Annotated in this window: 58 protein-coding genes (1 of these 58 running past the window's edge); 37 read left to right on the top strand and 21 right to left on the bottom strand. The window is 68.5% G+C overall.

Translation table 11 applies throughout. From position 1 onward, the window contains the following. Nucleotides 1-73 precede the first annotated feature (73 nt). Complete coding sequence (locus SD37_RS35885) at nt 74-943, top strand: slipin family protein (RefSeq protein WP_044854631.1); 870 nt, start codon at nt 74-76, stop codon at nt 941-943. Between the two features lie 44 nt (nt 944-987). Here SD37_RS35885 and SD37_RS35880 read toward each other — a convergent pair whose 3' ends face one another. From SD37_RS35880 to SD37_RS35870, 3 genes are read right to left on the bottom strand one after another with little or no spacing between them, the layout of a single operon-like run. Then, complete coding sequence (locus SD37_RS35880; RefSeq protein WP_044854632.1) at nt 988-1,617, bottom strand: DUF4190 domain-containing protein; 630 nt, start codon at nt 1,615-1,617, stop codon at nt 988-990. Between the two features lie 49 nt (nt 1,618-1,666). Beyond that, nucleotides 1,667-2,047, bottom strand: a complete 381-nt coding sequence (locus SD37_RS35875) for a DUF4190 domain-containing protein (protein ID WP_044854633.1) — start codon at nt 2,045-2,047, stop codon at nt 1,667-1,669. 31 nt (nt 2,048-2,078) lie between these two features. After that, nucleotides 2,079-2,387 carry a DUF4190 domain-containing protein gene (locus SD37_RS35870; protein ID WP_044854634.1) on the bottom strand — a complete coding sequence of 103 codons (309 nt, stop codon included), beginning with the start codon at nt 2,385-2,387 and terminating at the stop codon, nt 2,079-2,081. A gap of 157 nt (nt 2,388-2,544) precedes the next feature. Here SD37_RS35870 and SD37_RS35865 point away from each other — a divergent pair, with 157 nt between their 5' ends. The 7 genes from SD37_RS35865 (at nt 2,545) to SD37_RS35835 (ending at nt 9,750) form a co-directional block, all read left to right on the top strand. After that, nucleotides 2,545-3,747: an acyl-CoA dehydrogenase family protein gene (locus SD37_RS35865; protein WP_044854635.1), complete on the top strand. Its 1,203-nt coding sequence runs from the start codon at nt 2,545-2,547 to the stop codon at nt 3,745-3,747. A 60-nt stretch (nt 3,748-3,807) separates the two neighbouring features. Further along, entirely contained in the window at nt 3,808-4,323 is a 516-nt protein-coding gene (locus SD37_RS35860) for a YflT domain-containing protein (protein WP_044854636.1), read from the top strand. A 237-nt stretch (nt 4,324-4,560) separates the two neighbouring features. After that, entirely contained in the window at nt 4,561-5,883 is a 1,323-nt protein-coding gene (locus tag SD37_RS35855; protein ID WP_044854637.1) for an ABC transporter substrate-binding protein, read from the top strand. Further along, nucleotides 5,880-6,830 (top strand): carbohydrate ABC transporter permease, encoded by a 951-nt coding sequence (locus tag SD37_RS35850; RefSeq protein ID WP_044854638.1) that lies wholly within the window; start codon nt 5,880-5,882, stop codon nt 6,828-6,830. Before SD37_RS35855 ends, SD37_RS35850 begins: the two co-directional genes overlap by 4 nt. After that, nucleotides 6,830-7,672, top strand: a complete 843-nt coding sequence (locus tag SD37_RS35845; RefSeq protein WP_037316307.1) for a carbohydrate ABC transporter permease — start codon at nt 6,830-6,832, stop codon at nt 7,670-7,672. Before SD37_RS35850 ends, SD37_RS35845 begins: the two co-directional genes overlap by 1 nt. Before the next feature lie 3 nt (nt 7,673-7,675). Next, a complete protein-coding gene (locus SD37_RS35840) occupies nt 7,676-8,857 on the top strand; it encodes an ABC transporter ATP-binding protein (RefSeq protein WP_044854639.1) in 1,182 nt (393 codons plus the stop codon). A 131-nt stretch (nt 8,858-8,988) separates the two neighbouring features. Continuing rightward, nucleotides 8,989-9,750 carry an NPP1 family protein gene (locus SD37_RS35835; RefSeq protein ID WP_044854640.1) on the top strand — a complete coding sequence of 254 codons (762 nt, stop codon included), beginning with the start codon at nt 8,989-8,991 and terminating at the stop codon, nt 9,748-9,750. A 7-nt stretch (nt 9,751-9,757) separates the two neighbouring features. Here the strand turns inward: SD37_RS35835 and SD37_RS35830 are convergent, their stop codons facing one another. Beyond that, complete coding sequence (locus SD37_RS35830; protein ID WP_063774594.1) at nt 9,758-9,958, bottom strand: PspC domain-containing protein; 201 nt, start codon at nt 9,956-9,958, stop codon at nt 9,758-9,760. Between the two features lie 200 nt (nt 9,959-10,158). On the opposite strand from SD37_RS35830, the gene SD37_RS35825 reads away from it, so the two are divergent. Continuing rightward, a complete protein-coding gene (locus SD37_RS35825) occupies nt 10,159-11,085 on the top strand; it encodes a hypothetical protein (RefSeq protein WP_044854641.1) in 927 nt (308 codons plus the stop codon). Nucleotides 11,086-11,154: 69 nt separating this feature from the next. Here the strand turns inward: SD37_RS35825 and SD37_RS35820 are convergent, their stop codons facing one another. Beyond that, nucleotides 11,155-11,832, bottom strand: coding sequence for a TetR/AcrR family transcriptional regulator (locus SD37_RS35820; protein ID WP_044854642.1), 678 nt, complete (start codon nt 11,830-11,832; stop codon nt 11,155-11,157). A 122-nt stretch (nt 11,833-11,954) separates the two neighbouring features. Between SD37_RS35820 and SD37_RS35815 the strand changes: the two genes are divergently transcribed. Beyond that, nucleotides 11,955-13,475 (top strand): MFS transporter, encoded by a 1,521-nt coding sequence (locus SD37_RS35815; protein WP_044854643.1) that lies wholly within the window; start codon nt 11,955-11,957, stop codon nt 13,473-13,475. Nucleotides 13,476-13,550: 75 nt separating this feature from the next. Here the strand turns inward: SD37_RS35815 and SD37_RS35810 are convergent, their stop codons facing one another. The 3 genes from SD37_RS35810 to corA form a co-directional block, all read right to left on the bottom strand. Then, nucleotides 13,551-14,390 (bottom strand): ParB N-terminal domain-containing protein, encoded by an 840-nt coding sequence (locus SD37_RS35810; RefSeq protein ID WP_044854644.1) that lies wholly within the window; start codon nt 14,388-14,390, stop codon nt 13,551-13,553. Further along, on the bottom strand, nt 14,387-15,034 hold the full coding sequence (locus tag SD37_RS35805; protein WP_044854645.1) for a metallophosphoesterase family protein: 648 nt from the start codon (nt 15,032-15,034) through the stop codon (nt 14,387-14,389). The genes SD37_RS35810 and SD37_RS35805 overlap by 4 nt, the downstream gene beginning before the upstream one ends. 175 nt (nt 15,035-15,209) lie before the next feature. Next, entirely contained in the window at nt 15,210-16,298 is a 1,089-nt protein-coding gene (corA, locus tag SD37_RS35800) for a magnesium/cobalt transporter CorA (RefSeq protein WP_044854646.1), read from the bottom strand. 323 nt (nt 16,299-16,621) lie between these two features. On the opposite strand from corA, the gene SD37_RS35795 reads away from it, so the two are divergent. Together SD37_RS35795 and SD37_RS35790 are read left to right on the top strand one after the other, a co-directional pair. Next, entirely contained in the window at nt 16,622-17,125 is a 504-nt protein-coding gene (locus SD37_RS35795) for a MaoC family dehydratase (RefSeq protein WP_007031798.1), read from the top strand. 31 nt (nt 17,126-17,156) lie between these two features. Further along, nucleotides 17,157-18,263 carry a DUF2332 domain-containing protein gene (locus SD37_RS35790; protein ID WP_044854647.1) on the top strand — a complete coding sequence of 369 codons (1,107 nt, stop codon included), beginning with the start codon at nt 17,157-17,159 and terminating at the stop codon, nt 18,261-18,263. A gap of 150 nt (nt 18,264-18,413) precedes the next feature. On the opposite strand, the gene SD37_RS35785 is transcribed toward SD37_RS35790, so the two are convergent. After that, a complete protein-coding gene (locus tag SD37_RS35785) occupies nt 18,414-18,854 on the bottom strand; it encodes an NUDIX hydrolase (RefSeq protein ID WP_044854648.1) in 441 nt (146 codons plus the stop codon). Between the two features lie 186 nt (nt 18,855-19,040). Between SD37_RS35785 and SD37_RS42900 the strand changes: the two genes are divergently transcribed. The 7 genes from SD37_RS42900 (at nt 19,041) to SD37_RS35755 (ending at nt 23,618) form a co-directional block, all read left to right on the top strand. Further along, complete coding sequence (locus SD37_RS42900; RefSeq protein ID WP_162835886.1) at nt 19,041-19,202, top strand: hypothetical protein; 162 nt, start codon at nt 19,041-19,043, stop codon at nt 19,200-19,202. Nucleotides 19,203-19,225: 23 nt separating this feature from the next. Beyond that, complete coding sequence (locus tag SD37_RS35780) at nt 19,226-19,786, top strand: PH domain-containing protein (RefSeq protein ID WP_044854649.1); 561 nt, start codon at nt 19,226-19,228, stop codon at nt 19,784-19,786. A gap of 176 nt (nt 19,787-19,962) precedes the next feature. Next, nucleotides 19,963-20,826: a PHP domain-containing protein gene (locus SD37_RS35775; RefSeq protein WP_044854650.1), complete on the top strand. Its 864-nt coding sequence runs from the start codon at nt 19,963-19,965 to the stop codon at nt 20,824-20,826. Beyond that, entirely contained in the window at nt 20,823-21,452 is a 630-nt protein-coding gene (locus tag SD37_RS35770; protein ID WP_044854651.1) for a MarC family protein, read from the top strand. Before SD37_RS35775 ends, SD37_RS35770 begins: the two co-directional genes overlap by 4 nt. 162 nt (nt 21,453-21,614) lie before the next feature. Next, nucleotides 21,615-22,484, top strand: coding sequence for a RecB family exonuclease (locus tag SD37_RS35765; RefSeq protein ID WP_044854652.1), 870 nt, complete (start codon nt 21,615-21,617; stop codon nt 22,482-22,484). A gap of 27 nt (nt 22,485-22,511) precedes the next feature. Further along, nucleotides 22,512-22,856, top strand: coding sequence for a hypothetical protein (locus SD37_RS35760; protein WP_044854653.1), 345 nt, complete (start codon nt 22,512-22,514; stop codon nt 22,854-22,856). 117 nt (nt 22,857-22,973) lie between these two features. Further along, nucleotides 22,974-23,618: a hypothetical protein gene (locus SD37_RS35755; protein WP_044854654.1), complete on the top strand. Its 645-nt coding sequence runs from the start codon at nt 22,974-22,976 to the stop codon at nt 23,616-23,618. 42 nt (nt 23,619-23,660) lie between these two features. On the opposite strand, the gene SD37_RS35750 is transcribed toward SD37_RS35755, so the two are convergent. Together SD37_RS35750 and SD37_RS35745 are read right to left on the bottom strand one after the other, a co-directional pair. Next, entirely contained in the window at nt 23,661-25,055 is a 1,395-nt protein-coding gene (locus SD37_RS35750) for an Rv3212 family protein (RefSeq protein WP_044854655.1), read from the bottom strand. 38 nt (nt 25,056-25,093) lie between these two features. Further along, nucleotides 25,094-26,704, bottom strand: a complete 1,611-nt coding sequence (locus tag SD37_RS35745; protein WP_044854772.1) for a DEAD/DEAH box helicase — start codon at nt 26,702-26,704, stop codon at nt 25,094-25,096. Between the two features lie 462 nt (nt 26,705-27,166). Between SD37_RS35745 and SD37_RS35740 the strand changes: the two genes are divergently transcribed. From SD37_RS35740 to SD37_RS35730, 3 genes are all read left to right on the top strand, one after another. Next, nucleotides 27,167-27,820: a ferritin-like fold-containing protein gene (locus SD37_RS35740; protein ID WP_037316674.1), complete on the top strand. Its 654-nt coding sequence runs from the start codon at nt 27,167-27,169 to the stop codon at nt 27,818-27,820. A 61-nt stretch (nt 27,821-27,881) separates the two neighbouring features. After that, nucleotides 27,882-28,112: a DUF3107 domain-containing protein gene (locus SD37_RS35735; RefSeq protein ID WP_005167610.1), complete on the top strand. Its 231-nt coding sequence runs from the start codon at nt 27,882-27,884 to the stop codon at nt 28,110-28,112. A gap of 114 nt (nt 28,113-28,226) precedes the next feature. Then, nucleotides 28,227-29,507 (top strand): acyltransferase family protein, encoded by a 1,281-nt coding sequence (locus tag SD37_RS35730; protein ID WP_044854656.1) that lies wholly within the window; start codon nt 28,227-28,229, stop codon nt 29,505-29,507. Between the two features lie 397 nt (nt 29,508-29,904). On the opposite strand, the gene SD37_RS35725 is transcribed toward SD37_RS35730, so the two are convergent. Further along, nucleotides 29,905-30,231, bottom strand: coding sequence for a DUF4873 domain-containing protein (locus SD37_RS35725; RefSeq protein ID WP_044854657.1), 327 nt, complete (start codon nt 30,229-30,231; stop codon nt 29,905-29,907). Further along, nucleotides 30,228-31,007, bottom strand: a complete 780-nt coding sequence (locus tag SD37_RS35720; RefSeq protein ID WP_044854658.1) for a TetR/AcrR family transcriptional regulator — start codon at nt 31,005-31,007, stop codon at nt 30,228-30,230. The genes SD37_RS35725 and SD37_RS35720 overlap by 4 nt, the downstream gene beginning before the upstream one ends. 50 nt (nt 31,008-31,057) lie before the next feature. Between SD37_RS35720 and SD37_RS35715 the strand changes: the two genes are divergently transcribed. Both SD37_RS35715 and SD37_RS35710 read left to right on the top strand, forming a co-directional pair. Continuing rightward, nucleotides 31,058-31,966 (top strand): AurF N-oxygenase family protein, encoded by a 909-nt coding sequence (locus SD37_RS35715; RefSeq protein ID WP_044854659.1) that lies wholly within the window; start codon nt 31,058-31,060, stop codon nt 31,964-31,966. Further along, nucleotides 31,963-32,886, top strand: a complete 924-nt coding sequence (locus SD37_RS35710; RefSeq protein ID WP_044854660.1) for an alpha/beta fold hydrolase — start codon at nt 31,963-31,965, stop codon at nt 32,884-32,886. Before SD37_RS35715 ends, SD37_RS35710 begins: the two co-directional genes overlap by 4 nt. A 67-nt stretch (nt 32,887-32,953) precedes the next feature. Here the strand turns inward: SD37_RS35710 and SD37_RS35705 are convergent, their stop codons facing one another. Next, nucleotides 32,954-33,490: a carboxymuconolactone decarboxylase family protein gene (locus SD37_RS35705; RefSeq protein WP_044854661.1), complete on the bottom strand. Its 537-nt coding sequence runs from the start codon at nt 33,488-33,490 to the stop codon at nt 32,954-32,956. Nucleotides 33,491-33,592: 102 nt separating this feature from the next. On the opposite strand from SD37_RS35705, the gene SD37_RS35700 reads away from it, so the two are divergent. Together SD37_RS35700 and SD37_RS35695 are read left to right on the top strand one after the other, a co-directional pair. Then, nucleotides 33,593-34,633, top strand: a complete 1,041-nt coding sequence (locus tag SD37_RS35700) for an amidohydrolase family protein (protein ID WP_145926809.1) — start codon at nt 33,593-33,595, stop codon at nt 34,631-34,633. Nucleotides 34,634-34,763: 130 nt separating this feature from the next. After that, on the top strand, nt 34,764-36,182 hold the full coding sequence (locus tag SD37_RS35695) for an amidohydrolase family protein (protein ID WP_044854663.1): 1,419 nt from the start codon (nt 34,764-34,766) through the stop codon (nt 36,180-36,182). Nucleotides 36,183-36,262: 80 nt separating this feature from the next. Here the strand turns inward: SD37_RS35695 and SD37_RS35690 are convergent, their stop codons facing one another. After that, nucleotides 36,263-36,886, bottom strand: coding sequence for a TetR/AcrR family transcriptional regulator (locus tag SD37_RS35690; RefSeq protein WP_037316399.1), 624 nt, complete (start codon nt 36,884-36,886; stop codon nt 36,263-36,265). Nucleotides 36,887-37,169: 283 nt separating this feature from the next. On the opposite strand from SD37_RS35690, the gene SD37_RS35685 reads away from it, so the two are divergent. The 3 genes from SD37_RS35685 (at nt 37,170) to moeZ (ending at nt 40,587) form a co-directional block, all read left to right on the top strand. After that, nucleotides 37,170-38,027 carry an alpha/beta fold hydrolase gene (locus tag SD37_RS35685; protein ID WP_044854664.1) on the top strand — a complete coding sequence of 286 codons (858 nt, stop codon included), beginning with the start codon at nt 37,170-37,172 and terminating at the stop codon, nt 38,025-38,027. A gap of 81 nt (nt 38,028-38,108) precedes the next feature. After that, on the top strand, nt 38,109-39,290 hold the full coding sequence (locus SD37_RS35680; protein ID WP_044854665.1) for a DUF3152 domain-containing protein: 1,182 nt from the start codon (nt 38,109-38,111) through the stop codon (nt 39,288-39,290). Nucleotides 39,291-39,408: 118 nt separating this feature from the next. Then, complete coding sequence (moeZ, locus tag SD37_RS35675) at nt 39,409-40,587, top strand: adenylyltransferase/sulfurtransferase MoeZ (RefSeq protein WP_037316677.1); 1,179 nt, start codon at nt 39,409-39,411, stop codon at nt 40,585-40,587. Nucleotides 40,588-41,103: 516 nt separating this feature from the next. On the opposite strand, the gene SD37_RS35670 is transcribed toward moeZ, so the two are convergent. After that, a complete protein-coding gene (locus SD37_RS35670; protein WP_044854666.1) occupies nt 41,104-42,084 on the bottom strand; it encodes a hypothetical protein in 981 nt (326 codons plus the stop codon). 106 nt (nt 42,085-42,190) lie between these two features. On the opposite strand from SD37_RS35670, the gene SD37_RS35665 reads away from it, so the two are divergent. Further along, nucleotides 42,191-42,988, top strand: a complete 798-nt coding sequence (locus SD37_RS35665) for a TIGR02569 family protein (protein WP_044854667.1) — start codon at nt 42,191-42,193, stop codon at nt 42,986-42,988. A gap of 382 nt (nt 42,989-43,370) precedes the next feature. Here the strand turns inward: SD37_RS35665 and SD37_RS35660 are convergent, their stop codons facing one another. The 3 genes from SD37_RS35660 to SD37_RS35650 form a co-directional block, all read right to left on the bottom strand. Further along, nucleotides 43,371-43,568, bottom strand: a complete 198-nt coding sequence (locus tag SD37_RS35660) for a hypothetical protein (RefSeq protein ID WP_044854668.1) — start codon at nt 43,566-43,568, stop codon at nt 43,371-43,373. 102 nt (nt 43,569-43,670) lie between these two features. Further along, complete coding sequence (locus SD37_RS35655; protein WP_044854669.1) at nt 43,671-44,351, bottom strand: ABC transporter ATP-binding protein; 681 nt, start codon at nt 44,349-44,351, stop codon at nt 43,671-43,673. Nucleotides 44,352-44,377: 26 nt separating this feature from the next. Continuing rightward, nucleotides 44,378-44,902 carry a PadR family transcriptional regulator gene (locus SD37_RS35650; RefSeq protein ID WP_037316413.1) on the bottom strand — a complete coding sequence of 175 codons (525 nt, stop codon included), beginning with the start codon at nt 44,900-44,902 and terminating at the stop codon, nt 44,378-44,380. Between the two features lie 189 nt (nt 44,903-45,091). On the opposite strand from SD37_RS35650, the gene SD37_RS35645 reads away from it, so the two are divergent. From SD37_RS35645 to SD37_RS35620, 6 genes are read left to right on the top strand one after another with little or no spacing between them, the layout of a single operon-like run. Further along, nucleotides 45,092-47,161, top strand: a complete 2,070-nt coding sequence (locus tag SD37_RS35645) for a molybdopterin oxidoreductase family protein (RefSeq protein ID WP_044854670.1) — start codon at nt 45,092-45,094, stop codon at nt 47,159-47,161. Then, nucleotides 47,158-48,585 carry an FAD-dependent oxidoreductase gene (locus SD37_RS35640; protein WP_044854671.1) on the top strand — a complete coding sequence of 476 codons (1,428 nt, stop codon included), beginning with the start codon at nt 47,158-47,160 and terminating at the stop codon, nt 48,583-48,585. The genes SD37_RS35645 and SD37_RS35640 overlap by 4 nt, the downstream gene beginning before the upstream one ends. 47 nt (nt 48,586-48,632) lie before the next feature. Further along, nucleotides 48,633-50,003: a nitrate/nitrite transporter gene (locus tag SD37_RS35635; RefSeq protein WP_044854672.1), complete on the top strand. Its 1,371-nt coding sequence runs from the start codon at nt 48,633-48,635 to the stop codon at nt 50,001-50,003. Then, nucleotides 50,003-52,507 carry a nitrite reductase large subunit NirB gene (gene nirB / locus SD37_RS35630; protein ID WP_044854673.1) on the top strand — a complete coding sequence of 835 codons (2,505 nt, stop codon included), beginning with the start codon at nt 50,003-50,005 and terminating at the stop codon, nt 52,505-52,507. The genes SD37_RS35635 and nirB overlap by 1 nt, the downstream gene beginning before the upstream one ends. Beyond that, entirely contained in the window at nt 52,504-52,851 is a 348-nt protein-coding gene (gene nirD / locus SD37_RS35625; protein WP_044854674.1) for a nitrite reductase small subunit NirD, read from the top strand. The genes nirB and nirD overlap by 4 nt, the downstream gene beginning before the upstream one ends. Further along, entirely contained in the window at nt 52,848-53,951 is a 1,104-nt protein-coding gene (locus SD37_RS35620; RefSeq protein ID WP_044854675.1) for a uroporphyrinogen-III synthase, read from the top strand. Before nirD ends, SD37_RS35620 begins: the two co-directional genes overlap by 4 nt. Nucleotides 53,952-54,037: 86 nt before the next feature. On the opposite strand, the gene SD37_RS35615 is transcribed toward SD37_RS35620, so the two are convergent. Continuing rightward, on the bottom strand, nt 54,038-55,156 hold the full coding sequence (locus SD37_RS35615) for a winged helix DNA-binding domain-containing protein (RefSeq protein ID WP_044854676.1): 1,119 nt from the start codon (nt 55,154-55,156) through the stop codon (nt 54,038-54,040). 8 nt (nt 55,157-55,164) lie between these two features. Next, nucleotides 55,165-55,560 carry a DUF3224 domain-containing protein gene (locus SD37_RS35610; protein WP_044854677.1) on the bottom strand — a complete coding sequence of 132 codons (396 nt, stop codon included), beginning with the start codon at nt 55,558-55,560 and terminating at the stop codon, nt 55,165-55,167. A gap of 62 nt (nt 55,561-55,622) precedes the next feature. Between SD37_RS35610 and SD37_RS35605 the strand changes: the two genes are divergently transcribed. After that, nucleotides 55,623-56,525, top strand: the 5' portion of a protein-coding gene (locus SD37_RS35605; RefSeq protein ID WP_044854678.1) for a helix-turn-helix transcriptional regulator. 66 nt of this gene lie beyond the right edge of the window; 903 of the gene's 969 nt are visible here — the first part of the coding sequence; the start codon lies at nt 55,623-55,625; its stop codon lies off the right edge, out of view.

The raw sequence follows: 56,525 nt of genomic DNA, 5'->3' as shown, positions 1-56,525 counted from the left end.
GCCGTGTCCACCGTGTTTCCTCCGTGACTCGCCGGGCGTACCGTGAACAGCGAGAACAACCCCGGGAGCAGCCATGGTGGTGGAGATTCTCAGTGCGGTCGCCGTCGCGGGCGGTGCTTGGCTCGCGGCCAGCCTTCGCGTGGTGAAACAGTACGAACGCGGTCTCGTGTACCGGTTCGGGCGGGTGCGCCCGAACATCCGGCAGCCGGGGCTCGCGATGCTGGTGCCGTTCGCGGACAGACTGCAGAAGGTCAACATGCAGATCGTCACGATGCCGATCCCGGCGCAGGACGGCATCACCCGCGACAACGTCACCGTGCGGGTGGACGCGGTCGTGTACTTCAAGGTGATCGATCCGGTGCTGGCCGCGGTGAACGTGCAGGACTACCGCTCGGCCGTCGGCCAGGTCGCGCAGACCTCGTTGCGGTCCATCATCGGCAAGAGCGATCTCGACGATCTGCTGTCCAACCGTGAGCGGCTCAACGAGGGCCTGGAGCTGATGATCGACAGCCCGGCGCTGGACTGGGGCATTCACATCGACCGGGTCGAGATCAAGGACGTCGCGCTGCCGGAGTCGATGAAACGCTCGATGTCGCGCCAGGCCGAAGCCGAACGCGAACGGCGGGCGCGGGTCATCTCGGCCGACGGTGAACTGCAGGCGTCGTACAAGCTTTCGCAGGCGGCCGCGACCATGGCCGACACCCCGGCGGCGCTGCAGCTGCGGCTGCTGGAGACCGTCGTGCAGGTCTCGGCGGAGAAGAACTCGACGCTGGTCTTGCCGTTCCCGGTGGAGCTGCTGCGCTTCCTCGACGCGAACACTCCGAAGCGGGAGACGCCTCCTCCGGACGCTTCGGCGGCTTCATCCGCTTCGGCTGTTTCGGAGGCTAATGGTCAGGTCGCGCCGGCGCCTCGGGAACCGGACGACGCCGCTCCTCGCTCCTGAGGCGATAGCAAAGGTCCCTTGCTCTCTTCCCGCAGGTCAGAGAGCTAGTCCAGTTCGCCGTTGACGCTCAGGATGAACAGGGTGCCGAAGAAACCGGCGTACAGCGCGATGACGACGTAGGCGATGATCACCGCCGCGAGCGCCATGCCGCGCCCGCCCGCTTCGCCGCGATTCGCCTTCGCCAGCCCGATATGCCCCAGGATCAGCCCGACGATCACGGTCACGCACGAGCAGATCCCGACGAGCGAGCACACCAGTCCCGCGATCGCCATCCCGTTGTCCTGCGGCGGGCGGGCCGGCGTCGTCGCGTACGGGTTGTACGGGTAGGAAACCGGCGCGGGCGCGTACTGGGGCACGGGCGCGTACACCGGAGCCGAGGAGTCCGGAACCGCGAAGGCAGGCTGCGGGACCGGCTCGGCCGTCAGCGGGTCGATGGCCTGCGCGTAGGGCTCCGGGGGAGTGTCCTCGGCGGGCTTGGTCCCGAACGGCGCGGGCGGTTCGAACGGCGGCGGCGGCGAGAAGGGCGCGGGCGGCTGGAACTGCTGCGGCTCCGCGGATGCCGGGCTCGCCACCGTTTCCGAAGCCGACGTAGGGTCCGAGAACGCGGTCGAGTCGGTGTAGGACGACGTCGAGTCGTTGGTCGACGGCGTGTCCTGCGAGTCGGAACTGCTCATCCGGTTGGCCCCCTAAGTCGTGCTGGACACCACCGTATCCGGGGACGGCTCACGAGACGCTCGCGGCACCGACCGCCAGCACCACGAACACGAACCACAGGATCACCGGGATCAGCCACAGCGCGGTGACGACGTAGCCGACGACCATCCCCGCCTGCGCCATGCCCTGGCCGCCCGCTTCGCCGCGCTTGGCCTTCGAGAGCGCGATGTGCCCGAAGATGATCCCCAGGATCGCCGGGAAGCACATGACCAGCCCGATCAGCGAGCACACCAGTGACGCCACCGCCATGCCCTGGTCCGGCGGCCGCACATAGCCCTGGTGGCCGTAATACTGCTGCTGCGGCGGCTGATACGGCTGGAGACCGTAAGGCTGCTCGAACTGCCCGGACGGCTGGTACTGCTGCCCGTACGGGTCGTGTGGATTCGTCACTGCGGTCCCCTCGTCGTTCAGGACCGTATCGCTAGCGGAAAGCCCCGTGTTTCGCGGCGATGTTCAACGCGACCGGGATCGCGATGGCGTACAGGATGATGATCAGGTAGCCGATGACGAACGCGGCCAGCGCCATCCCCTTGCCGCCCGCTTCGCCGCGCCGGGCCTTCGCGAAGGCGACGTGGCCCATCACGATCCCCGGGATCACGGACACCAGTCCGATCAGCCCGAAGAGGGAGAAGATCAGGGCGGCGGTCGCCATCCCGGAATCGCGGCTCCGCTGGTCGGGGAAGCCGTACTGCGGTTGCGGCGGGAACCCGGTGAAGGGCTGCTGAGTCATGTTCGTCCCCCTCGGACTGTGATCGGCTTGTCACTGTAGTGCCATGGTCACGGATGGCGTACGCGTGACTGCGCTCATAGCGAGGTCCCCCGCCAGGCGTCATACTCACCGGTAACCCAGCGCCGGGAGCCCGGTGCGCGCGAATTTAGGAGCAGCGATGGCTCGCCTCGCCCAGACCGCCGGCTTGACCGACGTGCAGTCCGAAATCCTGGCCACGGTCCGCCAGTTCGTGGACAAGGAGGTCATCCCGCGCGCGCAGGAACTCGAGCACTCCGACACCTATCCCACCGACATCGTCGAGGGGATGAAGGAGATGGGCCTGTTCGGGCTCACCATCCCGGAGGAGTACGGCGGCCTCGGCGAATCGCTGCTGACCTACGCGCTCGTGGTCGAGGAGATCGCGCGCGGCTGGATGAGCGTCTCCGGCGTCATCAACACGCACTTCATCGTGGCGCACATGATCAAGCAACACGGGACGCCGGAGCAGAAGCAGCACTTCCTGCCGAGGATGGCGACCGGTGAGGTCCGCGGCTCGTTCTCGATGTCCGAGCCGGATCTCGGGTCCGACGTCGCCGCGATCAAGACCCGCGCCCGGCGTAACGACGACGGTGCTCACTATGTCATCGACGGCTCGAAGATGTGGCTCACCAACGGCGGCAGTTCCAACCTGATCGCGCTGCTCGTCAAGACCGACGAGGGCGCCGAGAAGGCCCACCAGAACCTGACCACGTTCCTGGTCGAGAAGCCCGAGGGCTTCGGCGAGGTCGCTCCCGGCCTCACCATCCCCGGCAAGATCGACAAGATGGGCTACAAGGGCGTCGACACCACCGAAGCCGTGTTCGACGGCTACAAGATCGGTGCCGACAAGGTCCTCGGTGAGGCTCCGGGCAAGGGCTTCGCGTACATGATGGACGGTGTCGAGGTCGGCCGGGTCAACGTCGCCGCGCGGGCCTGCGGCATCGCGATCCGCGCGTTCGAACTGGCCGTGGAGTACGCCCAGCAGCGCAAGACCTTCGGCAAGGCGATCGCCGAGCACCAGGCGGTGGCGTTCAAACTCGCCGAGATGGCCACCAAGGTCGAGGCCGCCCACCTGATGATGGTCAACGCCGCCCGCCTCAAGGACTCCGGTGAGCGCAACGACGTCGAAGCGGGTATGGCCAAGCTGATCGCGAGCGAGTACTGCGCCGAGGTCACCCAGGACTCGTTCCGCATCCACGGCGGCTACGGCTACTCCAAGGAGTACGAGATCGAGCGCCTCATGCGCGAGGCGCCGTTCCTGCTCATCGGCGAGGGCACCAGCGAGATCCAGAAGACGATCATCAGCCGTGGCCTGCTCCGCGAGTACAAGTCCCGTTCCTGAACGTTCGCGCCTTTCGCCCGTCCTTGAGAAGATGGACCAGGACGGGCGAGAGGTGATTACGTGAGTGCTCCTTTTGGCGGAAGCGGCCGGGCGGCGGGTGGGTTGCCGAGGCTGCCGACACCGCCTTCCGGCTGGCCGATCGGTTCCTACGCGACGTACGGCGAAGCACAGCAAGCCGTCGGTTTCCTCGCGGAGAAGGAGTTCGGGGTCTCCGACGTGACGATCGTCGGCGTCGACCTGATGCTCGTCGAGCGGGTCGTCGGCAGGCTGAGCTGGGGCCGGGTGCTCGGCACCGGCGCGGTGTCGGGCGCGTGGTTCGGCCTGATCATCGGGCTGTTGCTGGGCATGTTCAACAACCAGGGGTTCGCCTGGCAGCCCTTGATCGGCGGGCTGGTGCTCGGCATCCTGGCGTGGACGGTCTTCGCGGCCATCAGTTACAGCATGTCCCGCCGCGACTTCTCCTCCGCGAGCCAGCTGGTCGCCGGCCGCTATGACGTGCTCTGCCAGCCGCGTTCGGCCGAACAGGGCCGCGAACTCCTCGCCCAGCTCGCCTTGGGCGGCCGCCGCAGCGCCTGATCCGGGTCCCGGACATTCGGCGGTACTGGTTCACCTGTTCGCCGTGCTGTCCGCTGAATCGTTACCGATACTGGTTGCGGGCGGTGATCGCCCGGAATAGGTTGCACAACACCAGTCGGGCGGCCGCGTACTCCAGCGTGTCCGCCCGAGCACTAGCACGTCGGGGTGCTGGCGCGCGGCGTCTTCAGCGCGTCCTAGTGCCGCCGTTCCCCGGGCGTGCGCGGGTGAGGAGGCCTCATGGGGAAGAGGATGAGCGCGAGCCGGAGGGGCCGCTCACCGGGCCGCGCCGGCGCGCTACTCGGCGCGACAGCGCTGACGGCGAGCCTGCTGGCCGGTTGCGGGTCGGCTGCCGGACTCAAGATCAACGTCTACTACGCGCCAGAAGACAACTTCCAGTCCGTTGTGGATGATTGCACCAAGGCCTCGGGCGGGCGCTACGAGGTCGTCTACAACAAGCTTCCGCGTCCGGCCGACGGCCAGCGGGAACAGATGGTCCGCCGCCTGGCGGCTGGGGATGATTCGCTCGACGTACTGGGGCTGGACGTCACCTGGGTTTCCGAGTTCGCCGAAGCGGGCTGGGTCGACGAATGGACTGGGGCGGCGAAGGCCGAGGCGACCGCCGGAGTCCTGCCGGGGCCGCTCGAAACCGCCACGTGGAACGGAAAACTCTACGCGGCGACCAAGAACACCAACGTCCAGTTGCTCTGGTACGACGACAGGCTGACGCCGACACCGCCGAAGACCTGGGACGAGATGATCCAGCAGGGTCAGGCGCTCAAGGCACAGGGCAAACCGGGGAACGTCGTGTTCACCGGCGCGCAGTACGAAGGCCTCGTCGTCATCTACAACACCCTCGTCGAGTCGGCGGGCGGCAAGATCCTTTCCGACGACGGCAAATCGGTCGTGATGGACGCGGGCGCGGTCAAGGCGCTGGAGATGCTCAAGAAGGTCACCACGGCCGGGGTCACCGACGCGTCGCTGACCAACTCGAAGGAGGACGAGGTCCGCCTGGCGTTCCAGCGCGGAAACGCCGCCTTCGAACTGAACTGGCCGTTCGTCTACGCCGCCTACGCCAAGGAAAAGAAGAACGAGCTGCAGCACTTCAAGTGGACCACCTATCCGGAGTTCGAAGCGGGCAAGCCGGCCAAGACCACGATCGGTGGCTACAACCTGGCGGTCAGCTCGGCCTCGAAGCACAAGGCCGAGGCCTACGAAGTCGCGCTGTGCCTGCGCAACGAGAAGAACCAGAAGTTCTCCGCGCTCAAGGACGGTGTCCCGCCGACGCTCGAATCGCTCTACACCGACACGGCCCCGCTCGACCCGACCGCGGCCGTCGGCGACGACAACCCGAGCATGGACACGAAGTACCCGATGCGGGAGACGATCCTGGACGCGCTCAAGGACGCCGCGGTGCGCCCGTTGACCCCGGCGTACCAGAACGCTTCGACCGTGTTGTCGAAGGTGCTTTCCCCGCCTTCTGAAATCGATCCGCAGAAGACGGCGGAGAAGCTGCGGGAGCAGCTCGCCGACGCGCTCCAGTCGAAGGGAGTGATCCCGTGACCGTGCAGGAAACCGCCGGTTCGGCGACCAAGGCCGAACCGGGCAAGAAGACCAAACCCGTGCTCAGCGAAGGAAAGAAGGCCGAGCGCAGACTCGGGCTCTGGCTGTGCGCCCCGGCGGCGTTCGTGATGATCGCCGTCACCGGATACCCGATCGTCTACTCGATCTGGCTTTCCCTGCAGCGCTACGACCTCCGGTTCCCGGCGCAGCAGGAGTTCGTCGGCCTCGAGAACTACATCTCGGTGCTGTCCAACGAATACTGGTGGACCGCGTTCGGCACGACGATGGGCTTGACCATCGTTTCGGTCGCGATCGAGCTGGTCCTCGGGATGGGCCTCGCCCTGATCATGCACCGGACGCTGGTCGGCCGGGGCCTCGTGCGGACGGTCGCCCTGATCCCGTACGGGATCGTGACCGTGGCCGCGGCGTTCTCCTGGTACTACGCCTGGAAGCCCGACACCGGCTACCTGGCCAATATGTTCTTCCCCGACAGCGCGCCGTTGACCGAGTACTGGCCGTCACTCGGGGCCATCGTGCTGGCCGAGGTGTGGAAGACGACGCCGTTCATGGCGTTGCTGCTGATGGCGGGGCTGGCGCTGGTGCCGGACGATCTGCTGAAGGCCGCGGCGATGGACGGCGCGACGGCGTGGCAGCGGTTCACCAAGGTGATGCTGCCGGTGATGAAGCCGGCGATCCTGGTGGCGTTGCTGTTCCGCACCCTGGACGCGTTCCGCATCTTCGACAACATCTTCGTGCTCACCAACGGCGCGCAGGACACGTCGTCGGTGTCGATGCAGACCTACAACAACCTGGTCAAGGGGTTGAACCTCGGGATCGGGTCGACGATGGCGGTGCTGATCTTCCTCACGGTGGCGATCATCGCGTTCATCTTCATCAAGGTGTTCGGCACGGCCGCGCCTGGTAGTGACAACGGGGGTAAACGCTGATGGCCATCGGTGGAGCGGTCACTCCCGGCCGCAAGGTCAAATGGGGCCTCCTCGACATCGTCGTGCTGGTGTTCGCGCTGTTCCCGGTGCTCTGGGTGATCTCGCTTTCGTTCAAGACCAAGGAGACCTTGGACGACGGGAACTTCATCCCGGCGGAGTGGACGTGGCAGAACTACGCGGACATCTTCGCGACCACGGAGTTCATCCGGGCACTGGTGAACTCGATCGGGATCGCGATCATCGCGACGGTGATCGCGGTCGTCCTCGGCACGATGGCGGCGTACGCGATCGCGCGGCTGGACTTCCCCGGCAAGCAGCTGCTGGTGGGGATGTCGCTGCTGATCGCGATGTTCCCGCAGGTGTCGCTGGTGACGCCGCTGTTCAACATCGAACGTGAGCTGGGGTTGTTCGACACCTGGCCAGGGCTGATCCTGCCGTACATCACGTTCGCGCTGCCGCTGTCGATCTACACGCTTTCCGCGTTCTTCCGGGAAATCCCGTGGGAGCTGGAAAAAGCGGCGAAGATGGACGGCGCGACCCCGGCGCAGGCGTTCCGGAAGGTGATCGCGCCCCTGGCGGCGCCGGGGGTGTTCACCACCGCGATCCTGGTGTTCATCTTCTGCTGGAACGACTTCCTGTTCGCGATCTCGCTGACCTCGACCGAGGCCTCGCGGACGGTCCCGGCGGCGTTGTCGTTCTTCACGGGGTCCTCGCAGTTCGAAGACCCCACCGGGACGATCGCCGCGGCCGCCGTGGTGATCACCGTCCCGATCATCCTGTTCGTGTTGTTCTTCCAGCGTCGCATCGTGGCGGGGCTGACGTCCGGTGCGGTGAAGGGCTGACCCATGGCTGAAATTGTTCTCGAGAAGGTGTCCAAGAAATACCCCGACGGCGCCCTCGCGGTGTCCGAAGTGGACATCACGATCGCCGATGGAGAGTTCATCATCCTGGTCGGCCCGTCCGGCTGCGGGAAGTCGACCACGCTCAACATGGTCGCCGGACTGGAGGACATCACCTCCGGCGAACTGCGCATCGACGGGCAGCGGGTCAACGAAAAGGCGCCGAAAGACCGTGACATCGCGATGGTGTTCCAGTCCTACGCCCTCTATCCGCATATGAGCGTCCGGGAGAACATGGCGTTCCCGCTGCGGCTGGCCAAGGTCGACGACAAGATCGTGCGCGCGAAGGTCGAAGAAGCCGCGCAGATCCTCGACCTGACCGGGCATCTGGATCGCAAACCGGCGAACCTCTCCGGTGGGCAGCGGCAGCGCGTCGCGATGGGACGCGCGATCGTCCGTAACCCCAAGGCGTTCCTGATGGACGAGCCACTGTCCAATCTGGACGCCAAGCTCCGCGGCCAGATGCGCACCTCGGTGTCGAAGATCCAGAAGCAACTGGGCACGACGACGCTCTACGTCACGCACGACCAGACCGAGGCGATGACCCTCGGCGACCGGGTCGTCGTGCTGCGCGGGGGCTATGTGCAGCAGATCGGGTCGCCGCAGTTCCTCTACGACAACCCGGCGAACCTGTTCGTGGCCGGGTTCATCGGCAGCCCGTCGATGAACTTCGTGCCGGCGACGCTGGAGAACGGCACGGCGCGCAGCGCGCTGGGCGACATCCCGCTCACCGACCGGGTGCGGCGGCTGGCCGAGGCCGCCGACGCGCCGCGTGAGGTCATCGTCGGCATCCGGCCGGAGCATTTCGAGGACGCGGCGCTGATCGAAGCCTCCGCTCGCGAGGGCGGGGCGAAGTTCACCGCCCACGTCGACGTCCTCGAGTCGATGGGTTCGGAGAAGTTCGCGCACTTCTCGGTCGAGGGGGAGGTCGCGTCGTCGTCCGACCTCGCGGATCTCGCCGCCGACAGCGGTTCCTCGGACGTCCCCGGCTCCGAGTCGCAGATCGTGGCCCGCCTTTCGGCGGCCTCGTCGGCGGCGGAGAACAGAGACGTCGAGCTGTGGTTCGACGCGGACAAGATCAAGCTGTTCGACGGGGCAAGCGGCAAGAACCTGACCTACACCGAGTAACTCACCTCTCGTGAGTGGTAGTGGCGGTTAGAACCGTCATTACCACTCACGAGAACTTTCGGCGGTTTACGATCACCGGCCGATCGTGGATCCTCAGCCCCGAGCCGCAACCGAGCGAAGGGGCGCCCGCCTTGACGAAGAAGCTGCCACGCCGTCTCCTGCAGGGTCTCATCGGAGCAGTCCTCCTCACCGCCCTCGTCCCGGCCGTCGCCTGGGCCGAACCCCCACAGGCCCTGCCGTCGAACGCGGCCGAGGCCGACAGGACCTGGCAGCCCGCCTTCGACTACGACACCGACGGTTGCTATCCGACGCCCGCGATCTCGCCGACCGGCGCGGTGGCCACCGGCCTCAAGAACTCCGGGGCCCTCAACGGTCAGTGCCGCGACCGGTCGGACCTCGACAACACCAACTCCTACTCGCGGTCGAAGTGCAACAACGGCTGGTGCGCTTACCTGTACGACCTGTACTTCGAAAAGGACCAGGCCGTCCCGGGCATCGACTGCTGCGGGCACCGGCACGACATCGAGCACGTCGTCGTCTGGGTCAGCGAGGGTCAGGCCCGCTACGTTTCGACGTCCGCGCACGGGAACTACTCCACTTACGACCGCTCCAAGGTCTCCTGGGAGGGGACCCACCCCAAGATCGTCTATCACAAGGACGGCGTGAGCACCCACTGCTTCCGCATCGCGAGCGCGACCGAGCCGCCGGAGAACCACTACAACGCCTGGCAGTACCCGGACCTCGTCAGCTGGGACGGGTTCCCGCCCGGTATCCGGGACACGCTCGTCCGCGCCGATTTCGGCAGCGCGAGCCTGGCGATCAAGAACGGCTCCTTCGAAGGCAATCTGAGCAAGGCCAAGCCGTCGGGCATCCCATTCGACCCCAACGGCTGAGGCCGGCTCAGTATTCGCTCTCGGGCAGGGCGAGCCACAGCACCAGGTAGACGATGAACTGCGGGCCGGGCAGCAGGCAGGACAGGACGGCGAGGAGGCGGACCTTGCCCGGCGTGGTGCCGAAGCGTTTGGCGATCCCGGCGCAGACGCCGCCGATCATGCGGCCCTGGCGCGGTCGGGTCAGGCGGGCGGCTACGGGGTTGGTCACGGGTTCTTCCCTCTCGGTCGGTTCGGTGTGTACAACCCAGTTTCGTCGCACCGCGCCGCGACCGCATCCCACCGCGGAACGAAACGCACCCCTAGGGGCGTGAAATCACGGTAAAGAACTCACCTGCGGAAACGCGCCGGTCCCTGTGTTCTTCGCCCGTAGGGGGTGGTGTTCCGCGATCTTTTGACGATACTGCTCCGGTGCCCCCGAAGAGACTCATCGCAGTACTCTGTGGCCTGTTCCTCGCCACGGCCTGTGCCACGCCGGATCCGGCCTCGACGCCGTCGCCGACCACGGCGGGCGACGAGGCCCTGACCGCTTCGGAGGCGCTCGGGGAATACTCGTCGCTCGATTACTGCAGCCTGGTCGACCAGCGGAAAGTGATCGGCGCCGGAAACGCGGTCAAGCCGCCGCTGACCTCTTTCGAGTTCTGCCGCCTGGAATTCGTCGAGGGCGCCAATCGCTACACCGTCACCACCGGCCCGATCGCGGCCGGGCAGGATCCGAACAATCAGCCCTACGAATACGGCGGACCGCTGCCGCAAGGCCTCAGCGTCCAGCAGTCGTCGTTCAACGCGAGCACCGCCTGCACGCGGCTGCTGACCTTCGCCGACGGCATCCGCCTGTCCATCGTCGTCACCTCCGACAACGCGGACCCGGCCGACCAGAACGACCGCTGCCGGATCGCCGACGCGACGGTCGGGACCGCGGCGGGCGCGATCACCGCGCGCAAGGTCGGGAGGCTGAACCTCGACCAGCGTTCCTGGGGCCGCGTCGCCCCGTGCGCCCTCCTCGACCAGCACGAACTCGACGCCGCCGCCGGTCCGGAGACCAAGCCGGCCCCGGCGCTGTCCGGGCACAGCTGCATCCGCGGCAAGGTCAGCCTCGTGCTGTCGGTCGGCGCGGACACCACGCCGGGCGCGACGGAGGCGCTGGGCGGGCGGCAGGTCCAGGTCGCCACGTCGGGCGCGTTCTGCCAGGTGACCACGCACCGGCCGATCCCGGGCACCCCGGACCGGGTCGAGCAGGCGATGCTCTCGGTGGTCGGCGTCGACGGGGCCCCGGAGGACGCCACCTGCGCGGCCGCGCGGGAAGTCGCCGTGGCGGTGTTCCCAAAGCTCCCTTGAGCGCGCGTCGCCTTTAGCGGGCTAAACGCGACGCGCGCGGGCGTGTCGCCTTTAGCGGGCTAAACGCGATCAGCGGAGCTTGGGCAGCCGGAAGGAGCACATCGCCTCGTCCAGTGCTTCGAAGTTCAGCGGCGGATGCGGCAGCGGGGTCGCGCGGCCGGGCTCGGCGCGGAGGCCGTCCAGCAGCAGTCCGAGGCACCGGCGCCACAGGTCGGGCTGGATACCGTGCGTGAACTCGATGACCGAGCCGATCATCTGGTGCAGCAGCGGTATGTCCGTCGGCACGAAGTCCGCGCGGAGGGCGCCCGCCGACTGAGCGCGCTCGACGAGCTGTGTGATCAACGGCACCATGCGTGCTTTCGCCTCGGCGACGCGCTCGTGGCCGAAGACGTTCGACAGCATGACCTCTCGTAACCCGCGGTCACCGGCGTGGAGTTCGGCCGCGCGCCAGGTGAAGTCGGTGAAGCCCTGCCAGGGGTCTTCGGCGCGAAGCGCCTCTTCGGCGAACTCGCGGATCGTCTCGAACTGGTCGACGAACATGGCCTCGACCAGGTGTTCCTTACTGGGGAAGCGGCGATAGACGGTGCCGACGCCGACGCCGGCGTGATGCGCGACGTCGTCGAGCGTCGCTTCGAGCCCGCGTTCGCCGAAGACATCGCGTGCCGCCGCGATGATGCGCTGCCGATTGAGTTCAGCGTCGCGCCGCAGCGGCCGCGCCGGTGCGGCGGGAGCGAGGTCCCGAGCCATTCGTCCAGCTTAACAAACGAAGTAGAGGACGCTTCTCCGCTTTTCGGGTAGCTTGGTCGGCGGAAGGGGAGATACCTACTCCACATAGCTTCTTCGTCACTATCCGTGAGGAATCCGCCCGTATGCCTGAGTCATCCACTGCTGTCGTCATGCCGCCGGGGGACGCGGCCACGCAGCACACCAACCCGCACCACGCCAGAAGATGGCTGATCCTGGTGGTGATCGGCCTCGCGCAGCTGATGGTGGTGCTCGACGCCACCGTCGTGAACATCGCGCTTCCGTCCGCGCAGCAAGACCTCGGCTTCTCGAACGACGCTAGGCAGTGGGTCGTCACCGCCTACGCGCTCGCGTTCGGCAGCCTGCTCCTGCTGGGCGGGCGGCTCGCGGACCTCTTCGGCCGCAAACGCGCCTTCTTGGTCGGGCTCGCCGGTTTCGCCGTCGTCTCGGCGATCGGCGGCGCCGCCACCAGCATCGAAATGCTGCTCGTCGCCCGAGCCGCGCAGGGTGTCTTCGGCGCTCTCCTCGCCCCGGCGGCCCTTTCGCTGCTGACCACGACCTTCACCGACCCGAAGGAGCGCGGCAAGGCCTTCGGTGTCTTCGGCGCGATCGGCGGTGGCGGCGCGGCGATCGGCCTGCTGCTCGGCGGCGTGCTGACCGAATACCTCGACTGGCGCTGGTCGATGTACGTCAACATCATCTTCGCCGTGATCGCGTTCGCCGGCGCGGCCGTGCTGCTGAAGAACGCCGAAAGCGACGGCCCGCGGCCGAAGCTCGACATCCCGGGCACGATCACCGCCTCCGCCGGTCTTTTCGCGCTGGTCTACGGCTTCGCGAACGCCGAGCGCGACTCGTGGTCCTCGATCTCGGTGTGGGGTTTCCTCGCCGTCGGTGTCGCGCTGCTCGCCGCGTTCGTGGTGATCCAGCAACGGGCCGCGCATCCGCTGCTGCCGTTGCGCGTCCTGCTCGACCGTGACCGCGGCGGCTCGTACCTCGCGATGTTCCTGCTCGCCATCGGGATGTTCTCGATCTTCCTGTTCCTCACCTTCTACATCCAGCTGAACCTCGGGTTCACGCCGGTGCAGAGCGGGGTCGCGTTCCTGCCGATGGTCGCCACCCTGATGGCGAGCGCGACGTCGGCGACGGCCGTGCTGCTGCCGAAGTTCGGCGCGAAACCGTTGGTGTCACTGGGAATGCTGATCGCCGGAGCGGGGCTGTTCTGGCTCTCGGCCATCGACACCACCAGCACTTTCGCCAACGGCGTGCTGTTCCCGCTGATGATCATGGGCGTCGGCATCGGCCTCGCGATGGCGCCCGCGATGAGCGTCGCGACCTTCGGCGTCGACACGCACGACGCCGGTGTCGCGTCGGCGGCGGTCAACACCGCACAGCAGGTCGGCGGCTCGATCGGGACCGCGCTGCTGAGCACGCTGGCGGGGAACGCGGCGACGTCGTTCCTGGCCGGGAAGGTGCCGACGCCGCAGCTCGCGGCCGAAGCGGCTGTCCACAGTTACACCACCGCTTTCGTGTGGGGCGGGTGGATCTTCGTCGCGGGGGCGGTGATCTGCGGACTGCTGCTGCGGTCCGGTGCCCCGGCTCCGGCATCCGCCGACGGGAACGCTGCCCCGGGCGCCGTGCACATGTAGTCGGGGATGTTATGAACGGGACTTTCATTGCAAATTTTGCAATGAAAGTCCCGTTCATAACACTCGCGGAGCGCGTCAGCGGGACTGTGAGCGCACCGCTTCGAAGACCTCGTCGTCCCACCGGTGCGTCCGGATCAGCCGGTACCGCTCACAAGCGACCCACAGATACGCCTCGGCGTCGGTACGGTCGCCGATCAGGTCCGCCTGCCGCAGCATCGCCACCACCGGCACGAACTCCTCGTCGAACCACCGCTGCGCCAGCGTCGCGCGGTCCGAATAGGTCCCTTCGTCCTGCATCAGCCGGAAACCCCACGCCTCGACATGTTCGCCGAGCCGCGCGTAGTCCCACGGATCGGTGAACACCACCGCGGCCCGCGCCTGCCCGGAAAGCGGGACGCGCTCCAGGAACAGCCGCCGGTAGTCCTTCACGATCAGATCGCCGCGGTACCGGATCCCGCTCGGGTCCAGCTTGGTCCGGACCTCGATGACCATCGCATCTATTGTGGACAGTCGCATCGCGTGCGCCACCGAAACGCGATGGTGCCCGTCGATGATGAAATGCAGTTCGCCGACGCGGTACACCTCGATCGGCGGGATCGACTCGCCGCGTCTGGTCGCGAGCGCCAGGCGTTCCCAGCGTTCGCGCACGCGGCCGGACGTCGGGCGGAAGCGGCGGTCGAAATCGCGGCCGCGGTCGACGCTGCCGACGATCGAATCGAGCCGGATCACCCGCGTCCCGATCCTCCGCTCGCCGAGATAGCCGAGCGCCTCGACCACCTCGTGGAACGGGAGCATGATGTTGACGTCGTCGGGCTCGCGGCGGAGCCAGTTCGCCAGCCTTGACAGCACCTGACGTCGTCGCGCGCGGAGGAAGTCGTGCTCCGCGTCCGCACGGGGAAAACCGGTGTCCTTCACAGTAACTCCATGATCCGGTGCCCGACCACGTTGCGTACCGTGGTCCCGCCGACCACCCGGTCCGGCACGGGTTCGCCGTGCGGGTGGATATGCCCGTGCAGCAACCATTTCGGTCGCAGCAACTCGATCGTGCGATGGAGACAGTCGAACCCGCGGTGCGGCGGATCCTCGCGGTCGCCGCAGTGCCGCGGCGGCGCGTGGGTGAGCAGGACGTCGACGCCGCGCCCGTCCCGCCAGCGGCGGAACCGCGCCCGGCGCACGAGCCGCCGCGCCCGCCGCGCCTGCTGGCGTTGCGTCCACTGGTTCGGGCCGTCGTTGTAGCGCACCGAACCGCCGAGCCCGGCGAACCGGACCCCGCCGATGTCGACGATCCGGCCGTCCGCGTTCACCCCGCCCGCCGGACCCGGCCACTCCGCCGGGAAACCGTCCTTCATGGACAGTCCGCCGTAGCGGGTGTAGCCGGACAGGTCGGGATCGTGGTTACCCGGGACGAACACGCACGGGACGTCGAGCGCGCCCGCCAGGAACTCCAGGTAGTCGTACGGCAGGTCGCCGGCGCCGATGACGAGGTCGGCCGGGTGGTTGTGGACGGCGGACGTCCACAACCGCTCTTCGACCTCGTCCGCGACGACCAGCGCTTTCATACGCTCCAGCGTAATGCCGGACGCGCTACTTCGGGCCGTGTGCGAACGCGGGGTCCTTGGCGATGATCGCGATCACGACGCCCAGCCAGACGACGCAGAAGGCCAGCGCCCAGAACTTGAGGTTGGTCAGGATCCGTGGCATGGGGAACTCCAGAAATACCGAAGGGGAAGAAGGTCAAAGCCAGCGGTTCTTCCTGAATATTCGGTAGAGCAGGATGCAGACGCCGAAGATGACCGTCATCGCCACCGGGTAGCCGAAGCGCCAGTGCAGTTCCGGCATGTAGTCGAAGTTCATCCCGTAGATGCCGGCGAGCGCCGTCGGGACCGCGATGATCGCCGCCCACGCGGTGATCTTGCGCATGTCGGTGTTCTGCTGGAGCGTGATCTTCGCCAGCGTCGCGTCCACCAGGGTGGTCAGCAGTTCGTCGAAGTTCGCGACCCGTTCCGCGACCGTGGTGAGGTGGTCGGAGACGTCGCGGAAATAGGACCGGACCTCGTCCGGGATCAGCCGCGTGTAGCCCTCGGCGAGCCGCTGCAGCGGAGTGCCCAGCGGCATGACCGCGCGCCGCAGCTCCAGCACCTCGCGTTTCATGAAGTAGATCTGCTCGGCGCTCACCTTGGAGCGCGGCGCGAACACGTGCGTCTCCATCTCGTCGATGTCCGACTCGATCGCGGTGGTGACGTCGAGATAGTGGTCGACGACGTGGTCCGCGATCGCGTGCAGCACGGCGGACGGTCCGAGGTCGAGCCGCTCCGGGTCCTGGTCGAGTTCGCGGCGCAGCCGGGCGAGCCCCGAGTGGTTCCCGTGCCGCACGGTGATCACGAAGTCGCGGCCGAGGAACGCCATCAGCTCACCGGTCTCGACGATCTCGTTCGCCGTCGCGGGTGACTCGTGCTCGACGTAGCGGACCGTCTTCAGCACCATGAACAGCGTGTCGTCGTAGCGTTCGAGCTTGGGCCGCTGGTGCGCTTCGAGCGCGTCCTCGACGGCCAGCTCGTGCAGGCCGAAGGTGTCCGCGATGCCCTGGATCTGGACCGCGTCCGGCTCGTGCAGACCGATCCAGACGAATCCGGCGTGCCGCTTGCGCACCTCTTTGATCGCCTCGGAGTGCGACCACCGGCCGGGCAGGCGTTTGCCCTCCACGTACACCGCGCAGTCGACGACATACGCCGAAAGGGGGACGGGCAACGGGCGGTCGGGGACGTTCTTGGCGCGACCGTTGCTCCGGCCTCGAAGGCCGCCGAGCGAGGGAATGGCAGGCATGGGATCTCCTGGGCAGACGTCGTGCGTTGTGCGCGAAGACGACGGGCCAAGCGGTCGGGGGGCCGCTCGGCTAGGCCAGCGTTCCCGGTTTCGTCAGCCCTGCCAGGTGGGGATCCGGCGAGATGTGAAGGCGGGAACGCTGCGACTACTAGGAAGCGGACTATCGCCACTGGACATCGGGTTCCTCACCTCCTCGGCTCGGCGGACGGTTACGCAGTGGTGTTGGTCGCGTTGACGACCCGACACCAATGGTCGAGGGTACTCCTCAACACGAAGGCCTGTCGTTCCAGGCTCACGCCGCGTTACTCGTGCAGGAGGAATGGGTGCAGTTCGGTCGCTATTACGAAGAGTTCGAGGTCGGCGCGGTCTACAAGCACTGGCCGGGCAAAACGGTCACCGAGTACGACGACCACCTGTTCTGCCTGATCACCATGAACCACCATCCGCTGCACCTCGACGCGCACTACGCCGAGGAGACCACCGACTTCGGCAAGAACGTCGTGGTCGGCAACTACATCTACTCGCTGCTGCTGGGGATGTCGGTGCCCGACGTGTCCGGCAAGGCGATCGCCAACCTCGAGGTCGAATCGCTGAAGCACGTGAAGCCGACCTTCCACGGCGACACGATCTACGGCGAGACCGAGGTGCTGGACAAGACGCCGTCGAAGTCGAAGGACGATCGCGGCGTCGTCTACGTCGAGACCCGCGGTTACAAGCAGGACGGCACGATCGTGTGTGTGTTCCGTCGCAAGGTCATGGTGCCGAAACGGTCCTACGGTGACACCAGGGGCGGTGAACAGCCCGGCCGTCCCGTGCCGCACGAATAACGGGTGTCACGAACGGAAGAGGAGCGCGTCGATGCCCATCGGGCTGGATGAGATCAAGAGCCGGCTGCGGAAGTTCGCGACGGTCGAGGCGGCCGGGGTTTCGCCGCTGTACGAGCACCTGGCGGCCAAGGCGGCCGAGGACGACGACGTCGCCGGGCTGCTGACCGACGCCCGCGGTGGCGAAGCACGCGGAACGCTGCTCATGGCGACGGCGCACCGCCTCATCCAGGCCGATCCGATCCACCCGCTTTCGCGGTATTACCCGTCCGTCGGCGGCTTCGACGGCGTGGATTCGGAGACATGGCCGCTGTTCCGCTCGTTCCTGCTGGAGCGGGCGGACAAGGCGCGGGCGATCATCTCGTCGCGGTACACGCAGACCAACGAGGTCCGGCGGGCCGCGCTGCTCTACCCCGCGGTCGCCGCGGCGGCCAAGGAGGCGGGCGGCAAGATCGCGCTGCTCGAGGTCGGGTGCAGCGCGGGCCTGCTGCTCGGCCTGGACAAGTACGCCTACCGCTACCAGTGCGACGGCGGCGAGCAGCTCACCGCCGGGCCCGCGAAGGCCGCGGTCGGCCTGCACTGCGCGCTCGACCTCGCACCCGGTGCCGTCACGCCGAAGGTGCCGAAGAAGCTGACGGTCACCGCCCGCGCCGGGCTCGACCGCGCCCCGGTGGACCTGACCGACGAGGACGAACTGGCCTGGCTCGAAGCCTGCGTCTGGGCCGACCAGCCGGACCGGATCCGGCTCCTGCGCACGGCCGCGGCCGCGCAGGCCAAGCAGCGGCCGGAACTCATCGCCGGCGACGCCGTCGACGATCTCGCCGCGGCCGCCGCGACGCTGCCCGCCGACGCTCCTCTGGTCGTGCTGACCAGTCACGTGCTGGCGTATCTGGGGGAGCGGCGGGCGGAGTTCCTCGACCGCCTGCGTGACCTCGCCGGGAAGCGGCCGCTGTGGTGGGTCAGCGAGGAGTTCTACGGCTCCGCGCTGGAGCCGTTGCTGCCCGGCCGGGCGGACCTGGCCGACACCAACGGCGGGACGGCCGTGCTCGGGCTCGTGCGGTGGGAGGGCGACACGCCGGACGTGCGCGCGCTGGCCAGGACGGCCCCGCACGGACAGCGGATGACCTGGCTCCCGATCTGACCCTCGCCTCGTGAGTGGTAATGACGGTTCTAACCGTCATTACCACTCACGAGCCCCGCGCGCGGTCTGGCCGGAGATGTCGGTAAAGCATCGGCGAGGATAATTTTCACCTCTTGACCTGCTTTATCGACGCGTCATTTGCCAAATCGACTACGGCATTTGTCGTGACGACGGGGCGTACCCGGTCGGCAGCACACCCCAGTCGCGGAGAGTGACGAACAGGAGTTCGGCCAACCGGCCGCGTTCGTCTAGTTCGATCAAGGTCCGCGCGTCGATCCAGCGGGCGTCGTCGGCGTCGTCTCCGGCACGGAGAGTGCCGCCGGTGACCGAGCAGGCGTAGTCGTGGATGTCGTACGGGCCACGCCGGACGTTGCCGACGAATGTGCCCGGTGTCACGTCCAGCCCGGTCTCTTCGCGCATCTCGCGAATGACGGCCGCTTCGTCCGTTTCGCCTGGTTCGACCCGGCCGCCGGGGACCGACCACAGTCCCCGTCCGGGTTCATTCGCGCGCCGGATCAGCAGGATCCGCCCTTGTTCGTCGTGGACGATGCCGCCGACACAGCGGACGGTGCTGCCCGAAACGGTGTTCATTCCCGAATGGTAGACGCGGCCGTCCTGACAACGACTGTCCTATACACGGAGAGTAGCCGTACGGTACACTTCCCCTCGCCGGCTGACCCAAGCGCGGGACTTCCCTCCCGCGCCGGTGGAAGGTGCGGTACAAAATGAATGGTCAGTATCCGCAGTCAGTCACCGTAAGAGACAGGATTGATCGCCGTGAACGCGAAAAAGCTCCTCACTTTCGCAGGAATCGCGTTGGTGCTGTTCTTCGTGATCGCGAAACCAGGTGAGGCCGCCGGCCTCGTGGGAAACATCATCGGGTTCCTGCGTGACTCGGCCGAATCGGTGATCACCTTCGTCAGCAACGTCTTCAGCTAGCGGACGGCGGATACTCTCCCAGTATGTTCGCCCCACGCGATCCAGACGAGTATCTCCTCGACACCGAACGGCGGGTCATCAGGATCCGCCGTCACTGGGCTGTGCTGTTGTGGGACACCTTCGAGGCGATCGCCCTCCTGGCGATCTGCGTCCTGGTGTCCTACCTGCTGCCGCCCGCCGCGTGGGTGATCCAGAACGTCCTCTGGTACGCCGCGTTGCTCGTCATCCTGCGCTTCGCGTACGTGGTGATGGAGTGGTGGGTCGAACGGCTGGTGGTCACGGACAAGCGGTTCGTGATGACCACCGGCGTCTACACCACCAAAGTGCTGATGATGCCGATCACCAAGGTCACCGACCTCACCTACGAACGTTCGGCGTGGGGCCGGATGATGGGTTACGGCACGATGGTGGTCGAGTCGGCCGGTCAGATCCAGGCGCTGAACCGCATCGATTACCTGCCCCGGCCCGAAGAGTTCTACGACACGATCTCCGAACTCGTCTTCGGCGACAAGCAGAAGCAGGCCGAGCGCTTTTCGATGATCAAGGCCCAGCGTGCCGCCCGCGGCAAGAAGAAGGTCGGTTAGCGCAGGTCCCGGTTCCTGAGGTGATCGAGATCTTTTGATCTCTTGGAGTCGCGCGCCTTTGGCCGCCAGGCCTCAGGGCTGCGATGGCAGGGCGCCTTCACCCGCGAAGGCGACGTAGGGCACTTTGTCGCGCCCTGGTAGCGCGGCCCTGACCAGCGCGATAAACAATACAGTCGATGCGCATCGACCTGCACGCCCACTCCACCGCCTCCGACGGTACCGACAGCCCTGCCGGGCTGGTCGCCGCCGCCGCGAAGGCGGGCCTCGACGTAGTCGCGATCACCGATCACGACACCACGGCCGGCTGGGCCCCGGCCGCCGAGGCACTCCCGCCGGGACTTTCCCTCGTCCCCGGTGCCGAGCTGTCCACGATCTCCGTCGATCCGGTGACCGGGCGGCACGTCAGCGTCCACCTGCTCGCGTACCTCTTCGATCCCGGGTCGGCCGCGCTCGTCGCCGAGCAGACCCGGCTGCGGTCGGAGCGGCGCTGGCGGCTGCGCGTGATGGCCGAACGCATGGCCGCCGACGGCTTGCCGGTCGATCCCGACGAGGTCATGTCGCTGCTGCCCGAAGACGGTTCGGCCGGACGGCCGCATCTCGCGCAGGCCCTGGTGCGCGCGGGACTCGTCTCGTCGGTGAACGAGGCCTTCGGCAGCTACCTCGGCAACGGCAGCGGGTACTTCGTGGCCCGGCAGGACACGATGGTGGAGGACGCGATCGACATGATCGCGGACGCGGGCGGGGTCACCGTGATCGCGCATCCCTTCGCCTACACGCGTGGCGCGACCATCACCGTCGACGTGCTCGCCGGACTGGCCGAACACGGCCTGACCGGGGTCGAGGTCGACCATCCGAACCACGACGAGGAGACCCGCGTCCGGCTGCACGGGCTGGCGGGGGAGCTGGGGCTCGTGCGGACCGGGTCGAGCGACTACCACGGCACGAACAAGACCATCGAACTCGGCGACGAGACCACCGATCCGGCCGCGCTGGAAGAACTCGTCGCGCGGTCGACCGGGTACGAGGTCGTGACCCGGTGACGATCACGGACTTCTTCGACGCGCGCCTGTTCATGAGCGCGACGATCACGCTGATCGTCATCATGGACCCGCCCGGCACGGTGCCGGTTTTCCTGAGCCTCACCGGCCGCAAGTCGGTGGCGTTCCGCGCCAAGGCCGCGCGGCAGGCGGTGCTGGTGTCGCTGCTGGTGATCTCGCTGTTCGCCGTCGCGGGACAGGCGATCCTGTCCTACCTCGGCATCGGGATCCCGGCGCTGCAGGGCGCGGGCGGGCTGTTGCTGCTGCTGATCGCCTTGCAGCTGCTGACCGGCAAGACCGGCGGCGAGGCCGAGGCGGCGAGCGACGACGTCAACGTCGCGCTGGTGCCGCTCGGGACGCCGCTGCTCGCCGGTCCGGGTGCGATCGCCGCGACCATCGTCTTCGTGCGGCAGGCCGACGGGCACGTCGGCGCGTACGCGGCCCTCGCGCTTTCGATCGTGACGGTGCACTTCGTGCTGTACCTGTGCATGCGGTACTCGGGCGTGGTCATCCGGCTGATCAAGGAAAGCGGGATCACGCTGCTGGCGAAGATCGCCGGTCTGCTGCTGGCCGCGATCGCCGTCGAACTGGTGGCCAACTCGGTGAAGGGCTTCATCGCGGGCACGTGACCTTCACGCGCCTGGGCGCGTCGCGTTTAGCGGGCTAAATGCGATCCGCGCGCTCGCCCGGGGATCGGCGCCCGGCGATAGCAAAGGTCCCTTGCTCCCTTCCTGGGGATCCCCTCGAAAAGTGTCGGTGGGGGTGCGTAGCGTTGCGGGCGGGGTGATCCGATGGAGCAGATTGGTTTCGACTTCGGCGTCGAGGCGCCGCGCAAGCTGACGAAGGTCTCGCCCGCGCGCCTCGCGACGTTCGAAGATTGCCCGCGCCGCTACCGCATGTCGTATCTCGACCGCCCGTCCCCGACCCGCACCGGGGCATGGGCGCACAGCACGCTCGGCGCGGTGGTACACAACGCACTGCGGGCGTTGTTCGACCTGCCGGTGATCAAGCGGGTGCCGCAGCGGGCGATGGCGCTCGTCGCCGAGCACTGGAAGGACGCCGGGTTCGAGGACACCGACCAGGCCGCCCGCTACCGTGCCCGTGCCAAGGCATGGGTCGCGGACTACGTCGAGCACAACGACGTCAGCGTCGATCCGGTCGGGCTGGAGCGCTGGGTTTCGGCGCCCGTCACGCTCGAACCGGGCAGCGGGCCCAGCCTCATCATCGAGGGCCGCGCCGACCGCATCGACCAGCGCGGCCGGGAACTGGTGATCATCGACTACAAGACCGGCCGCCGTGCGCCGGACGAGTACGAGGCGCGCTCCTCCCAGGCCTTGGCGCTGTACGCGGTCGCGGCCGCCAGGACGCTGCGCACGCCGTGCTACCAGGTCGAGTTGCACCACGTGCCCAGCGGCACCATCGCGGCCGCGGAGCACACCGAGGAGAGCCTCAAGCGGCATCTCCAACGCGCCGACGAGACCGCCGGGGACCTGCGGCTGGCAACGGATACCCTGAACGCGGGCGGCGACGAGGACGTGTTGTTCCCGGCGCGCCCCGGCCGCCGGTGCTCGTGGTGCGATTTCCGGCCCAGCTGCGCGGCGGGCCAGGAGGCCGGACCCCAGGCTCAGCCGTGGGAGCTGCTGGCACCGCTGGATTCCTGAGGTCTCGACGATTGGACAGGCGAGGACGTGTCGTCACCGGACACCGAACAGCTCGCGACCACACCACTGCCCGTGGGCTCGGGCGAGTCCACGGTGCCTGAACGCCGACGGTTCTGGCGCGGGCTGACCGGTTCGCTCGCGGCCGGGATGGTCGTACTCGCGACCTGCGTGCTGGTGATCGCCGGGATCTGTCTCTTCACCGCCGCACCGGGGCCGGGTCCCCTGATGCTGATCGGGCATCCGGTCGCGGCGGTACTCGCCGTGCTGGCGCAGCGGACCGCTGACGCGCGGAACGGCCGCGTCGCGGGCTTCGCAGGTCTCGGTGTCGTGGTGAGCGTGACGGCCGCGCTGAGCCTGTTCTGGTGGAGCTGACAGCGGCAGGAAAATGCCACGCTGACCAAAAACCCCTTCTGTCGCTGGAAACTGGGCGGTATCGGGCACGTCGTGGAAGACCACGCTGCCCAGCAGCGAAGACGAAGGGCACCGTTGATGACCTACCCACCCCAGCCAGGACAGCCCGATCACGGCCAAGGCGGGCAGCAGTACTCAGGGCAGCAGCCCCCACCGCAGCAGTACCAGCAGGGCCCTTACGACCAGAGCGGCGCGTACCCGCAGCCGCAGCAGTACCCCGGCTACGGCCAGCAGCAGTACGGGCAGAACCAGCAGTACCCCCAGGGCTTCGGCGGGCCGCCCGCACCACCGAAGAACAACAAGACCGGCGTGCTGGTGGCCATCGCCGCCGCTGCCGTGGTGGTGGTCACGCTGGCCATCACCGGGTTCGTCGCTCCCGGGTTCTTCCTCGGCGACGACGAGGCCGACAAAACGGCAAGCCCCGAAGCGGTCGCGCGGGCGGTCGTCGCGGGCATCAACGCCCACGACAAGACCGCGTTGAGGGCGCTCAAGTGCGTGAACGCGGACGAGGACATCGACCAGGCCATCGAGCATGTCGACGAAGTGGCGAACGCGACGCTCGGCGAGTTCACGAAGGTCTCCGAAATCGAGTACTCGGTGGTCGTCAAGCTGAGCGTCGACGGGCGCTCCCGCACCGCCGCCGGCACCCTCGCCGGCGAGGGCGGCCAATGGTGCTGGAAGGAACTCGGCCGATCCCGTGCCAAGACCTCGACGACGCGCTGACCTGCGCCGGGGGAGCAAGGGACCTTTGCTATCGCCCGGCGGTCACTTGAGGGCGGCCAGCGTGGGGCCGCGCTGCTCCAACAGCACGGGCCCGACGGAAGCGAGCCGAACCGGGCCGGTGTAGCCGTGCCGGTCGACGCCGACGGTGCGGATCGTGGTGCCGGTCAGCTCGTCGAGGACGGCCAGGCCGCCCTGGATCGGCACGACCAGCTGGTCCCCGAAGGTCACCCCGGGGCCGACGGAATTGTTCAGCGTCCAGCGCGGCGTGAGGTCGTCCCGTGAGAACGCCATGGTCTTCGAGCCGGTGAACCAGTAGACGCCCTGCGCGGTCCACGAGGTCGTCATGATCCCGCCCGCGGGGTCGTTCGCGAGGTCCGCGGCGGGCAGGTCGAGCGGGTACGCCGACTTCTGCATACCGTCGCCGCCGTAGATGACCAGCAGTTTCTGTTCCGGGAGCACGAGCAGCGCGAGATCGCCGGACATCGCGACGAGTTTCGCGTTCTTCCCGGCGAGCACGGTGCTGTAGTCGACCTTCGGTTCGTCGGCCTCGTCGTTGCTCGCGCGGTAGACGGTGAAGCGGTCGGCCGGATCGCCGGGGCAGCGTTCGATCACACCGATCTTGCCCGACGCGGCGGCCACCGTGCCGTACGTGCAGCCCGTCCGGGGTTGCTTGTTCGGCTGGACGACGGCCGGGACCTCGCCGTACTCCATGCTCTTGACCAGGTCGTCACGCCAGGTGTTGAGCAGTTTCTTGCCGGTCGTGGTGACGTGCGAGCCGTCGACGACCAACTGGGTGCCGAGTTCGGCGTCGCCGTTGCGCTGCGCGGTGCGGCGCCCGGTGCCGGTGTCGAGCTGGGTGACCTCGCTGCAGCCGGTGTCCTTGCGGTACACCGCGTCCACCTTGATCCCGGCGAGGGCGACGGTGCACAGCTCGAGATCGCGGGAATAGCGCCAGCGGACGGTGCCGGTGAGCGGATCCCGGCCGAGTACTTCGCCCTTGTCGGCGGTGACGACGCTGTTGGCTTCACCGATCGGGACGGGTGTCGCCGAACTCGGTGCCTGCCACAGCTCGGTCAGGGAGCCGGGCACGGCCGCCGGTGCCAGGGGGAGGTCGGGTGGCAGCGTGGCGGCGACCTGCGCGACCGTTGCCGCGTTGTCGCTGTTCACGCCGATGACGACCCCGGTGACGGCGACGACCACGACGATCGCCGCGGCGAGCACGCGATCCCGCGTGCGGTTCCACGGTGACCGCCGGGCGCGTTTCCCGCCCAGCGGCGGCTCGGCGGCCACCGGCTGGGCGGGTTCGGCGTCCAGGACGTCCTCGGTGCCGATCGCGGCCGTGGTCTCCGGTTCACCGCCGTCCGACGGCTGTTCGGGATCGACGGGCTCGGGCCGCACCGGATCGTTCTCCGGCGCGGCGTCCCAGCGTTCGCTCACGTGCCCCTAGCTCCCCACGTCCGCGGTCCTGAAGGTGCTCAGTCTGCCGACGCAGGTGTATCAGAAGTCGCCGAGGGACGGCGACGGCGGCGTCGGCGAGCCGGACGTTCGGCGCTGTCGCCTGCCTCCTTCTCGACCGCCGGACCGCTGACCTCCGGGCTCGGCTTCGCGGCGCCACGACTGCGGCGGCGCGTGCGAGTGCGGGCCTCCGAAGAACCCTCAGTGCTCTCGCCTTCGGTGCCCTCCGCCGAAGCCGCGGCCGCGGCGTCCGCCGCCTCGATCTCGGCGGCCGCGTTGGCGCCGCCACGGGTCCGCTTGCGCGGCGTGCGGTTGCGCTTGCGGGGCGCCTCTTCCTCGTCGGTGGTGCGGGCCTTGGCCCCGCGGGGACCACGGCGCTTGCCGCCCAGGTCTTCTTCGACCTCGGCCGAAAGGCCGGCGCGGGTCCGCTTCGACAGCGGGAGACGGCCGGTGGTGCCCTCGGGGATCCCGAGGTCACTGAACAGGTGCTTGGACGAGGAGTACGTCTCGGCGGGCTCGGGCATGTCGAGGCCGAGGGTGTCGGAGATCAGCTTCCAGCGCGGTTCCTCGTCCCAGTCGACGAGGGTGATCGCGACACCGGTGCGCCCGGCGCGGCCGGTGCGGCCGATCCGGTGGACGTAGGTCTTCTCGTCCTCGGGCGTCTGGTAGTTGATCACGTGCGTGACGTCGTCGATGTCGATACCGCGGGCGGCGACATCGGTGGCGACCAGCACGTCGACCTTGCCGGAGCGGAACGCGCGCAGCGCCTGCTCGCGGGCACCCTGGCCCAGGTCGCCGTGGACGGCGGCGGCCGCGAAACCGCGCTCGACGAGTTCGTCGGCCACCTTCTGCGCGGTGCGCTTGGTCCTGGTGAAGATCATCGTCAGGCCGCGGCCCTCGGCCTGCAGCGCGCGGGCGATCAGCTCCGGCTTGTCCATCGAGTGCGCCCGGTAGACGAACTGGGTGGTGCGCTCGTGGATGGCGCCGGCGTCGTTCTCCTCGGCGCGGATATGCGTCGGCTGGGTCAGGAACGTGCGGGCCAGCGTGATGATCGGGCCCGGCATGGTCGCCGAGAACAGCATCGTCTGCCGCTTGTCCGGGACCATCCGCAGGATGCGCTCGATGTCGGGCAGGAAGCCCAGGTCGAGCATCTCGTCGGCCTCGTCCAGCACCAGGCCGCGGACCTTGCCCAGCACCAGGTGCTTCTGCTCGGCCAGGTCCAGCAGGCGGCCGGGGGTGCCGATGACGACGTCGACGCCGCTGCGGAGGGCGGCGATCTGCGGCTCGTACGGGCGGCCGCCGTAGATGGCCAGGGTGCGGATGCCGAGGTGCTTGCCCGCGCCCTTGAGGTCGTTCGCGACCTGGATGCACAGCTCACGGGTCGGCACGACGACCAGTACCTGCGGGGTGCCGTCGCCGGGGACCTCGACGCGGTGCAGCAGCGGGACACCGAAGCCCAGCGTCTTGCCCATGCCGGTGCGGGCCTGACCGATGAGGTCGTCGCCCGCCATGGCCAGCGGCAGGGTCAGTGCCTGGATGGCGAAGGTGCGTTCGATCCCGGCCTCGCTCAGCGCCTTCACGATCTCCGGCTTGACGCCGAAGGAGGCGAAGGAGGGGGCCTCGGGTTCCACCGGCGCGCCCGCCTGCAGCGGGTGTGACACGTCGAGCGCCGCCGGTCCTGACTCGCTGTGCTCCAGCGCGACGGCCTCCGGGACGCCGGTGGCGGTGTTCTCTTCGGTTGTGGTTTCGTTCGTGGTCAGGGTGCTCGCCTCTCTCGTGACCAGCGCGCACTGCCCTGGTCACCGGATCGACACTCGACCACGAAAATTCGCTCGGCTCCGCGCTACTGGCGCTGAAGCGGCCCTTCGTGGGAATGCCGCAGGATGGCGTGCACGCACATCATTCTTGTGCTGACCGGGGCCGCGCCGGCTGTCCTTCAGCCGCAGCAGCGTTCCGGTCCGGACGGTAGATCCGTCGTTTCCGTCGGCCAGTCTACCTGATCTGCGCTTTTGCGATAGTCCCCGCCGCGCCGAGGAGGGTGGGATCGGTCTCTTCCGCACCTCAGGGGTGTGTTCGGCGATACCCTTTCCGCCGTGACGGAGGCAAAGCAGATCAGTGAGGGCGTAGTCGATTTGCTCGGCGTACTCGCCTATGGGGAATTGTCCGCATTCGATCGCATGGCCGAGGACGCGCGCACCGCGCCGACGCTGTCCGGCCGGGCCGCGCTGGCGTCGATGGCGGCCGCCGAGATCGGGCACTACGACCTGCTCACCAAGCACCTCGCGGCGCACGGCGTCGCGATCGAGGACGCGATGCGGCCGTTCGTCGGGCACATCGACGCCTGGCACGCCTCCACCAAGCCGCGGTCCTGGCTCGAGTCACTCGTGAAGGCCTACGTCGGCGACGGGCTCGCTGCGGATCTCTACCGCGAGATGGCCAGCTGGCTCGACCCGGAGACCAAGGATCTGGTGCTCACCGTGCTCGCCGACACCGGGCATTCGGCGTTCGCCGAGCGCGAAGTCGCGGCCGGGATCGAGGCCGACCGCAAGGCGAAGGACAAGCTGGCGCTGTGGGGCCGCCGTCTGCTGGGCGAGGCGTTGACGCAGGCCCAGTACGTCGTCGCCGAGCGGGACGGGCTCGCCGAACTGATCGTGGAAGGGTCGGGCGACCTTTCGGGAATCGCCGCGCTGTTCCGCCGGTTGCAGCAGGGGCACACCAAGCGCATGCAGGTGCTCGGGCTCGGCTGAGGTTCCTTCGGCTAGCCTTTGGCGGACAAGTAATTTCGAACTTTCTCAGCGGAGGTCCCACGTGGAGGTCAAGATCGGCATCAAGGACACGCCGCGGGAGCTCGTGGTGTCCAGCAGCCAGTCGCCCGACGAGGTCGAGGAACTGGTCGCGAACGCCTTGAGGGCCGGCGACGGGATCTTCCGCCTCGACGACGAAAAGGGCCGCAAGTACATCGTGCCCACCGACCGGATCGCCTACGTCGAGATCGCGCCGTCGGATGTCCGCAAGGTCGGCTTCGCCGTCGGTGGCTGACCCGATCGGGTACTAGTCGCATGTCACAGCGGCGTCACCACCGCGTCTCAGCTCGCTCTCAGATTTGATCGTCACGCTGATGCGGGGACGGCAGGGGGCTAGCCGAGAGATGAGGTGGACGGCGTCACTGTGATGGACCGCGCGCTGGTCGACAGCGCGCGCACTGTTCCCGAACAAGGCAAGCGGGTCGCGGGGCGGCTGACCGGTATCGACGTCGCCCGCGGCCTGGCCGTACTCGGCATGTACGCGGTGCATGTCGGCCCCGATCCGGTCAAAGGCGGCGTCGGGGTGCTGTTCAAGCCTTTCGAAGGCCATTCGGCGGCGCTGTTCGCGGTGCTCGCCGGGGTGTCGATCGCGTTGATGTCCGGCGGGCGGCGGCCGAAACAGGGCCGGGCCCGCACTCGCGTCGCGCTGAAACTGGCGACGCGCGCGCCGCTGCTGGTGGCGCTGGGACTGTGGCTGACCAGCCTCGAAACCGGCTACATGGTGATCCTGGCCTACTACGGCGCCTGTTTCCTCTTCGCCATCCCGTGGCTGCGCGCGAGCGCGAAGGCGCTGGCGATCGCGGCGGTCGTCGTCGCCGTGGCCGCCCCGCTGCTCTCGCATCTGGTCAGGGCCCGGCTCCTGCCGCGTGACCTGCTGTTCTTCGCGCCGGATCTGACCGCGGACGACGTCACGTCGACAGGTCTGCTGAAGGCCGCGACCGTCCTCGTCCTGACCGGTACGTTCCCCGCGCTGACGCTGATGGCGTACGTGTTCGCGGGGATGTCGATCGGGCGGATGGACCTGACCTCGCGCAGCGTCTGCCGCCGCCTGTTCTTCGGCGGGTCGGCGCTGGCCGTCGGCGGGTACCTCGTCTCCTGGATCGCGACCGGGCCGCTTGGCGGGATGCAGGCCGTCTACCGCTCGCTGGAGCCGGCCGCGGCGCAGATGGGCATGACGCCGCCGGAGTTCTTCCGGCTCCACCAGACCTGGATCCACGGCACGCCGCCGACCACCAGCTGGGCCTGGGAACTCTTGCCGACAGGGACCTCGTACACGCCGTTCGACCTGCTGATCTCGATCGGGATCGCGGCGGCGGTGATCGGCGGTTGCCAGCTGCTGATGCCGAGATTCGAGCGCGTGCTGCGGCCGCTTTCGGATCTGGGCGGGCGGGTGCTGAGCGCGTACGTGCTGCATTTCGTGGCGATCGCGCTGCTGTGGGACGCGAGCGACGGCGACGCGATCTTCAGCGTGCTGCACTTCGTCGAGTTCTCGGTGGTCGCGCTGACCGCCGCGGTGCTGTGGCGGAAGTTCATCGGGCGCGGACCGCTGGAATGGGCGATGAACAAGCTGTCGAACTGGCCGAAGTACCTGGGCGCGGTGGTGCGGATACCCGCTCAGCGACGCGGCTGACCTGCGGAAAGAGAGCAAGGGACCTTTGGTATCGCCTCGGCGGTAGCAAAGGTCCCTTGCTCTCTTCTTGTGGGCGGCGGCGCACCCCGCCGGTGCAATGAAAGGCTCTTTCCTTGCAAAATTTGCAAGGAAAGAGCCTTTCATTGCACACGTGGCGAGGCTGGCCGCCTTCGGGCACATCTTCGTCATGGTGCAGGCCGACGATGAAGGATTTGGGACGTTGAGTGTCCCCATTCCTTCATCAACGCGGGGTTCGCACCCGGTCGCCCGGCTCGATCACACGGGAGCAGGACATGTCGCGGAGCCCGGCGCACCCCCGGGCGTGGAGGATTCGGGACGTTCAACGTCCCAAATCCTCCACGCCCGAACCTTGCAGGCGCCAGTGCTACTTCGGAGGTCAGGCGTTGAGTTCGTTCAGCTCTTCGAGGCTGGTGGGCACGTGGAACGGCGGCGTGCTGGTGCCCATGATGCGGTAGCGGTCCCACGGGTCCGGGTCGGAGAGTTCGCCCTTCGCGCTGTACTCGCCCGCGCGGATCTCGACGGCGGTCTTCTTGCCGCCGACGGCGGCGGACACCTGCTCGTTGGTGGCCACGCGGCCGTACCAGCGGTAGAAGCCGTCGATGGGCTGGAAATAGCCCCGCAGCTCGACCGTGGCCGGGACTTCGGCCCCGTCGATCACGAGGACCGCTTCGCCGGAGTAGCCGTCTTCGTCGTGCTCGCTCATTGACCCTCCACCTGTTTGTCCTGGCTCTTGCGCATCTGGACGACCTTGTTCTCTTCGAGCGGCAGGTTCGGGTCGATGACGATGCCCTGCTGCCGGGAGAGGCCGTCGATCGCGGCCCAGATGATCTGCGTCAGGTATTCGACGACGCTGTCGCGGCCCATCGAGCGCCGGTCCAGCCACCATTCACCGGTGCTCTGCACCATGCCGACGATCCCGTGCGCCCACGGTTCGGCGGCGCCGGAGTCCATGTTGAACATCCGCATGTAGTCGCCGAGCAGCGCGGTCAGCGCGGTGGCGATGAGTTCCTTGTCCTCGGCGACCACGTCGGATTTGACGAGCACCTTCTCCTGCAGGCCGCCGCGCGCGAGCAGGCGGTACAGGTTGGGGTGCTCCTCGATGACGCTGAAGAACGCGTCCAGCGCCATCCGGATCCGCGGTACCGGGGCGAGTTCGGCGTTGATGGCCGGGATCAGCCGCTGGAACAGGATCTCCGTGCCGCGCTGCCCGAGCGCGACGTACAGATCGGCCTTGTCGTCGAAATGCCTGTACAGCACGGGTTTCGTGACGCCAGCTTCGGCGGCGACGTCCTCCATGCCGAGATCCGGGCCATGGGTGTCGAGTGCCCGCAGGGCGGCCTCGACGAACTCCGCGCGGCGGGCGATCCGGTGCTTGCGCCAGCGGTCGCGGCGCGCGTCACCCGTGTCGGCTTCGTCCGCCGTGGGGTGCTTGCTCGACTGCTTGCTGTTGCGCTTGACACGTTCGATCACCCAAGTCATGCTACCAGAGGTAACTGTTACCGCGAGTTACAGATAGGGGTGTGTCGGCAATGACGCGGGCGCTGAAGGAAACGGACCGGGAGAAGACAGCCGAGCGGCTGCTCAAGTCCTCCGCCAACAAGTTCTACGACCCCGACGTCGACATCGACTGGAACGCTCCACTCGTGGACGGGAAGCGCTACATCCCCGCCCATCGTTCCTCGCTCTACGGCACGAAGCTGTGGGACTCGTTGTCCGAGGAACAGCGCATCGAACTCGGCAAGCACGAGGTCGCGAGCGTCGCCACGACGGGGCTGTGGTTCGAAATCCTCCTGATGCAGATGCTGCTGAAGGAGGTCTACGACGAAGACCCGACCAGCTCGCACGCGCAGTACGCGCTGACCGAGATCGCGGACGAATGCCGTCACTCGACGATGTTCGCGCGGATGGCGGCGCGGATCGGCTGCCCGTCGTACGGGCCGGTGCCGTGGCTGCGGCGCCTCGCGAAACTGATGCCGACGATCAGCTACGGGCCCGCGCGCTACGGCGCCATCCTGGTCGCCGAAGAGGTCCTGGACCGGCTTCAGCGCGAGCAGATGAACGACCCGGACATCCAGCCGCTGGTGCGTATGGTCAACCGGATCCACGTGCTCGAGGAAGCCCGGCACGTCACCTTCGCCCGCGAAGAGGTCACTCGCGGGATGGCGAAGCTGTCGAAGAAGGAAATCCTCTACCAGCAGTTCATCATCGCGCTCATTTCGTACTTCGTGACGCGGGCCTTCATCAACCCGAACGTCTACAAGGCCGTCGGCATCCGTCCGCGTGACGGCGTCGAAGCCGCCCTGAACAACCCGCACTGGCGCGAAAGCGTGCAGTGGGCAGGCGAGAAGATCATGCCGTTCCTGCAGGAGTCCGGTCTGGTCGGCAAGCCCGGCATGTACTTCTGGCGCAAGTCCTTCCTGCTGCCGGGGAAACGATGAGGGGCGTCAAGCAGCGCGGCGTCGTTTCCTGGGACCCGTCGCGGGAACACCGGTTCGTGACCGGTGACGGCACCGCTCTCCACGTCGAGACGAGCGGTCCGGCCGATTCCGAACTCACCCTGGTTCTGGTGCACGGCTGGACCCAGGACCACCGCACCTGGGACGGCGTGGTCTCGCGGCTCGGTGATTCGGTCCGGATCCTGCGCTACGACCTGCGCGGGCACGGCGGTTCGGCGCCGGCGAAACCGGGGACGGCGACGATCCAGACCCTCGCCGACGATCTCGCCGAACTGATCGCGGACCGCGTACCGAACGGTCCGATCGTGCTCGCGGGACATTCCATGGGCGGTATGACGATCATGGAACTGTCCCGGCGGCACCCCGAACTCGTCGCCGGGCGCGTCGCCGGTGTCGCGTTCGTCGCCACGTCGTCCGGTGAGATGGACCGGATCACCCTCGGCTTGCCGGGGATCGCGGGCAGCGGCGCGGCGAGGTTCGAACGACGGCTCGCGAAGCTGCTCGCGAAGAACCGCCGTGATGCCTTGCCGTTGCCGCTGTCCGTGGTGCGTCCCGGCGCGCGGCTGCTCGTCTTCGGGCGGAGGCCGCGGCGGGAGGACGTGGACTCGGTCGCGGAGCAGCTGCTGTGCGCGCATCCCGCGAGCGTCGCCGGGTTCCAGGACGCGATCTCGCGGCACGACTGCCGCGTCACCCTGGCCGCGCTGGCCGGGACGCCGGTGATCGTGCTGGCGGGGGAGCGGGACCGGCTCTGCCCGCCGCCGCACGCCAAGGTCATCGCCGACGCGCTGCCGGAGGCGGAGTTCGTGCGCTACCCGGGCGCCGGGCACATGCTTCCGCAGGAACGGGCACAGGAGGTTTCGGACCGCATCGCGGCACTCGTCCGCCGCGCCGCGAGGGTCTGAAAGGAAGCAAGGGACCTTTGCTGCCGCTCTCGGTGGGGCAAGCGGTAGCAAAGGTCCCTTGCTCCCTTCAGAGGTTTGTGTAGCCGTTCGCCAGGAGACGGACGCCGACCTCCTGGTAGGCGTCCTGGTCGTCGATGGCGACCGTGGCCAGCCCGTCGACGTAGCGGTTGAACATGCAGAAGGCGGCCGCGATCAGGACCGTGTCGTGGATTTCGACGTCTGTCGCGCCCTCCGCGCGAGCGATCTCGACCAGGTCTTCGCCCACGGACTTCCCGCTTTCGCGAACGGCGAGCGCGATGTGCAGGAGCGCCTTCACCTTCGCCGACACGGGTGCGCCGTCGACGTCTTTCCAAGCCGCTTCGACGACCGGCATGCCGCCTTCGAGCGCTTCGGCGGCGACGGCGGCGTGGCTGCGTGAGCAGAACGTGCAGTCGTTGCCGCGCGAGACGACCGCGCCGATCAGTTCGCGTTCGCCCACGCTGAGGCTGCTCGGACCGCGGAGCAGGACCTCGGCGAGTTGCCCGAGCGGCGCCGCCGTCTCCGGCCGGTAGGCGAACAAGGCGGTGATGCCGGGAAGGTTCTCGTCGAGCGCGATATGGGGCATGGTGACTCCTCGCGGATCGGCAACGCGGTCGCTCGATTCATAGCCGAAACCCGGCTCGGCGCGGTGCCGCTGGATGGCGCAACACGAGTGCGAGGGGGCATTGTGATCGTCAGAATCCGGGGCCGAGCACTTCCGGACGGCGAGTACGTCGATCTCTACGCCGACGGCGACCGTTGGACCACCGATCCGGTCCCGGGTGCGGACCTGGTCGCCGAAGGCTGGCTCTTGCCGGGCCTCGTCGACGCCCACACGCATCCCGGGGCCGAGGAGCCCGGCGACCCGATGGACGAAGAGATCCTGCGCGCCGATCTGCACCGGCACGTCGACGCCGGGGTCACGATGATCCGCTCACCGGGGCTGCCCGGTGAGCCGCCCGAGTGGTTCGGCGCCGAACCCGGCCTGCCCCGCGCGGTGCACGCCGGGCCGTGGATCGCCCAGCACGGCCAGTTCTTCGACGGCTGGGGCCGCCGTGCCACCCACGCCGAGCTGCCCGTGTTCGCCGCGGCGCAGGCGAAACGCACCGGGTGGGCCAAGATCATCGCGGACTGGCGGGTCGGGGACGAGCCGGTGCCGTCCGACGTCATGGCCGCCGTCGTCGAGGCGGTGCACGCGGTCGGCGGACGCGTCGCGGTGCATTCGCAGCATGCCGCGGGTGGTGAGGCCGCGGTGGCCGCGGGAGTCGACTCGATCGAGCACGGAATGTGGCTGGACACCGGGTTCCTGCCGGAAATGGCCGCCGGCGGAACCGCGCTCACGCCGACGCTTTCGGTGTTCCGGTCATCCTTGGTGGCCGCGCGGGAACGCGAGGACAACCCGTGGAAACGGTGGTACGTCGGCGGCGCGGAGGCGCACCCCGCGCTGGTCGTCGCGGCCGCCGAGGCCGGGGTGACGATCCTCGCCGGTACGGATTCCCGGCCGCACGGACGCGTCGGCGTCGAGATCCGCGCCCTCGCCGAAGCGGGACTGCGGCCGCACGACGCGCTCGCCGCGGGCTCGTGGGCCGCGCGCGAGTACCTCGGGTTGCCAGGACTCGTGCCGGGAGCGCCCGCCGACGCCGTCGTCTACGCCGAGGATCCGCGAGCGGACCTGGAGCAGCTGGAACACCCGGTGGCCGTCGTGCTGCGGGGCGTCCGCGTCAGGTGAAAACGAGAGCAAAGGTCCCTTGCTCTCGTGAGCGGTAATGAGGGTTAGAACCCTCATCACCACTCACGAGGCCGTCCTCGGTCCGCTAGCGTGATCTCGCATCGCTGCTTTCGACTGGGGAGTTGGAACGATGAAACAGCGCAGATCCATCCTGTCCGTCTTCACCCTCACCCTCGCCGTGGTCCTCGGCGCCGCCCTGCTCAGCGACCTCGGCGGTCAGCCGACCGAAGCCGGGAACGCGGACTTCACCGGCACCGGCCGGGTCGTCATCCGCGACGCCTCGATGGTGCTCACGATGGACCCGAGCCTCGGCGAAGGACCGCTCGGCGCCCTCGCCGACGCCGACGTCGTGCTGGAAGGCACCAAGATCAAGCAGGTCGGCAAGGACCTCGAAACCGGTGACGCCCGGGTCGTCGACGGCCGCGGCAAAATCGTGCTGCCCGGGTTCGTCGACCTGCACAACCACCTGTGGCAGTCGCTCATCCGCGGTTGCGCGGCAGACAAGGAACTCATCGGCTGGCTCGGCAAATGCGTCATCCCGCTGTACCGAGCGCCGGTGACCGACGCGGACGCGTACGCGGGCACCAAGCTCGCCGCCGCCGACGTCGTCTCGACCGGGATCACCACGGTCACCGAGTGGTCGCACGCGTTCAACACCGATTTCGCCAAGGGCGGCCTCCGTGCGCTCGGCGAGTCGAAACTGCGGTTCCTCTACTCCTACAACGGCACCACCGATCCCGCGCTGCAGAACGAGATCCGCCGGGTGAAGCGCGAAGTCATCGACCCGAACCCGTTGGCCCGCCTGCAGATCGGCACGCATCCGTCCACCGGGAACTTCCCGAGTGTGGAGGCGTCGGAGAAACTCGCGCGCGAACTCGGCGTCTCGCTGAACGTCCACCTGCTCGAATCGAAGGCCGACCTGACCGCGGGCCAGATGGACGCGCTCCGCCGGGCGAACGCGCTGCACCCCGGGCTGGTGACGAACCACGTCATCCAGACCACCGACGCCGACCTCGACGAACTCGCGGCCGCCGGGGTCAGCGTGGCGCACAACCCGCTGTCGAACATGCGGCTCGCGTCGGGCGTGATCCGGCTGCCGGAGATGAAGAAGCGGAACATGAAGGTCGGGCTCGGCCTCGACGGCGGCACCAACGACACGAGCGACATGTTCAACGTGATGCGCGCGGCCGTCGGTCTCCAGCGGGCGACCACGACGGATCCGGCGGTCTATCCGACCACGGCGGACGTCCTGCGCATGGCGACCCTCGGCGGCGCGGAGGCGCTCGGGATGGACAAGGAGATCGGGTCGCTGACGCCGGGCAAGCGGGCGGACCTGCAGGTGGTCGACGCCCAGGCGGTCAACTTCGCGCCGAAGGTGGACTGGGTGAACCAGCTGGTCTTCAACACCCAGCCGGCGAACGTCTCGTGGGTGTTCGTCGACGGCCGCGCGCTCAAGCGCGAAGGCCGCGTTGTCGGTCTCGACACCGCGAAGGTCGTCGCCGACGCCCAGGCCGCGGCCGACCGCATCAAGAAGCTGCTGCCCCAGTGACCCGGTAACCCATGCGTTTCGTCCTCTGGATGCGGTAGTTGCACGCGCAAGGACCGCATCCAGAGGACGAAACGCGGCTTTTAGTGCTGGAGCGGGAAACCGCCGCCGATGCCCCGCCAAGCGAGGTTGGCGGTGAGGGCGACGGCCTCTTCGCGGCTCATCGACTTGTGGTGCGCCAGCCAGAACCGCGCGCTGACCTGCGAGAGACCCACGAGGCCGACGGCGAGCAGCCGCGCCTTGTCCTCGTCGAGGCCCGCGTCCGCGGTGATGGTCTCGGTGATCGCGTCGACGCTGGCCGACGTCGCCCGGTCCACCGCCTCCTGCACGGCGGGCTCGCCACGCAGGTCGGATTCGAAGACCATCCGGAACGCACCGGCGTCACCGTTGACGAAGTCGAAGAAGGCGCCGACGGTCGCCGGGACGCGCTGCTTGTTGTCCGTCGTGGAGTCGAGTGCCTCCTTGACCCGCCGCACCAGTTCGTCGACGTGGCTCTCCAGCAGCGCGATGTAGAGGTCGAGCTTGCCGGGGAAGTGCTGGTAGAGAACCGGCTTGCTGACCCCGGCCTCTTCGGCGATCTCGTCCATCGCGGCGGCGTGGTATCCGTTCGCGGCGAACACCCGCTGCGCGGCGGCCAGCAGCTGGGCGCGGCGTTCCGTCCTGGGCAGGCGGACGCCTCGCGCCTGCAGTCGCGCCATTTCTGTCATCGTTCCTCCAGTTCGAGGCACTCGTCTCCGCCGAGAACGCGTCAGCGCAGTCGAGCGGGGCTCCGCGGGGCGGGGTCACCGCCGCGTGAAGTGAACTCGAGATTACTCGCCGGTACGGCCGGACCGCCAAGGGTCGGGCATCCTTGATGCTGTGTCTTCCTCAGTTTCCCGTGCCACCGGTGACCGCCCGCCGTTGACCCACGTGCCGTTGTCGCGCAGGTCACTGCCGTCGCTGGACCCGGCGCCGTCGCCGTGGCCCGGGGAAACAATAGGTGTCGGCGGGGTGAAATTGCACATCCGCCGGACCCCCGGCGGCCCCGAGACGGCGGTCTATGTCCACGGCCTCGGCGGCTCGTCCACGAACTGGACCGACTTGGCGGCGCTCCTGGCGCCCCAGGCGGCGGGCACCTCCATCGATTTGCCGGGTTTCGGCTACTCGGAGCCGCCGGACGGATTCACCTTCAGTCTCGACGCGCACGCCGAGATCGTCGCGAGCCACATCGAGAGCCTCGACGCCGGGCCGGTGCACCTGTTCGGCAACTCGATGGGCGGCGCGGTCGCGCTGCTCGTCGCGGCCCGCCGTCCGGAACTGGTGAAGACGCTGACGCTGATCTCGCCCGCGATGCCGGACCTCCGCCCCAGCATGAAGCGGCTGTCCGACCCGCGGATGGCGTTCGCCTATCTGCCGCTGATCGGCCCGCGGGTCCGCCGTCAGCTGGCCGCGCTCGGTCCCCGCGAACGCGCCATGCAGGTCATCAACCTGTGCTTCGCCGACCCGGCCCGGTTCGCCGAAAGCAGGCTGAACGAACTGGAGGAGGAGCACAGCGCCCGTGCCGGATTCGCCTGGGCCGCGCCCGCGCTGGCCCGCAGCACCTTCGGCATCTTCCGGACGTGGTCCGCGCGCGGCCCGGCGTCGCTGTGGGCCGTCGCGCCGACGGTCGCCACGCCGACACTGGTCATTTGGGGGCAGCACGACCGAGTGATATCCGTCCGGCGCGCGGAACGCACCGCTCGCCTGATCCCGCACGCCCGGTTGCTCGTTCTCCCCCGAACCGGCCATGTGGCGCAGATGGAACGCCCGAATGTAGTAGCGAAGGCCGTTTTGGGGATGTGGGAATCGGTCGAATCGGGCACCTGGTAGCCCATTCGGGGCAGCAGGACACGCGGTGCGCTGCGCCGGTCGCTCACAACATCACAGTTCGGTTATGGCACCCTGGTGCCCGTGGACCGGGTGAAGCAAGGCGCGCAGGGCGAAGGTCGGCGGTCTCAGTACTCCGCATCCGCCCGTCGTTCGGCGCGTCCACAGCCCCGGGATCCCGACGTTCCGCGCACCGGCCAGTACCGGCCCTCGCCGCCGCCGTCGCAGCGACTGGACGAAGATCGCTACCGCCCCGGCGCCCGCCGGACCAGCGCCCAGCCGCTCAGCGCGTCCTGGAAGCCGCACGAGTCCGGGGCCGCCCGTCCCCAGAGCGCCAAGCGCCAGAGCGGGAGCGGCATCGGCCGCTTCGCCAAGACCTATGGCTGGCGCGTGTACGCGCTGCCGATCCTCGTGGTGATCACCGCGCTGGTCGTGTTCAACACCGCCACCGGCCCGCCCGAGCCGATCGCCTCCGACGGGACGAGCCTGGCTTCGTCCGACGGGGCGGACGGTTCCGCCGGCAACGGCGGCGAGCCGGGGGCGGGTGTCGACGGGGGTGGCGACGTCCTCCCGGAGAACCCCGCCAAACCGGTCGACCTCAAGATCCCGACCGCGGACCTGCCCAAGGGCGGCCCCTTCACCGAGTCGGGTAAGGGCACCTATCACGTGGTGCCGGGTTCCGGGCCCAAGGTGGGGACGGGTCAGCTGTTCACCTACACGATCGAGGTCGAGGACGGCATCGAGCCGGCCAGTTACGCCGGTGACGACAGCTTCGCCACGATGGTGCAGGACACTCTCTCCAATCCCAAGAGCTGGACGTGGGACGGGAAGAAGGCGCTCCAGCGCGTCGACGCGAGCTACCCGAACCCGACGTTCCGCGTGAGCCTCACCACGCCGAACACCACGCACCGCGCGGACGTCTGCATGTTCCAGATCACCTATGAGACCTCCTGCTACCGCTCCAGCTTCGACAAGCGCGTGGTGATCAACCTCGCCCGCTGGGTGCGCGGGGCCATGGCCTTCCAGGGCGACATGACCGGTTATCGCCAGTACGCTATCAACCACGAAGTCGGCCACGCCTTGGGCGGCAAGCACGTCGGTTGCCAGGTGGACGGCGGAATCGCGCCGGTGATGATGCAGCAGACGTTCGGCGTCTCCAACGACTTCGTCGCGCAGCTGAACAACCTGCCCGGCGGGGACCGGGGCAAGGTGCCCGCGGACGGCAAGGTCTGCAAACCCGGTTCCTGGCCGAATCCGACACCTTAGGCTTCGCGGTCTCACCTGCTGGAATTTCCCAGGATATGAAACAAGGGAAGTCGTTTCCGCCTCTTCGTGTTGTAGATACTGGGATGCGACCCGCGATCCACGCGAGATGGAGGACCCGATGTCAGGCACGCTGCCGCCGCTCGTAGAGCCGGCCGCCGAGCTCACCAAGGAAGAGGTGGCCCGGTACAGCCGTCACCTGATCATCCCGGACGTCGGGGTGACCGGGCAGAAGCGGTTGAAGAACGCCAAGGTGCTGGTCATCGGCGCCGGTGGCCTCGGCAGCCCGGCGCTGCTGTACCTGGCCGCGGCCGGGGTCGGCACGCTCGGCATCGTCGACTTCGACGAGGTCGACGAATCGAATCTGCACCGCCAGGTCATTCACGGCCAGTCCGACATCGGCAAACTCAAGGCCGCGTCGGCGCAGGAGTCGATCGCCGAGATCAACCCGTTCGTCAAGGTGCACCTGCACACCGACCGGCTGGAGTCGTCGAACGCGCTCGAACTGTTCGAGCAGTACGACCTGATCCTCGACGGCACCGACAACTTCGCGACGCGGTACCTGGTCAACGACGCCGCCGTGCTCACCGGCAAGCCGTACGTGTGGGGCTCGATCTACCGGTTCGAGGGCCAGGCGAGCGTCTTCTGGGAGGACGCGCCGAACGGCAAGGGCCTCAACTACCGCGACCTCTACCCCGAGCCGCCGCCGCCCGGCATGGTCCCGTCGTGCGCCGAGGGTGGCGTGCTGGGCGTGCTGTGCGCGTCGATCGGCTCGATCATGGTCAACGAGGCGATCAAGCTGATCACCGGTATCGGTGAGCCGCTGCTGGGCAGGCTCGTCAGCTATGACGCGCTGGAGATGAAGTACCGCGAGGTCAAGATCCGCAAGGATCCGGAGACCCCGAAGATCACCGGGCTCATCGACTACGAAGCTTTCTGTGGTGTTGTGTCGGACGAAGCGGCTTCGGCCGCTTCGGGGCACACGATCACTCCGGCGGAACTCAAGGCCAAGTTCGACAACGGCGACAACTTCGCCCTCATCGACGTCCGCGAGCCGCACGAGTACGAGATCGTGAACATCAAGGGCGCGACGCTCATCCCGAAGGACAAGATCCTCTCGGGCGAGGCGCTGTCGGAACTGCCGCAGGACAAGCCGATCGTGCTGCACTGCAAGTCGGGCGCGCGTTCGGCGGAGGCGCTGGCGGCCCTGCACAAGGCCGGGTTCAAGGACGCGACCCACCTCGGTGGCGGCGTGCTGGCCTGGGCGCGGCAGATCGACCAGAGCCTGCCGACCTACTGAGCATCCCGGCCCGCTGACCTGCGGAAAGGGAGCAAGGGACCTTTGCTATCGCTCGCTTGGCCTGCCTGAGCAGGCGATAGCAAAGGTCCCTTGCTGTTCTTAGCGCCTCGCTTGGGACACTCAACGTCTCAAGCGAGGCGCTCGCGCCGGCCTGGTTCGCGGCCGCGGTTCTGTCGCCATTTTTGGTGACGGCCAAGACGACACGGCCGTCGCGGGTCGCCCCGGGTTCGTCCATGAAGGGATCGGGACACTCAACGTCCCAATTCCTTCATGGACGCGGACACCAAGCCGCGGCCACGGGCGCCACATCCCAAGCTCGAAGAACACTGTGCCAATGCCGCAGGTGAAGACGCTCAGCGTCCCCAACGCGACATCGGGAACCAGAGGCACGGTCGGACCGCGAACGCTCGCTGAGCCCAAGGGCTGTGTGGAAATAGGCATACTCGATGTCCCTTTTTCCACACAGGCTCTGCGGCGACCAAGCGATAGCAAAGGTCCCTTGCTGCTTCCCGCGGGTCAGCGGCCGAAGCCGATCGAACCGCCGCTGAAGATCGAGCGCACGAACTTCGCGTACTCCGCGGGTACGTCCGTGCGGTGCCCGCTCTTCGCCTTCGGCAGGGCCGCGATGATCTCGGCGTCGGTCAGCGGATGCGTCTTCGCGGCCAGCTCCCGGAGTTCGTCGGGCTTCCAGTTGTGGTTGCCCGCGACGTGCAGCGAGACCGCTCCGCGTCGTTGGATGAACTCGATCTTCTCGGTGTTCTTGCGCAGAAACTCTCCTTCGCCGACCTGAGCGCACGTCGCGTTGTCGAGCCGCCAGTCTGTCTTCACCGACGTTTCGCAGCTTTCGACGGCGTCGGTCACGAAGGTCCATACGGGCGAGACCCACAGTTGCGGGGCGTACTCGACGATCAGGGAGCCGGAGTCTTCGGTCGCCTTGACCGGAAGACGTTGTGAGCCGAGGTCGGCCGCGAGGGTGCGTTCGTGCGGGACGCCCGCCGAGGCCAGCCGCCGGGCGGCGGTGTCTTCGGGTAGCGCGGCGGGACCGGCGATGCCACCGGCCACCACTGCCACACCGAGGATTCCGGCGGCGGCCCGCACCCGCCAGTCACTCACGAACAGGCCCGCGGCGAGCGCCACCGGCAGCCCGAGGAACGGGATCGCCACCCACTCGACGGGATCGAAGGCTTCCGCCACCTCCACCACGAAGATCGCGCCGAGGACGCCGGAGATCCCGACGGCGAACGCCCAGCCCAGCCTCGGCCACGGGCGCACCGTCAGGGGAGAGACGGTCCGGGCGGTGTAACCGGCCAGGTACGCCGTCCCGATCGACAGGATCGGGGCGGGCAGCGCCAGCCAGGGAACGTGCAGGAACGCGGCGAGCACGACGAGCCAGCCGACGGTGATGGCGCCGAGCGTGCCCACGAGCCACAGCGACACGAGCTGGAGGGCGATGAGCTGCCCATCGGTGAATCGGCCTTGGGCCGTTCGGGGGACCATGGCCGAAGAATGGCAGGTCAGAGTGATGTTGTCTTGAGTATCGCTACTCAGGTGATCAGCGCGTCTTCTCGTTCGTGGCGCGGAAGACGGGGTAACGTCCCGTGCCGTGCGTGCGACCCTCGAAAGCCCTCCGGATCACGTCTGTACGGCGTTCGGCGGACGTATCGGTGAGGCGGAACCGCTGCCCGGCACCACTGCGTGGCGCTACGGCGACCTCGTCCTGAAGCCGGTCGTGGACAAGTCGCGGACGCTGTGGACGGCCCGCGCGCTGGAAGCCGTCAACGAGCCGGGCTTGAGGGTGGCGAAGCCGGTCCGGTCCAGCGACGGCCGGTGGGTGGTCGGCGGCTGGTCGGCGAACCGGTTCGTGTCCGGTACCGCCGAGCACCGGTACGACGAGGTCGTGCACGCGGCGGTCAAACTGCACCGTGCGACGGCGGGGCTGCCGCGGCCGGATTTCCTGGGGCGCCGCACCGATATCGAAGCTTTGGCCGACAAACTCGCCTGGGGCGAAGCGGACATGTCCCTCGACGAGCACAAGGGCGGCCGCTGGTTCGAGGTACTGGCCGGGTCCCGAAGACCGGTCAAACTGCCGGATCAGGTCGTCCACGGCGAACTGCTCGCCGGTGTCCTGTTCGACGGCGACGCGGCCCCCGGGATCGTCGATTTCGTTCCGTACTACCGGCCCGGTGAATGGGGTGCCGCGATCGTCGCGGTCGACGCGCTCGCCTGGGGCGGCGCCACCATCGAACTCCTCGAACGCTGGGCGCATCTCCCGCAGTGGCCCCAGCTTCTCCTGCGGGCCGTCCTCTTCCGCCTCGCCGCCAACGCCCTCGACCCGCGGTCGACGCGAGCGGCGCACGACGGCCTCCGCGCCGCCGCGCGCGATGTGAGCGCCGTGCTGTAAGGCCGTGAAGGCCTCCTTCCCTATCCTCGGAGTAGGGACCCGGCAAAGTCGCAGAGTTGCTGATCGGCGCTGCTCTTGATGGTCCGGATGTGATGACATCACTGGTGCCTGCGAGGTTCGAGTGTGGAGGATTTGGGACGTTGAACGTCCCAAATCCTCCACACTCGGGGGTGTGCCGGGTTCCGGGGCATGTCCCTGATCCTCTGTTGAGCAAGGTCCGCAACCGGTGCGAGCCCGGCGTTCATGAAGGAATTGGGACACTCAACGTCCCAATTCCTTCATAGGCGGCCTGCGCCATGACAAGAGATCCCTGACCTGCACGATGCCGACTTTGCCGGGACCCTGACCCTCAGAGTGGGGAAGGATGCCTTCACGGACCGGCCTATTCGGTCCGCAGGCTTTCCAGCCGCGCGGCCGAACGCACCGCCGGGAACGCGGACGCGGTCACCACGAGGACCACCGCGACCGCCGCTCCGGCGAGCGCCCCCACCCCAGCCCAGTCCACGACCAGCGGATTCGTCAGCAGCCTGGTCGCCAGCGCGGCGATGCCGACGCCGGTCACGATCGCGACCACGGTCAACGGCGAGATGCCGGAGGTCGCGTGAAAGTTCGCGTACGCAGCCTCTCGCGCTGTTGCCTGCTTTCGTAGGCGTTCCCCGCCGACGCAGATCTTCCCGCGCGCTCATCGGGTCACCGCCGGTTCGCGTGTCCGGCCGTCCCGCACGATGACCTCCCGATCGGAGTACGCGGCCACCCGCGGTTCATGGGTGACCAGGACGACCGCGGCGTTCGTCTGCTTCGCGGTCTCCGAAAGCAGCCGCATCAGCAGTTCGCCGCCGAGCGAGTCCAGCGCGCCGGTCGGTTCGTCGGCGAAGATCACCGACGGTTCGGTGATCAGCGCCCTGGCCATGGCGACCCGCTGGCTCTGCCCGCCGGAGACCCGGCCGGGTGTGTTGCCCGCGACGTCCCCGACCTGCAGCCTGTCGAGCCAGGTCCGCGCGAGCCGTTCCGCGGGACGGCGTTTCGTCCCGCCGAGCCGCAGCGGCAGCGCGACGTTCTCCAGGCAGGTCAGTTCGGGGACGAGCTGGCCGAACTGGAAGACGAAACCGAATTCCGTCCGCCGCAGGGCGCTGCGTTCGGCGTCGGACATCGCCGACAGCGCGCGGCCGCGGAACAGGACCGACCCCTCGTCCGGGCGGACGATGCCGGACAGGCAGTGCAGCAGGGTCGATTTCCCGGAACCCGAGGGCCCCATGACGGCGACGATCTCGCCGGGGTCGAGTGCGAGCCCCGCCCCGGCCAGCGCCTGGTCAGGGCCGAAAGCCTTGTACAGGCCCGAGCCTTGTAACAACGATGTTTCCACTGTGAGTCCCCCGGATTGTGAGCGGCTCAGCGCCCGAGCTGACGCGCGAGATCGTCGAGCCGGGCGGCGGTGAGTTCCAGCCACCGCAGATCCGCTTCGAGATGGAACAGCGCGTGATCGCAGATGAGCTGGTCGGCGAGGTCGCCGGTGGTCTTGCGGGCGGTGAGCTCACGCATCGTGCGGAGGTGGGAGCCGCGCTGGGCGTCGAGCAGGTCCTGGGCGCCGCGGCCGGACATCAGCGCGAGCACGACCTTGGTGTAGAGCGTGTTCTGCAGGTAGACGGAGGGATTTTCCGGACTTTTCAGCCATTCTTCGACGTTGGTGACCCCGGCTTCGGTGATGGCGTACCGCTTCCGGTCCGGTCCGCCGCCCGCTTCGACACCGTTCTCTTCGACCAGGCCGTTCTTCAGGAGCCGGTTCAGCGTCGAGTAGACCTGCCCGTAGTGCAGTGGGCGGTCTTGGCGGAACTGTTTGTCGTAGAGCTGCTTGAGGTCGTAGCCGTGCTTGGGGCCGGCTTCGAGCAGGCCGAGCAGGGTGTTCCCGATGGACATGCGGTGACTATACACAGTGTGTATACGCACCGTCTATACATCGAGTGTATAGCCCTCGACCTGGCGACGTGACCTCACGGTGTGACCTTCGCCGTCGGCAGGCAATGTCAAACGCCTGAAACATTCAGGAGTTTTCAGGTAACACGGCCTACCTACCTTCAAGCGCAATCGACGCCTGAGGAGGTGCCCGTGCCGCTCGCCGCCCCCACCACGACCGCGGTGGACACGCACTGCCCGTACTGCGCCCTGCAGTGCGGGATGAGCCTCGACGGCGCCCGCGTCGCCCCGCGCGACTTCCCGGTCAACGCCGGTGGTCTGTGCCAGAAGGGCTGGACGTCGGGAGAGCTCCTCACCTCGCCTTCCCGGCTGACGACCCCGCTGATCAGGGTCGACGGCGAACTCCGGCCCGCGAGCTGGGAGCAGGCCCTCGACCTCGTCGCGCGACGGCTCACCGAGATCCGCGCGGCCAAGGGAGCCGATTCGGTCGCCGTCTTCGGCGGCGGCGGGCTCACCAACGAAAAGGCGTACCTGCTGGGCAAGTTCGCGCGTATCGCGCTGGGCACCTCGCAGATCGACTACAACGGCCGGTTCTGCATGTCCTCGGCGGCCGCCGCCGGGATCAAGGCGTTCGGTGCCGACCGCGGGATGCCGTTCCCGGTCACGGATCTCGCCGACGCCGACGCCGTCCTGCTCGTCGGCGCGAACCCGGCCGAGACGATGCCGCCGTTCACCCAGCACCTGCGCGGCGCGGATCTGATCGTCGTCGACCCGCGCCGCACCGCGACCGCCGAACTGGCCGGACTCCACCTCGCCCCGGCGCCGGGTACCGATCTCGCGCTCGCACAAGGGATCTTGCACGCCGTCGTCGCCGACGGGCTGCTGGACCAGTCCTATGTGGACGCCCGGACCACCGGCTTCGAGGAGCTGTGGCGTTCGGTCGCGGCGTGGTGGCCGGAGCGGGTCGAGCAGATCACCGGCGTCTCGGCCGCCGACCAGCGCAGGGTCGCCGCCAAACTCGCCGCCGCCCGCAACGCCTACATCCTCACCGCGCGCGGTACCGAACAGCACGCCAACGGCACCGCGATGGTGAACGCGTGGATCAACCTGGCGCTCGCGCTCGGCCTTCCCGGCCGGGCGGGGTCCGGATTCGGCTGCCTGACCGGCCAGGGCAACGGACAGGGCGGGCGCGAACACGGCCAGAAGGCCGACCAGCTGCCCGGATATCGCAAGATCGACGACCCCGCCGCGCGCGAGTACGTCGCCGGGGTCTGGGGTGTGCCGCCGGAATCCCTGCCGGGGCCGGGCCGGTCGGCCGTCGAACTGCTGGAAGCGCTCGGCACCGAAGACGGACCGAGCGCGCTGATGGTCTTCGGCAGCAACGTCGTCGTCTCGGCGCCCGGCGCCGGACGCGTCCAGGACAAGGTGTCCTCTTTGGACTTCCTGGTCGTCTCCGACCTCGTGCTGTCGGAGACCGCGGCGATGGCCGACGTCGTCCTGCCGGTCACCCAGTGGGCCGAAGAGGACGGCACGATGACCAACCTCGAAGGCCGGATCCTGTTGCGCCGCAAGGCGATCGATCCGCCGTCCGGAGCGAGGACCGATCTCTGCGTGCTTTCGGAACTGGCCAAGCGCCTCGGCCAGCCCGAGGGGCGGTTCCCGTCCGACGCCGAGACCGTCTTCACCGAACTCCGCCGGGCGTCCAAGGGTGGGGTCGCCGACTACTCCGGCATCACCTACGACCGGCTCCGTGACGGCGAGGCCCTGTACTGGCCCGTTCCGGCGGAGACGCATCCCGGCACGCCGCGGATGTTCCTCGACTCCTTCGCCCATCCGGACGGCCGCGCGCGGTTCGTGCCGGTGGACCACGTCGGCCCGGCCGAGGTGCCCGACGACGAATTCCCCTTGCAGGCCACCACGGGCCGGGTCCTGCAGCACTACCAGTCCGGGGCGCAGACCCGGCTGGTCAAGGAGCTGAACGACGTCGTAGCGGAGGCCTTCGTGGAAGTTCATCCGGACACCGCCGCCCGGGCGGGACTGGCCGAGGGCGATCTCGCGATCGTGCGGTCGCGGCGCGGGGAGACCCACGCCCGGATCCGTTGCGTGCCGTCGCTGCGCCCGGATCTGGTGTTCCTGCCGTTCCACTTCCCCGGCGAGGGCCGGGCGAACCTGCTGACCAACCCGGCGCTCGACCCGACCAGCCGGATGCCCGAGTTCAAGGTGTGCGCGGTCGCGCTCGCCCCGGCCGAGGCGGCCGCGTGAGCCCCCGGTCGGTGGTCATCGCCGGATACGGGATGGCGGGCGCGCGGCTGGCGGACGACATCCGCCGCCGCGATCCCGACGGCGAACGCGTCCGGCTCACCGTCGTCGGCGCGGAGACGCACGCCGCCTACAACCGGGTGCTGCTCTCGTCGGTGGTCGCCGGGACGATGCGGCCCGAGGTCGTCCGGCTCCACGACGACGACTGGCCGTCCCGCACCGGCGCCGATCTGCGCCGCGGGGTCGCCGCGACGTCGATCGACCGGGCGGCGCGGCGGGTGCACCTCGACGACGGGTCCACTGTGGACTACGACGCGCTCGTGCTCGCCACCGGTGCCAATCCGTGGATGCCGCCGGTCGAGGGGCTCGAACCCGGCCCCGACGTCGTCGCGTTCCGCACGCTCGACGACTGCGCCCGCATCCTCGACGCCGCCAAACTCGGCGCCCCGGTCGCCGTCCTCGGCGGCGGGCTGCTCGGCCTGGAAGCGGCGCGGGGCCTCGCGGGGCGCGGAAACCTCGTCACCGTCGTGCATCCGATGCCGCACATCATGGAACGGCAGCTGGACGCGGAATCCGCGCGGGTGCTGACCAGGAAGCTCGAAGAACTCGGCGTCGGGTTCCGGCTCGGGGTCGGGGCGGCGCGCTATGTCAGCGGTGACGGGCTCAAGCTCGACGACGGCACGCACGTCCCCGCGGACCTCATCGTCGTCTCGACCGGGGTCCGGCCGGAGACGAAACTGGCCGTGGACGCCGGATTGACCGTCGAGGGCGGCATCGTCGTCGACGATCTGCTGCGCACCAGCGACGGCCGGATCCACGCGATCGGTGACTGCGCCAAGCATCCCGGCGCGTTCGGCGGGCTTGTGCAGCCCGCGTGGGAACAGGCCGCGGTGGTCGCGGATCTGGTCACCGGCACGAAATCCGCGTCGCGTTACCGCGGCACGCAGCCGGTGACGCGGCTCAAAGCGCGCGGGATCGACCTCACCGCCCTCGGCGAGACGATGACCGGCGCCGACGATCCGACCGCCGAAGTGCTCACCTTCAGCGACCCGGCGGGCTGCCGCTACGGCAAGCTCGTCCTCCGTGAGAACCGGGTGGCGGGCGCGATCCTGCTCGGCCTGCCCGACGCGGCCGCGTCGATCACCCAGCTGTACGACCGGGGCACACCGGTGCCCGAAGACCGGCTCGCCGTCCTTTTGGGACGCGCGCTGCCCGCCGGGGCGCCGTCGGCGTCGAGCCCGGCCGATCTGCCCGCGTCGGCGGTCATCTGCCGCTGCAACGCGGTGACCAAGGGGCGGCTCGTCGAGGCTTGGCGCGCCGGCGCCACCGACGTCCCCGCCCTCGCCGGGGCGACCCGTGCGACGACCGGCTGCGGCGGCTGCAAGGACGCCGTCAGCGGGGTCGCGAGATGGCTGGCCGCGCAGTGATCCGGCTACAGGAAACCCGAAAGACGTCCACAGAGAAGGAGGCCCTCATGACCGCCAGGGCTGTTCACCGCGGCAAGCGCTGGATCGAGCACTGGGATCCGGAGAACGAGCAGTTCTGGGAGGAGACCGGGAAGAAGGTCGCCCGGCGGAACCTCTGGTTCTCCGTGCTGGCCGAGCACATCGGCTTCTCCGTCTGGACACTGTGGTCGGTCATGGTGCTGTTCATGGGCCCGAAGTACGGGTTCTCGGCCGCCGACAAGTTCCTGCTCGTTTCGACCCCGACGCTGATCGGCGCGCTCATGCGGCCGCTCTACACCTTCGCGGTGGCGAAGTACGGCGGCCGGAACTGGACGATCGTCAGCGCGTTGCTGCTGCTGGCGCCCACCATCCTGGCCGCGATCGCGATGGAGCCGGGCACCTCGCTCGGCACGTTCCTGCTGATCGCCGCGCTCGGCGGGGTCGGCGGCGGGAACTTCGCGTCGTCGATGACCAACATCAACGCGTTCTACCCCGAAAAGCACAAGGGCTGGGCCCTCGGGCTCAACGCGGGCGGCGGCAACCTCGGGGTGGCGGCGATCCAGCTGATCGGCCTGCTGGTCATCGGCACCGTCGGCGCGACCGCGCCCCGGCTGGTGCTGGCGATCTACATCCCGCTGATCGTGGTCGCGGCGGTCTGCGCGTACTTCTTCATGGACAACCTCTCCTCGATGAAGGGCGACACCAAGGCGATGCGCGAGGTCGTCAAGGACCCGCACACCTGGGTGATGTCGTTCCTCTACGTCGGCACGTTCGGTTCGTTCATCGGCTACAGCTTCGCTTTCGGCCTGGTGCTGCAGAACCAGTTCGGCAGGACCCCGCTGCAGGCGGCCGCGGTGACGTTCCTCGGGCCGCTGCTCGGATCCTTCTCCCGGCCGACGGGCGGCTGGCTGGCCGACCGGATCGGCGGCGGCAAGATCACCTTCGCGACGTTCGTCGGGATGGCCGCGGCGACCGTGGTGCTGATCCTGGCGTCGACGTCGAACTCGCTGGCGTTGTTCACCGTCGCGTTCATCGTGTTGTTCGTGCTGACCGGGATCGGCAACGGCTCGACGTACAAGATGATCCCCGCGATCTTCCGTGCCAAGGCGAAGGTCGCGATCAGCGAAGGCGCCGACGAGACCCTCGAACTGCTGAAGGCGCGCAAGCTCTCCGGTGCGCTGATCGGGCTGGCCGGGGCGATCGGGGCGCTGGGCGGACTGTTCATCAACCTGGCCTTCCGGCAGTCGTTCGCGGACACCAAGAGCGGGGTGCCGGCGTTCATCGCCTTCCTTGTCTTCTACGGGCTGTGCTTCGCCGTCACATGGGCGGTGTACCTGCGGAAACAGCAGGCGGAGGTGGCGAGCACCCGAGGTCTGGCGCTCGCCGGGGCGGAGGTCTGATGCGGAAACTCGTCGTCGCGGGATATGGCATGGTCGCGCACCGGCTCGTGGAAGCCGTGCGCGCGGAGGACAAGACCGGCGAATGGCAGGTGGTGGTCCTCGCCGAGGAGGCGAGGCCCGCGTACGACCGTGTCGCTCTGACGTCCTATGTGGACACCTGGGATCCGGCTTCACTGGCTCTGGAAGGGGCCGACTACGCCGACGACCCGCAGGTGGAACTGCGGCTCGGCGACGCGGTGACCTCGGTCGACCGGGACCGCAAGGTCGTCGTCACCGAGTCCGGGCACGTGCAGCCGTACGACGCGCTGGTCCTCGCGACCGGTTCGCGGCCGTTCGTCCCGCCGGTGCCGGGTCACGATCTCCCGGGTTGTTTCGTTTACCGGACGATCGAGGACCTCGACGCCATCCGGGAAGCCGCTCAGCGGCCCGGCCGCGGTCGTCGTTCGGCGGTCGTCATCGGTGGTGGCCTGCTCGGCCTCGAAGCGGCGAAGGCGTTGCGGGACATGGGTCTCTCGCCCCACGTGGTCGAGATGGCGCCGCGCCTGATGCCGCTGCAGGTCGACGAAGGCGGTGGCGGCCTGCTGCGGCGGCTGATCACCGGACTCGACGTGACCGTCCACACGGGAACGTCGACCGACGCCATCGAGCCGGACGGCGAGCGGTACATCGCCAAACTCGGCAACGGCACGGAACTCGACGTCGACCTGGTCGTGTTCTCCGCCGGGATCCGGCCGCGCGACGATCTCGCCCGCTCGTCCGGCCTGGAGGTCGGCGCGCGCGGCGGCATCCTGGTCGACGAGTCCTGCCGGACCTCCGATCCGGCGGTGTACGCGATCGGTGAATGCGCGGCCGTGGCGGGGAAGGTCTACGGCATCGTGGCGCCCGGCTACGCGATGGCGGAGGTCGTCGCCGCGCAGCTGACCGGCGGCGAGGGCACGTTCCCCGAACCGGACATGTCGACGAAGCTCAAGCTCATGGGCGTCGACGTCGCCAGTTTCGGTGACGCGCACGCGGCCACCGAGGGCGCGCTGGAGGTCGCGTTCAACGACGCGGTCGCCGGGACGTACAAGAAACTCGTGATCTCGGACGACTCGAAGACGTTGCTCGGCGGGGTGTTGGTCGGCGACGCGAGCGAGTTCAACACCCTGCGCGCGATGGTCGGCAGGCCGCTGCCGGCCGAACCGGGTGCGATCCTCGCCCCGGCGGGCGGCGGATCGGCGGTCGGGGTCGACGCACTCCCCGACGCGGCGCAGATCTGTTCCTGCAACGCGGTTTCCAAGGGCACCATCACGCACGCGATCACCGAAGAGGGCTGCGATTCGGTCGCCAAGATCAAGGGCTGCACGCGGGCCGGGACGGCGTGCGGTTCCTGCGTCCCGCTGCTCGGCAAGCTGCTGACGGCTTGCGGTGTCGAGCAGTCCAAAGCGCTGTGTGAGCACTTCTCGCAGTCGCGCGCGGAGCTGTTCCAGATCCTGCAGGCCACGCGGATCAGCACGTTCAGCGAGATGATCGACCGGTACGGCACCGGAACCGGCTGCGCCATCTGCAAACCGGCGATCGCCTCGATCCTGGCCACGCTGGGCAACGGGCACATCCTCGCCGGTGAGCAGGCGACCCTGCAGGACACCAACGACAAGTTCCTGGCGAACCTGCAGCGCAACGGCACCTACTCGGTGGTGCCACGGATCCCCGGCGGCGAGATCACGCCGGAGAAGCTCATGGTCATCGCGCAGGTGGCGATGGACTTCGGGCTGTACACCAAGATCACCGGCGGCCAGCGGATCGACCTGTTCGGCGCCACCGTCGACCAGCTCCCGCTGATCTGGCGGCGGCTCGTCGACGCCGGATTCGAGTCGGGGCACGCGTACGGGAAGTCGTTGCGCACGGTCAAGTCCTGTGTCGGTTCGACGTGGTGCCGTTACGGCGTCCAGGACAGCGTCGGGCTCGCGATCGAACTGGAGCTTCGCTATCGCGGACTGCGCTCGCCGCACAAGCTCAAGTCCGCGGTTTCGGGCTGTGCGCGGGAATGCGCCGAGGCGCGGAGCAAGGACTTCGGCATCATCGCCACCGAGGAGGGCTGGAACCTCTACGTCGGCGGGAACGGCGGCGCCACGCCACGGCACGCGGATCTGCTGGTGTCCGCGGTGGACACGGAGACACTGATCCGCACGATCGACCGGTTCCTGATGTTCTACGTCCGCACGGCGGACCGGCTGCAGCGCACCGCGCCGTGGGTCGAGGAGATGGAAGGCGGTCTCGACCACTTGCGCGCGGTGATCGTCGACGACAAGCTCGGCATCTGCGAGGACCTCGACGCGGCCATGGCCAAGCACGTCGGCGACTACGCCGACGAATGGCGCGGGGTGCTGGAAGATCCGGAGAAGCTGGCGAAGTTCACCTCGTTCGTCAACGCGCCGGGCACACCGGATCCGACGATCTCGTTCCGTACCGAACGCGACCAGAAAGTACCCGTGCTGCTGGGCATCCCGGAGGTGAAGCAGTGACGACCTCGATCGAGCGCACCTGGACCGCCATCTGCGCGGCGGGTGCCGTCCCCGAATGGTCCGGCGTCGCGGCCCTGCTCGACGACGGCGTCCAGGTGGCGATCTTCCGGCTGCCCGGCGGCCGGTGGTACGCACTGTCCAATCTGGACCCGATCAGCGGTGCCGCGGTGCTTTCGCGGGGGATCGTCGGCGATGCCGGCGGTGTCCCCGTCGTGGCCTCGCCGGTGTACAAGGAACGGTTCGACCTGCGGACCGGCGAATGCCTCGACGCCGAGGGCGTCTCGGTCGAGGCGTACCGGGTCCGGGTGACCGGGGGCGTCGTGGAGGTGGAATTCTCGCCGTGACAGAAGTCCTTCCCCTGGCGGGATTCGTCATCGGTATCACGGCGGCGCGGCGGGCTGACGAGCTCGGCGCGCTGTTCGTGCGTAAAGGCGCGACCGTGCGGTACGGCCCGGCGATCCGGATCGTGCCGCTTTCCGACGACACCGAACTGCGATCGGCGACGATGCGGCTGCTGGAGGACCGGGTCGACGCGGTCGTCGCGACGACCGGGATCGGCTTCCGCGGCTGGATCGAGGCGGCCGAGGGCTGGGGACTGGGGGAGGAACTGCTGGCCCGGCTGGGGAAGTCCGCGCTGCTCGCGCGCGGCCCGAAGGCCAAGGGCGCGATCCGTGCGGCAGGGCTTTCGGAGGACTACTCACCGGCTTCGGAGAGCAACGCCGAGGTGTTACAACATCTCCTGGAGTCCGGTGTGGACGGTCAGCGGGTCGCGGTGCAGTTGCACGGCGAGCCGCTTCCGTACTTTGTGGACAGTCTGCGGGACGCGGGTGCCGAGGTGATCGAGGTGCCGGTGTACCGCTGGGTCGGGCCCACCGACCCCGGGCCGCTCGACAGGCTGCTGGACGCGGTGCTCGACGGCTCGGTGGACGCGTTGCCGTTCACCAGCGCGCCGGCCGCCGCGTCGATGCTGGCGGTGGCGAAGCGGACCGGGCGGCTGTCGGGAATCGTCCAGGCGCTGGAAAAACGGGTCTTGGTGGCCTGTGTCGGGCCGATCACCGCGGGGCCGCTGGCCGCGCTCGGGATCCCGACGGTGCAGCCCGCGCGGTCGCGGATCGGGGCACTCGCGCGGACCGTGTCCGACGCGCTCGAAGGCCGCTCGCCGCGGCTGACCGCGGGCGGGCGGAACATCGAGCTGCGCGGGCAGGCGGCGCTGGTGGACGGGCAGTGGTGCGACATCGCGCCCGCGCCGATGGCGCTGCTGCGGGCGCTGGCGGAATCGCCGGGGCGAGTGTTCTCCCGGCGGGAGCTGATCTCCGCGCTGCCCGATGGCGGCGAGGAACACGCCGTCGAGACCGCCATCGGGCGGCTGCGGAACGCCCTGGGCTCCCCGAAGGTGGTCCAAACGGTGGTGAAACGGGGCTATCGCCTGGCCGTCGACCCGTGATCCCCCCGCGTTTCGTCCTCTGGATGCGGTAGTTGCGCACGGCAACCGCCGCATCCAGAGGACGAAACGCGGGAGGTGGGAGGGCGTCAGGCGAAGGTGACGCGGTGTTCGGGGAAGTCGCGGGCGGCGGCGACCCGGGCCGCCTCCTCTTCGGCCGCCTTCCGCACGGCCGGGCGGAGGGTGTCGAACGGGGTGACGGTGAAGTCGAGCCGTTTCCGCCCGCTCGCCTTGGCCCGCCAGATCCCCGCGATCTCACCGTCGGCCAGCAGCGCGCCGGGGTTGCCGAGGATCTTCCAGACCTCCTTCTGCCGGGCCTTGTCCGGCACCAGCACGGCGCGGTCCCGCGCCTGCACGAACGGGTCCAGCGGTGGCAGCAGGCGGACCACGTCCGGCTCCGGCGGGTTCTCCAGCAAAGGCAGGCGGTCTTCCGGCAGGAACGCCTTCTTGCCGTCGACCCGGACCTCGACCAGGTCACCGGGCCACATCGCGCCGACCCCGGCGCGGGTCGTCCCGACGTAGGCGGCGGCGTCACCGGGCGAAGCGGGGCCGTTGATCCGCAGGTAGCCCTCGACCACCCGCGTCGCCGCCTTGACGTCGGGAGCGGTCTTCAGGCGGCCACGCTTTTCCAGCGGGGCCAGCGTCGCCGGGGTCGCACCCGGTTCCAGCCGGACCCCGGCATGGAGCGTCGCGACCCGCATCAGCTGCTCGTAGATGTGCACGACACCGCAGCCGCGGCACGCGTACGACAGGCCGCCGGGGATCAGTTTCGTGACCGCGCCGCTCACCGCGCCCTTGGTCAGCACCCCGGTGACGACCTCGCGGATCGCCTTCGCGGCGGTGAACAGCGCGTCCGTCGCGGACATCCCCCCGGCCTCGACCTGCTTGTGCTGCCACAGGATCCGGGCCATCGCGTCCGGTTCGTCGAGCGGTACGAGAGCGGCCCGGACGGCGTCGATTTCCGCGCGGCGATGGAAATGCGGCGCGCCGCGATGCGTCCAGGCGAGGACGAACCGCCCGTCTTCCCAGACGTCCGGCCGGACCTCGCCGTCGAGACGGGCGGCGAGGCCCAGCAGGGCCGTGTCCCGCACGGAATCCTGCAGCCCGAGGTCGAACACGGCCGCCGCGACCGGGTCCGTCACTTCGCGATGCAGTCCGTGCGCCGCGATCCGGTACGCGAGCACCTGCTCACGGTCGACCTCGAGCACCTGTCCTCCTAAAGCGAGTAATCGAACGTGTAGGACATCGTCGGCTCCCCGAGGACACCCGTGGTGGTACCGGAGCCGGTGATCCCGGCGAGTTCACCCGTTCCGGAGCCTTCGACCACCGAGAACGTCGACGTGATGCCCTTCGCGTCGAAACCGGTGTCGTGCTTGATCACGAAGCTGCCTTTGCGTCCGTCCACGCTGCCTTCGACACGTTCGAAGCCCGGCGCGGTCGTCCCGCCGCCCTCGTAGCCCTCACCCACGTAGTACAGCAGGTAGTCGACGATCGACTCGCCTTCGATCAGCCCGCTGTAGGCGAGCGTGGCGTGCGCGTAGGCGACGCGCGGCCCGCCGTCGGTGCCGCTGACGATGTTCTCTTCCCAGTTCTTCATGGCGAACGTGTTCATGGGACTCACCTTGACAGTCAAACCTGTCAGAACATGTCAGGTTTTTCGGGAATACTGGATTCATGCGCGCGAGCAGACTCCTGTCGGTCCTCCTCCTGCTGCAGAACCGCGGCCGGATGACGGCCGAGGAGCTGGCGGCCGAGCTGGAGGTGTCGGTCCGGACGGTCTACCGCGACGTCGAGGCGCTGTCCGCGGCCGGCGTGCCGGTGTACGCCGATCGCGGGCGCACGGGCGGATATCAGCTGGTCGACGGCTATCGCACGCGGCTGACCGGGCTCACCGAGGAGGAGGCGCAATCGCTTTCGCTCGCCGGGCTGCCGGGCGCGGCCGCCGAACTCGGGCTGGGCACCGTGCTCGCCGCCGCGCAGCTCAAACTGCACGCGGCCATGCCCGCGGAGCTGCGCACCGGGGCGAGCAAGGTGTCCGAACGGTTCTATCTGGACGTCCCGGGCTGGCATCGCGGGATCGAGAGCCTGCCGCGGCTGTCCGAACTGGCCGACGCGGTGTGGCACACCCAGCGGATCAAGGTCCGCTACGAACGGTGGGGACAACGGAAGGTCGACCGCGTGCTCGATCCGCTGGGCCTGATCCTCAAGGCGGGGAACTGGTATCTCGCGGCGCGGTGCGAAGGGAACGACCGGACCTACCGGGTCTCCCGCATCGAAGAACTCGAAGATCTCGGCGAGACCTTCGAACGGCCGTCCGGCTTCGACCTCGTGCGCTACTGGCGGGACTGGTCGGAACAGTTCGAAAAGCGGATGTACCCGCGGGTGGCGGTGGTCCGTCTGAACGAGCGGGCCCGCATACTGTTGCCGTTCTATCTGGGCGCGGTCGGCGCGCGGGCGCTGCGGGAAGCAGACGCCGAGCCGGACGAAAACGGCTGGCTGACGATGGACCTGCCCGTCGAGCCGGGAGAACCGGCCGTCGGTGAGCTGCTGCGCTTCGGCGGGAACCTCGAAGTGCTC

The sequence above is a fragment of the Amycolatopsis orientalis genome, from assembly GCF_000943515.2.
Taxonomy (GTDB): Bacteria; Actinomycetota; Actinomycetes; order Mycobacteriales; family Pseudonocardiaceae; genus Amycolatopsis; species Amycolatopsis orientalis.
The sequence above is the reverse complement of the archived record's forward strand: the minus strand, read 5'-3'. Positions and strand labels throughout refer to the sequence as shown.

What these genes read in the sequence shown, in the direction of transcription:
- SD37_RS35805 (WP_044854645.1), bottom strand. Translation starts at nt 15,034, where the DNA reads ATGAAAGCGCTGGTCGTCGCGGACGAGGTCGAAGAGCGGTTGTGGACG.
- SD37_RS35695 (WP_044854663.1), top strand. Translation starts at nt 34,764, where the DNA reads ATGAAACAGCGCAGATCCATCCTGTCCGTCTTCACCCTCACCCTCGCC.
- SD37_RS35775 (WP_044854650.1), top strand. Translation starts at nt 19,963, where the DNA reads ATGCGCATCGACCTGCACGCCCACTCCACCGCCTCCGACGGTACCGAC.
- SD37_RS35650 (WP_037316413.1), bottom strand. Translation starts at nt 44,902, where the DNA reads ATGTCCATCGGGAACACCCTGCTCGGCCTGCTCGAAGCCGGCCCCAAG.
- SD37_RS35840 (WP_044854639.1), top strand. Translation starts at nt 7,676, where the DNA reads ATGGCTGAAATTGTTCTCGAGAAGGTGTCCAAGAAATACCCCGACGGC.
- SD37_RS35885 (WP_044854631.1), top strand. Translation starts at nt 74, where the DNA reads ATGGTGGTGGAGATTCTCAGTGCGGTCGCCGTCGCGGGCGGTGCTTGG.
- SD37_RS35865 (WP_044854635.1), top strand. Translation starts at nt 2,545, where the DNA reads ATGGCTCGCCTCGCCCAGACCGCCGGCTTGACCGACGTGCAGTCCGAA.
- moeZ (WP_037316677.1), top strand. Translation starts at nt 39,409, where the DNA reads ATGTCAGGCACGCTGCCGCCGCTCGTAGAGCCGGCCGCCGAGCTCACC.
- SD37_RS35765 (WP_044854652.1), top strand. Translation starts at nt 21,615, where the DNA reads ATGGAGCAGATTGGTTTCGACTTCGGCGTCGAGGCGCCGCGCAAGCTG.
- SD37_RS35610 (WP_044854677.1), bottom strand. Translation starts at nt 55,560, where the DNA reads ATGAACACGTTCGCCATGAAGAACTGGGAAGAGAACATCGTCAGCGGC.
- SD37_RS35815 (WP_044854643.1), top strand. Translation starts at nt 11,955, where the DNA reads ATGCCTGAGTCATCCACTGCTGTCGTCATGCCGCCGGGGGACGCGGCC.
- nirB (WP_044854673.1), top strand. Translation starts at nt 50,003, where the DNA reads ATGCGGAAACTCGTCGTCGCGGGATATGGCATGGTCGCGCACCGGCTC.
- SD37_RS35820 (WP_044854642.1), bottom strand. Translation starts at nt 11,832, where the DNA reads ATGGCTCGGGACCTCGCTCCCGCCGCACCGGCGCGGCCGCTGCGGCGC.
- SD37_RS35690 (WP_037316399.1), bottom strand. Translation starts at nt 36,886, where the DNA reads ATGACAGAAATGGCGCGACTGCAGGCGCGAGGCGTCCGCCTGCCCAGG.
- SD37_RS35715 (WP_044854659.1), top strand. Translation starts at nt 31,058, where the DNA reads ATGACGCGGGCGCTGAAGGAAACGGACCGGGAGAAGACAGCCGAGCGG.
- SD37_RS35705 (WP_044854661.1), bottom strand. Translation starts at nt 33,490, where the DNA reads ATGCCCCATATCGCGCTCGACGAGAACCTTCCCGGCATCACCGCCTTG.
- SD37_RS35785 (WP_044854648.1), bottom strand. Translation starts at nt 18,854, where the DNA reads ATGAACACCGTTTCGGGCAGCACCGTCCGCTGTGTCGGCGGCATCGTC.
- SD37_RS35725 (WP_044854657.1), bottom strand. Translation starts at nt 30,231, where the DNA reads ATGAGCGAGCACGACGAAGACGGCTACTCCGGCGAAGCGGTCCTCGTG.
- SD37_RS35790 (WP_044854647.1), top strand. Translation starts at nt 17,157, where the DNA reads ATGCCCATCGGGCTGGATGAGATCAAGAGCCGGCTGCGGAAGTTCGCG.
- SD37_RS35720 (WP_044854658.1), bottom strand. Translation starts at nt 31,007, where the DNA reads ATGACTTGGGTGATCGAACGTGTCAAGCGCAACAGCAAGCAGTCGAGC.
- SD37_RS35880 (WP_044854632.1), bottom strand. Translation starts at nt 1,617, where the DNA reads ATGAGCAGTTCCGACTCGCAGGACACGCCGTCGACCAACGACTCGACG.
- SD37_RS35670 (WP_044854666.1), bottom strand. Translation starts at nt 42,084, where the DNA reads ATGGTCCCCCGAACGGCCCAAGGCCGATTCACCGATGGGCAGCTCATC.
- SD37_RS35870 (WP_044854634.1), bottom strand. Translation starts at nt 2,387, where the DNA reads ATGACTCAGCAGCCCTTCACCGGGTTCCCGCCGCAACCGCAGTACGGC.
- SD37_RS35755 (WP_044854654.1), top strand. Translation starts at nt 22,974, where the DNA reads ATGACCTACCCACCCCAGCCAGGACAGCCCGATCACGGCCAAGGCGGG.
- SD37_RS35845 (WP_037316307.1), top strand. Translation starts at nt 6,830, where the DNA reads ATGGCCATCGGTGGAGCGGTCACTCCCGGCCGCAAGGTCAAATGGGGC.
- corA (WP_044854646.1), bottom strand. Translation starts at nt 16,298, where the DNA reads ATGCCTGCCATTCCCTCGCTCGGCGGCCTTCGAGGCCGGAGCAACGGT.
- SD37_RS35855 (WP_044854637.1), top strand. Translation starts at nt 4,561, where the DNA reads ATGGGGAAGAGGATGAGCGCGAGCCGGAGGGGCCGCTCACCGGGCCGC.
- SD37_RS35710 (WP_044854660.1), top strand. Translation starts at nt 31,963, where the DNA reads ATGAGGGGCGTCAAGCAGCGCGGCGTCGTTTCCTGGGACCCGTCGCGG.
- SD37_RS35635 (WP_044854672.1), top strand. Translation starts at nt 48,633, where the DNA reads ATGACCGCCAGGGCTGTTCACCGCGGCAAGCGCTGGATCGAGCACTGG.
- SD37_RS35780 (WP_044854649.1), top strand. Translation starts at nt 19,226, where the DNA reads ATGTTCGCCCCACGCGATCCAGACGAGTATCTCCTCGACACCGAACGG.